The organism is Mesorhizobium sp. CA8, from assembly GCF_020164955.1.
Taxonomy (GTDB): domain Bacteria; phylum Pseudomonadota; class Alphaproteobacteria; order Rhizobiales; family Rhizobiaceae; genus Mesorhizobium.
In genome coordinates, this window is the sequence record NZ_JAIUHG010000005.1 from 112,245 (window position 1) to 167,666 (window position 55,422).

Sequence of the window (55,422 nt, forward strand, 5' to 3'; positions counted from 1 at the left end):
CGCCTGATGCTCCTGACGTTCCCGACACGGCGGACGTGCCGTCCGACGATCCCAGCGAGCGCAACTTCCGCCGCGTCATCAACCAGCCGGACGGCATGGACCTGCCGAGATTGGGCGGCGAGTTCCACACCATGTGCGTGCGCACCTGCGACGGCTATTTCTTTCCGATGTCCAACGCTGCCTCCGTCGGCGATCTCGAGCGTGACCAGAAGAATTGCGAATCGAGCTGCCCCGGCACCGAGATGCAGGTCTTCTATTCGCGCGGAATGGACGACGATTCGGGTTCGATGACCTCCTCCGTCACCGGGCACCCCTACAGCGAGCTGCCGACCGCCTATCTCTACAAGCAGGCCAATTACTCGCGCCCGCCGAGTTGCGGCTGCAACCCACAGGCCGGCAATTTCAGGATCATCGGCGGCAACCCGCCCAATCCCGAACAGTCGCGGCCGGACGGCAAGGCAGCGCCCTTCGTTCCCATGCCGGCGGTCAAGCCCGATCCGGGTGCCGATCCCGAAACGCTCGCCAATGCCGAAGGTGGGCTCGACCTGGACACGATCAAGCGGCTGACCACCAAGGCGCCGGTGTCGCCGGTCTCGGCGTTGCCGCCGGACCAGCGCAAGGTCAGGGTCGTCGGGCCAGCGTTCCTTCCCGACCCATCAGCGGCAATAGATCTGAAAGCTCCGGCCCCGAAGTCCGCCCGGTAAGCGCCAGTCTCAGCGGCATGAACAACGGCTTGCCCTTGCGTCCGGTCGCTTCCCTGATCTTGCCGGTCCAGTCCTTCCAGACCGTGCCGTTCCACGGCTCCTCCGGCAGCAGTTCGAACGCCTGATTGAGGAAGTCGCGGTCCTCACCGGAAAATTCGGCCGGCTCCTGCGGACCCTCGTTCAAGATGCGCCACCAGGCGACCGCGTCCGACAGCCGGTCGAGATTGCCGCGCACCGCCAACCAGAACGGCTCGGCCTTGTCGCCGGAAATGCCGAGCACAATCAGCCGGTCGCGCGCTTCCTCGAACGGCATGCGATGCATCAGCGTGCGATTGAGTACGAAGAGCTCGTCCGGGTCGAATTTGGAAGCGGACTTGGACGTCGCCGCCGGATCGAAATGGCCGGCAAGCTCATTGAGGTCGTGCGCGGCGGTGACATTTTCCGACGTGCCGACAAGCACGGCCAGCGACGCGACCGCCATCGGCTCGATGCCGTCCTCGCGCAGGCTTTCGATCGACAGCGCGCCGGTGCGCTTCGATAGCCCCTCGCCCGACACGGTGGTGAGCAGGTTGTGATGGCCGAAGACCGGCGGCTCGGCGCCGAGCGCCTTGAAGATGGCGATCTGCACGCCGGTATTGGTGACATGGTCATCGCCGCGAATGACATGGCTGACGCCCATCTCGATGTCGTCCACCACGGAAGGCAGTGTATAGAGATAGGTGCCGTCCTCGCGCACCAGCACGGGGTCCGACAGCGAAGCGAGGTCGACGGTCTCTTCGCCGCGCACCAGATCGTTCCAATGCACTTCGGTGCGCTCCGGCTGCAACGGATCGCTGGTGAAATTGGGCAGCAGGAAGCGCCAGTGCGGCTTGCGTCCGTCCGACTGGTATTCGGCCACCTGCTCCGGCGTCAGTGTCAGCGCCTCGCGGCCATAGACCGGCGGCAGGCCGCGCGTGCGGCGTACCTTGCGGCGCAGATCGAGCTCTTCAGGCGTCTCGTAGCAGGCATAGAGCACGCGTGCCCCCTTCAGCCGCTCGACCGCCGCGTCATAGATCTCGAAGCGGCGCGACTGATACTCGGTGACATCCGGAAAGATGCCCAGCCAATGCAGGTCGTAAAGAATGGAATCGGCATATTCCTGCTTCGAGCGGGCAATATCGGTGTCGTCGAAGCGCTGGATGAAACGGCCTTTGTTGTTCATGGCGAAAAGCCAGTTAAACAGCGCGGTGCGCGCATTGCCGATATGGATGCGGCCGGTCGGCGATGGGGCAAAACGTACGGTAACTGTCATGAGCGGGGCGTAGCGGATGCTTTTGGTGTTGACAAGGCGCGCCCCGCGCGAACGCAAGAGATAGTGCAAGCCAGCTAAAATGAAAAGCCGCTGACCTGACGGGCTTCGCGGCGGCCGGACAAAGCTCGTCAAGCGCCGGCAAACCCGGGCTTCTTATGTCCCCGTTATCCACATATGTGACACACAAGATGTTGGGGTCACAAAAGCTACAAAAACGAATCCTTGACGGCTCGGAACGAGTCGCTTTTTATGGGCCATGCGCTCCTGTGGCGGGCGTGACCGGAGAGTTTAGAGGCCGGTCTTTTTTCCCGGATTTTGTGCGTTTTGCCAACTTTTCCGCCCGGTCCCGAGGCCGGCGGAAGCGTTGGGATCGTTTGGGCTTGGGTGGGCGAAAGGGAGAATTGTCGGCCTGGAAAAAATGATCTGTTAACACTATATTTAGTGTTTGCAGGCAGGCTGGACCCTAGATAATGTGAACCTCCCTCTTCCGAGGGAATCGACAAAGTTTCATTTGAGGGACCCGCGGGGATCGGCCTGCAGCCCGGGCAAACGCCTGGCAAGGTGTTATGCTGTCTGCACGGCGGCGCCCGCGACGAGGAGAGTGCCGGCGTCGCCTGCGATGCCGGCAAACGGCGGACTGCGCTTTTCGTTGTGCGGGGCAGAGATTCCCGGAGAAAAGCGCTATATGTAGATACAAAGGGACCGGACCAATGCGCATCGAGCGTCGCTTCACCAAGCCAGAGCAATCAGCCTATGCGGAGATCGAATTCCGCAAGGCTTTGTCGGAGATCAAGAATCCCGACGGCTCGGTGGTGTTCCGCCTCGACAACATCGATGTGCCGGCGCAGTTCAGCCAGGTTGCGGCCGACATCCTGGCCCAGAAATATTTCCGCAAGGCCGGCGTGCCGGCGCGGCTGAAGAAGGTCGAGGAGAACGACGTCCCCTCTTTCCTGTGGCGCTCGATCGCCGACGAGGCTGAGCTCGCCAAGCTGCCCGAGGCCGAGCGCTACGGTTCGGAAACCGACGCCCGCCAGGTCTTCGATCGCCTCTCCGGCACCTGGACCTATTGGGGCTGGAAGGGCGGCTACTTCAAGTCGGAGGAAGACGCGCGCGCCTTCCGCGACGAGCTTGCCTATATGCTCGCCACCCAGCGCGTCGCGCCGAACTCGCCGCAATGGTTCAACACCGGCCTGCACTGGGCCTATGGCATCGACGGCCCGAGCCAAGGCCATTTCTACGTCGACCCCTTCACCGGCAAGCTGACCAAGTCGAAGTCGGCTTACGAGCATCCGCAGCCGCATGCCTGCTTCATCCAGAGCGTGCAGGACGACCTCGTCAATGAGGGTGGCATCATGGACCTGTGGGTGCGTGAGGCGCGCCTGTTCAAATACGGCTCCGGTACCGGCTCGAACTTCTCCATGCTGCGCGGCGAAGGCGAGAAGCTGTCCGGCGGCGGCCGCTCGTCTGGCCTGATGAGCTTCCTCAAGATCGGCGACCGCGCGGCGGGCGCCATCAAGTCGGGCGGCACGACGCGCCGCGCGGCAAAAATGGTCATCGTCGACGCCGACCATCCGGATATCGAGGACTTCATCGACTGGAAGGTCAATGAAGAGCAGAAGGTCGCCTCGCTGGTGACCGGTTCCAAGATCGTCAAGAAGCATCTCGAAGCGATCATGAAGGCCTGCGTCAACTGCGAAGGCAATGGCGACGACTGCTTCGACCCGGCTTTGAACACCGCGCTGAGGCGCGAGATCAAGGCGGCCAAGAAGGACGCCGTACCGGAGAATTACATCTACCGCGTCATCCAGTTCGCCCGCCAGGGCTACACCTCGATGTCGTTCAAGACCTACGACACCGACTGGGACTCGGATGCCTATCTCACCGTCTCCGGCCAGAACTCCAACAATTCGGTGTCGCTGAAGGACAATTTCCTGCGCGCCGTGGAGGCCGATGGCGACTGGCAGCTCACCGCCCGCAAGGACGGCAAGGTGCTGAAGACGCTGAAGGCGCGGGATCTGTGGGAAAAGATCGGCTACGCCGCCTGGGCTTCCGCCGATCCGGGCCTGCATTTCAACACGACGATGAACGACTGGCACACCTGCGCCTCCGCCGGTGCGATCCGGGCCTCCAACCCGTGCTCGGAATACATGTTCCTCGACGACACGGCCTGCAACCTGGCCTCGATCAATCTCCTGCCCTACCGCAAGCAAGACGGCACGATCGACATCGCCGCTTACGAGCACACCGTTCGCCTGTGGACCGTCGTGCTCGAGATCTCGGTGATGATGGCGCAGTTCCCGTCCAAGGAGATCGCCAAGCTCTCTTACGAATACCGTACGCTCGGCCTCGGCTACGCCAATATCGGTGGCCTCTTGATGACCTCGGGCATCCCTTACGACTCCGATGAGGGCCGCGCGATCTGTGCAGCGCTCACCGCCATTATGACCGGTGTTGCCTACTCGACCTCGGCCGAGATGGCCGCAGAGCTCGGCGCCTTCCCGGACTATGACCGCAACGCCCAGAACATGCTGCGCGTCATGCGCAACCACCGCCGCGCCGCTTACGGAGACAAGGACGGTTACGAGAAGCTCGCCGTCAATCCGGTGCCGCTGGTCGCGTCCGACCTGAAGCAGCAGGCGCTGGCCGAGCACGCCCGCGCCGCCTGGGACCGCGCCATCGAGCTCGGCGAGGAGCATGGCTACCGCAACGCGCAGGCGACCGTGATCGCGCCGACCGGCACGATCGGCCTCGTCATGGATTGCGACACCACCGGCATCGAGCCCGACTTCGCGCTGGTGAAGTTCAAAAAGCTCGCCGGCGGCGGCTATTTTAAGATCATCAACCGCGCCGTGCCGGAAGCGCTCAGGACGCTGGGCTATTCCGAAAGCCAGATCGCCGAGATCGAGGCCTACGCCGTCGGCCATGGCAACCTCAACCAGGCGCCCGGCATCAATCCTTCGACGCTGAAGGCCAAGGGCTTCACCGACGAGAAGATCGCGGCACTGAACGCGGCGCTGAAGTCGGCCTTCGACATCAAATTCGTGTTCAACCAGTGGACGCTCGGCGCCGACTGGGTGAAGGACACGTTCGGCTTCACCGACGAGCAGCTTAGCGACGTCTCCTTCGAGATGCTGCCGGCTCTCGGCTTCTCGAAGAAGGACATCGACGCCGCCAACATCCATGTCTGCGGTGCCATGACGCTCGAAGGCGCGCCGTTCCTCAAGGCCGAGCACCTGCCGGTGTTCGACTGCGCCAGCCCCTGCGGCAAGATCGGCAAGCGTTCGCTCTCGATCCAAAGCCACATCCTGATGATGGCGGCGGCGCAGCCTTTCATCTCGGGCGCCATCTCCAAGACCATCAACATGCCGAACGAGGCGACGGTCGAGGATGCCAAGAACGCCTATATGCTATCCTGGAAGCTGGCGCTGAAGGCGAACGCCCTCTACCGCGACGGCTCGAAACTGTCGCAGCCGCTCAACGCCTCGCTGCTCGCCGTTGACGACGAAGATGAAGACGAAGCGGTCGAGCAGCTGATCGCCGCCCCTGCCGCGCAGCGCGCCGTGCAGGTGACGGAAAAGATCGTCGAGCGCGTCATCGAGCGGCTCTACCGCGACCGCGAAAAACTGCCGAACCGCCGCAAGGGCTACACCCAGAAGGCCGTCGTCGGCGGCCACAAGGTGTATCTCAGGACGGGCGAATTCGACGACGGGCGCCTCGGCGAGATCTTCATCGATATGCACAAGGAAGGCGCTGCCTTCCGCGCGATGATGAACAACTTCGCCATCGCGATCTCGCTCGGCCTGCAATATGGCGTGCCGCTCGATGAATATGTCGAGGCCTTCACCTTCACCAAGTTCGAGCCGGCCGGCATGGTACAGGGCAACGACGCGATCAAGAACGCGACGTCGATCCTCGACTATGTGTTCCGCGAGCTTGCCGTCTCCTATCTCGGCCGCCACGACCTCGCCCATGTCGACCAGTCGGACTTCGACAAGACCGCGCTCGGCCGCGGCATCACCGAAGGCAAGGCGACGCCCTTCTCCAAGGGCCTCTATCGCGGCGCCTCGCCGGTGAAGCTGGTGTCCGGCATCGGCTCAGAGCCCAAGGGTTTCGGGGGTTCAAGTCCCTCTCCCGCTACCACCCCTGCCCGCGCAGCACCCACGGCCTTTGCCGGCTCCAACGTGCTGGCGCTGAAGCCCGCCAGCGACGAAGCGCTTGCCTACAAGCGCGACTATGAGGAGCGCGCCAGGGAACTGGCCGAGGACATGGTGGAAGAAGAAGCCGAAGCCGCCGGCGGCGCCGAGGCTTTGTTCACCGACGCCGCCGCCAACGAAGCGGCCGAGGCGAAGAAGCTCGCCGCGACAAGGCGCCAGCAGTCGCTGCTCCAGGGCTACACCGGCAACGAATGCTCCGAGTGCCACAACTTCACCATGGTGCGAAACGGCACCTGCGAGAAGTGCGACACGTGTGGTTCAACGAGCGGGTGCAGCTGATCGGCCCCAATGAATACTCCGCTTAGCTCGGATCCCTACCACCTCACGCCCTCGGACGTCTTTGCTCCGAAGGGCGCAGTGCGATGACTATGACAAGGCCCGAGCTAGCGAAGTTAGTAGGAACTTCCCCACTCGACATATCCCGTATTGAGCGCGGAGAAAAATCGCCGCCAGCCCACTATGTGCTCTTGGTCATGGACATACTTGAGCTCGACAAACCGAAGTCGAATTAGCGCTCGCAGAGAAGGATCCGACCTACAAAATTACCCGTGTTTCCCAGCCGCGATACGGTGCTTAACAATGGACGATGTCTTTATTAGCAAAGGTGCTTCGGCCAACAAAATTCGCATATTGGCCGAATGGGTTCGAAAAGAACTTTCAAACAAAGGACCGTTTGACGTAATTCGTTTTATTGAGATTGACCTACCAAAGCTATTTTCCGGGCTATATATTCATATTGAGTCGGATAATAAGATGGGAAGCGCGCGGGCATTCGTGTCCGAGAATCCGCTGGGGGTAGTCGTTTCAGAAAGCATTTACGAAGGCGCGTCGAACAGATGCATGTTTTCGGCCGAAATAATCATGCATGAGGTTGGGCACCTTTTGCTGCACCATCGATACGCAGCGCTCGGGCTAAACAGTGCTGCAGAACCTTATCAGCAGAGAGTCGAGGGAACGGGTTTCGCTCATAGCGCTGAATGGCAAGCTACTATGTTTGCGCTCTGCTTTCTTTACCCGTTCTCAGAGTTCAAGAAGTTCACCGGAGTGGGGGAACTTGCGAAAGCATGTAGGCTGACACATGGCCAAGCAAATCGTGTCCTCAACCACATTAAGAGGCTAAGAGTTCGCCAGAACTGCTCCGATACGGTGTTGGATAGGAATTGGCTCAAGGGCGTCACAGAATCATTCCCAAAGGTCCAAAAGGCTCGCCCATCCAAGCTAAGGTCACAACTCTTGCTGTTTTTTGGGGACACAAGGCGAGCCAGCAATGTGCGTCGACTTGAGGCTGGCTTGCCGGCTTGAAAGTCGTTGCCGCCGGCTCAACTAAGCGTCCGCAATATTCGTCATGATCGACCACATCACCATCGAGGTGAGCGACCTCGACAAGAGCAAGCTCTTCTACGAAAAGGCTTTCGCGCCCTTGGGCTATCGCCTCTCCTTCGGTAAGGAGAGCGTGTTCTGAGCCTTCGATGTCGGCAATGGCTGCCTGTTCGAGATCCAGAGCACGGGTGAGAAGCCTTCGCCGCTCACCCATCTGCATGTTGCGTTCCGGGTGAAGAGCAAGGCGGAGGTCGATGCATTCTACCGCGCGGCGCTCGAGGCGGGCGCCGCGGACAATGGCGCGCCCGGGCCGAGTCCGGACTATGGGGAGCATTACTACGCCTGCTTCGTGCTCGATCCCGATAGTTATAATATCGAGGCGATGATCAACGAGGCATAGCGTGGCGACGCCCCTTCTGCTTCGTCATTCCAGGGCGAAGCAAGGAGCGAAGCGACGCGCGCAGACCCTGGAATCCATTCCGCGACTTTGAAGCGTTGCAGCAATGCAGAATTCTGCTCCGTTGTACGCTTCACCGGGGTCACGGAATGGATCCTCGGGTCAAGCCCGAGGATGACGACCGCGCGGGGCGAGGCGTGAGCGCTCTTCCCCTTCTCCCCTTGTTGTGGGAGAAGGTGGATCGGCGCGCAGCGCCGAGACGATGAGGGATGTTCCAGCGGAGTGAGACGCTGGCGATCTTACTGCGGCGCCCCAAGCCGGCAAAGGTTTTCGTCAAGCTGGAGCACCCCTCATCCGGCCGCTTCGCGGCCACCTTCTCCCACAGGGGGAGAAGGGAAAAGCGCCCTAATCCGCGTCGGCCACCATCTGCCCGCCGCCCAGCCAGGCGCGCCATTGGCGCTCGTCGCCATGGAAGACGTTGAGGTCGATGCGGCCGCTGACGCCATGCGACAGGCCGGAACCGGAATATTGCCAGAACAGCCACCTGCGGCCCGGATAGACTTTTGACGGATGCGCCGCCACCGCGCGCAGCCAGAACGGGTAATCCAGGAAGGCGCCGCGCAGATTGTCGCGATAGAAATCGGGGCTGGTGTAGATGATGGGCCGCTGGCCGTAGTGGCGCTCCAGCTTGTCCATGAACACCTGCATCTTCTCTAGCACCTTGTCGCGCGACGGCTTGCGTCTGCACGAAGAGTCGCCGTTCCACTCGACGTCGATGACCGGCGGCAGCGCGCCGTCGACCTTCGGCACGTTGCGGATGAACCAGTCGGCCTGCTCGCCCGCGGTGCGGCACCAGTAGAAGAAATGATAGGCGCCGCGCTTCAGCCCGGCGGCATCGGCGTTGCGCCAGTTCTTCATGAACATCGGGTCGAGATGATCGCCGCCGTCGGTCGCCTTGATATAGGCGAAATTGGCGCCCTGGGCGCGCAGCTTTTGCCAGTTGATGTTGCCCTGCCAGCGCGAGACGTCGACGCCGTGAACGGCAAGATGGCGCGGCGAAGCGCGGCCGAAATTGATCGGCTTGGCGTCGCGGAACGCGTAGCGCGTGACCGGACCGGCGAGCATGGCGGGCGCGGCGCGCGACAGCCGCTTCGGCGGCGAGACGAGCGCTGCTTCCTGCACCGGCGGCTCGACGCTGTCCAGCAGATCGGTCGCCGGGAAGTTCACCGTCTCTTCCTCGGCAAGGCCGAAGGGGCGCGAATTTTCGTCGCCGGGGCGCGAGTTCTCGTCGCCGGGGCTCGCGTTAGCCTCGTGGAGCAGCGGCGCCGGCGGCTTGATGCGCGTGGCGTCCGACATCGACGCGGTCTCGACGGTTCTTTCGGTAATGGCGGTCCTCGCGCCCTTCGATACGGGCGCGCTTGGCCGCACAACCGAGCTCGTCGTCTCGTTGGACGGCATCTGCAAGGCATCGACGCCCGACGTGGACGAGCAGCCGGCAAGGCAAAGCGATGCGAGCACGAAACTGACGGCGCCAAAAATCCGCATCTTGACCTGTACGCAAAACAAAACAGACCGAAGGCAGGAACAGCGCCGCCGGAAACGCCATTCCTAATGAGAAATTACCAACAAAGTTTGAATCAAAATTTACTTTTGGCGCGATCGGATGATTCGGGTGGCGCCGAAGAACATTGGCTAGCGCCTGAACACGCCGATCATCGGTCCCAGATTCCAGAAATCGTCGTTGCGGCCGATCCCGGGCGCATAGAGGCTCGAGATCGAGCCGTCGAGGAAGAGCGCGTTCGGGCAGCCGAGCCGGTCGCGGAACAGCCGCGCGAATTCGTGGAAGGTCACGACGTCGTCCGAGATCGCGAAGACCGCGACGCCGTCGGCGCGCACGCCCACGCCATCGCGGATCTTTCGCGAGGTGCCGTCTGCCTGGAATTTCGGATGCAGCTTGCCGTCGATGACCAGCATCGGTCCGGATTGCGTGGCGTAATCCACGCGCGGCGGACGTTTGAGATAATCCCTGGTCGCGCGAACGCCGGCCTTGCCTGCGCTGAGATAGAAGATGCCGTTGGGCTGCATGGAGAAATTGCCGGTTCCCGATCCGGTCTTCGCCGGCGTGACCTGCTCGCCGCGTTCGACATATAGCCCGACCGGCGCGAGATCGGGGTGATACATGCCGGCATTGAGGCCGAAAAGCAGGGTACGTCCCGTCGCCTGCTGCGCGCTGCGCAGATTGTGCAGCGACCGATAGAGTTCGCCATCCTTGTTCTTCCAGAACAGCTCGATGGAAAAATGCTTCGGATCGGCCTCGCAGACCAGATAGGTCGCGTTCTCGAAAATCTGGTTGCGGCAGGGCGGCAGCGCCGCCAGCCATTGGCCAAGCCCTATGCCCGCGCCAATTGCTGCCGGCACCGCCGATTTCACCAGCGTGGCCAGCAACGGCACGGATTGCAGCAGCGTCCCAAGATCCATCAGCGCGTCCGGCGGTCAGCTGGCGATAGAGCGGATTCGGTCGAGACCTCTAGACAAGCCAGCCGGTCGCGACGCCGATCAGCAGCACCACGCCGAGCAGGCCGCGATAGATGACGAACGGCCAGGCGGAGAAGCGCTCGAGCACCCGCATCAGCCCCCAAATGGCGAAGAAGGCCGAGATCGACGCGACGACAAGGCCGACGGCCAGGATCGACCAGCCATGCGCGTCGAGATGCACCTTGTGCAGTTCATAGAGCTCCTTGAGCCCGGCCAGCGCGATGGCCGGCAGGCCGAGCAGGAACGACAGCCGCGCCGCCTCGGGCCGGGCGAAGCCCAGCCCCATCGCCGCCGTCAGCGTCGAGCCCGAACGCGAGACGCCGGGAATAAGCGCGCCGACCTGGGCGACACCCACCAGCAGCGCGTCAAGGATCGATGCCTGGCGCAGCACGAGCTTGTGGCTGGCGAAGATCTCGGCCAGCGCCAGAAGGATCGCCATGGCGATGCAGGCCCAGCCGATGACGGCCAGCCCGCGCAGCGGCGAGTTGCAGGCGTTGAGCATGCCGGAAAGCGCAAGGCCGGCAATGATGATCGGGACAGTGGCAAGCACGATGCTGATCGCGAGCCGGAAATAGCGGTCGCTGAAATCCCGGCGCGAGATCGCCGTCAGCGAACCGAACAGCACGTCCCTGACATCGCTCCAGAAATAGCTGACCACCGCCGCCAGCGCCGCCAGTTGCATGGCGGCCGAGAAGGCCGAGCCGGGATCCTGCCAGCCGAGCACGGCCGGCACGATACGCATATGCGCGGTCGAGGAGATCGGCAGCAATTCGGTGATGCCTTGCACGATGCCCAGAAACGCCACCTTGGCATAACCCAGGCCGACAAAGCCGGTGTCCAGTCCTTGAGTGCAGACGTCGGTCATCTCAATCCTTTTCGCAGCGCCCCGGCCCGAGGCAAAAGTGAATCGTCATTCGAAAAGCCTGGCAGACAGGCTTAGCCTCACGATAGCGTGATTCCAACTCACGGATTTGTAAGGTGGCGCTAATCCTGCTTGACAACTGGCGCTGCCATATTATCCTGCGCTAATCTTACAGCGTAAGGCAAATCGGAGGAGCATCACGATGTCGACCGCCGCCCTCTCGGAATTGGAGCCGGTCACGCCGCCGGGAACGCATGCTGCCGAAATCGCGATCGAGGAGGTGTCGCGTGATACCAGCCGCGCCATCGAGCGCGCCGAAGTCGCTGCCTGGCTCGACCTCTACGAAGCGGCGCCGACGGATTTCGCGGCCCGGCAAGGGCTTGCGATTGACAGGGACGGCGATCTTGTCTGGACCACCTGCACGACGATCCCGTTCATCCATTTCAACTGCGTGAAGAATATCGGCGTCGATGGTCCGGCGACGGAAGAACAGGTCGACACGTTGCTCGCGCATTACCGCGATGCCGGCATCAGGCGGCCGTGGTTCTATACCAATCCACATGCTGAACCGGCGCGGCTGCGGTGTTGGCTGGAAGCGCGCGGCCTGCAGCATCAGGGCGGCTGGGAGCGCATCTATCGCGACGCCACGCCGCTGCCGGACGAACCGCTCTTCCCGGGCGACCCGCTGATCCCGGTCGACGATCTGGTGGTCGAGGAGGTTACGTCCTGGAAGACCTCGGAATGGGCTTCTTTCATCGATGCCAAATACAGGCTTCCCACCACGCCCTGGCTCACGGCGCTTGTCGGTCGCAAGGGCTGGCGTCACTATATGCTGAAACGCAGGGGCGCGGTCGCCGCAGTACGCTCGCTCTTTATCTCAGATGGTGCCGCCTGGAGCGGTCTCGACGCGCCGGTGCCGGGAATCATGGCGCCGAGCTTCGATCTGGATGCCATGCTCGGCGAAAGACTGGTTCGCGACGGCATAGCCGCCGGCGCGAAACTGTTTGTCGCCGACATCGAGGCGCCGCGCCCCGAACGCGACGGGCCGGCCTATCGCAACTACGACCGGCTCGGCTTCAAGCTCGCCTATTTGCGCAATCATTACAGCTACCTGCCCGCTCATTCGAGCTGAACCGGGTCGCCTCAGCGGTAGAGCCACTGCTTCAGGCAGCTTCTTGCCACCACATGCGCGGGCGGCACCGAGGCTTGATCGATGCGGGAATCATCGCTCGCCCTCTTGCGAGCCTTTTCCAGAAGCAGGCGAATCTCGGCCGGGCGCACGCGGTCGCGCGCCATCACGAGTTGGACCATCGGGTCGTTCAAAAGCTCGTCCAGGGTGTTGATGCTCTCGCTCATCCATCGCCTCCTCGATGCCTTCCCGCATGGCGCTTAGATAGGCAGCCAAAGATGGCCCGCCAATGACGCTTTGCCGGCTATGTCGTGAATCGAAGATGAAATTTTTGTGCAGGCCTGCGTCGCAATGACTCAGGCCGGCGGCGCGCCTTCATATTGAGGCAGGCCATCGTCAAGCATCACCCAGGGCTGCTTCGAGGCGGTCCAGAAATGCATGTCGGGCTTGAACAGGGACGGGTCGTCGAGCGAGCCAGAGGTGACGCCGAGGATGCCCCTGGAATCCCGCCGTGAAAACAGGGTCGTACCACAGGCCGGGCAGAAGCCGCGCTTGAGGTCCGGCGTGGAATTGATTGCCGCCACCGGTCCTTCGATGGTCACGTCGTCGATACGAAACAGAAGTCGCGCATTGAAGGCGGCGCCGATCGCTCTCTGGCAGATCCGGCAATGGCAGACGCGTTCGTTGACCGGCTCGACTTCGGCCTTGTAGCGCACCGCGCCGCATAGGCACCCGCCCTCATATTTCGCCATGGTAAGCTTCCTGTTCCTGGAGTAGCGGCACGCTTTAACTGCAGGCACGACAGCGTCAATCAAAAAGCGTTGATGGAACGCGATCGCTAACGGTGATAGGTCCCGCCCCTAACGAAAATCAGTGGCGCTTCGCCTGCACGAGATAGGCGTCGATCGTGGTCTCGCCGAGCCACTTCGCGGCTTCGAGCCTATGCAGCCCCTCGACCAGGATGTGGCGCTTGCCGTCGTGCCGCACCTGGATCGGCGTCTTCATGCCGTTTTCGAGAATATCCTCGGCGAGATGGCGCACCGTCTCGGGATGCAGCGTCTTGCGCCGCGCCGTCGGCACGTAGATGTCGTCGACCTTGACCTTTTGCACACGCAGCATGTCGGCTCCCGGCGTTGAAACGTCGCCTAAGGATGAAGTAACTCGTTTGCCGGACATCGCCAAGCGCAAGCGCGCTGGCCCGATGCTTTCCATTTGACGCTTGGCCGGCCAACGGTCTCAATGACGGCCTCGTGATCTCAGGTGTTTCTTGACGCAACTGCCGACCGAATTCCCCGATTTCGGGCTCACGCCCGAGCAGCGCCGCGAGGCGGTGCGCGGCCATTATTACGAATGGCCGGGAATGAATGGCTCGAGCGGCGAGATTTGGGCCTACAGCGACCGGTTCTCCTATCGTCCGGGCGAACTGGTCACGCTTTTCGTCAGCGCGTCGGCGCCGCAATTCAGCCTTGCCGTCATTCGCGACGGCGAGAGCGAAACAAAGGTGTTCGAGGGAGCGGGCCTGACGGCGCGCTGGCAAGATACGCCCGACCAATGCTCTGTCGACGGCTGCGGCTGGGAGGCCTCGTTCGAATTCCGCGTCGGCGTCGACTGGCCGTCCGGCGCCTACCGCGTGACGCTCTCGGCCGAAGGCCGCGACGGCACGCCGATTCACAGCCATCATCTCTTCATCGTTACACCCTTGCCCGGCCGCAAGCCCGGCCGCCTGCTGCAGGTCGCCGCGACCGGCACCTGGCTCGCCTACAACACCTGGGGCGGCTCGAACCACTATCAGGGCATCACCGGCCCGAACCGCGACCAGTACGCGACGACGGTGTCGACGCAGCGACCCTGGTGCCGCGGTTTCGTCGTGCTGCCCAAGGATGCGCCGCGCGTGCCGCTGGAAGTCGCGGTGCCGCCGAAGACCGTGCCGCGTTATCCGCATATGGAATGGGCTTTCGCCACCGGCCATTCGAAGAAATACGCCTCTTCGGGCTGGGCAAGCTATGACAGCCATTTCTTCCGCTTCGCCGAGCGCGCCGGCTATCAGGTCGATCTGGTGAGCCAGCACGAGCTCCATTTCTCGCCCGAAATCCTCGACGGCTATGACTGCGTCGGCTTCGTCGGCCACGACGAATACTGGACCTGGGAGATGCGCGACGCCGTCGACGCCTATGTCGAGCGCGGCGGGCATGCGGCGCGCTTCGCCGGCAATTTCATGTGGCAGACGAGGCTGGAGGACCAAGGCCGCCGCCAGGTCTGCTATAAATATAAAGCGCGGGCGGAAGACCCCGCCTATCGCGGCGGCGACGTCACCCGCGCCACCAATTCCTGGGAAGCGCCTGAGATCGGCCGTCCCGGCAGCGCCACCTTCGGCCTCAACGCCACGAGAGGCGTCTATGCCGGCTGGGGCGGCTGCGCGCCGCGCGGCGTGCGCGGGTTTCCGGTCTACCGTCCCGAGCACTGGGCCTTCGCCGGCACCGGCATTTATTATGGCGACCTGCTCGGCGCCGACAGCCATGTCTATGGTTACGAGGTCGACGGCCTCGATTCCGAGATCCGCGGCGGCCTGCCCTACCCGACAGCGACCAGCGGCGCGCCGGACGGCTTGCAGGTGCTGGCCGTCGGCATGGCGAGCCAGGTCGAGGAAAGCGCCGACATCCCGATCGAGGACCAGTTCCTCACCGACGAGGACGGCCGCTTCACCGCCGAAACGTTGTTCGGCGAGGCGAGCGACGCCAATCTCGACAAGGTCAAGCGCGGCAACGGCATGATCGTCAATTTCCCGCGCGGCAAGGGCGAGGTGTTCCATGCCGGAAGCTGCGAATGGGTCGCCGGCTTGCTAAGGCAGGACGCGATGGTCGAACGCGTGACCAAAAATGTTCTCGACCGCTATCTTGGAAAGTCCTGACATGTCGAAACCGGAAGTCCAGCCCGCAGCAGAGGCCGAAACGCGACCGCCGTCGCATCTGTTCTACCTCTCCAGCCTGCGCCGGCCGCTCGTCGACCGCGCCGAGGGCATCTATTTCTGGACAAAGGACGGCCGCCGCTTCATCGACGGCTCGAGCGGGCCGATGGTCGCCAATATCGGCCATTCCAACCGCAACGTGCTCGACGCCATGAAGCGGCAGATGGACAAGACCACCTTCGCCTATCGGCTGCATTTCGAGAACGAACCCGCCGAAGAGCTGGCGCGCGCGCTGGCCGGCAAGCTGCCCGAAGGCATGGATCGCATTTTCTTCGTGTCGGGCGGCTCGGAAGCGACCGAATCCTGCATCAAGCTCGCACGCCAATGGGCGGTCGCCACCGGCCAGCCCAAGCGCTGGAAGGTGATCACCCGCTTCCCGTCCTATCATGGCGGCACGCTGGGCTCCCTTTCCGTCACCGGCGACGATGCGCTCGCCGAAACCTTCACGCCGATGATGAAGGTGATGCCGACGGTGCCGGCACCCACAGCCTGGCGCGACCGCGACAACCTTTCGATGGAGCAGCGCGGCATCCGTTACGCCGACATGCTGGAGGAGAAAATCCAGGCTGAAGGCCCCGAAAGCGTTCTGGCCTTCATCATGGAGCCGATCGGCGGTGCTGCGACCGCAGCCCTGGTCGCGCCCGACAGCTACTATCCGCGCGTCCGCGAAATCTGCGACCGCTACGGCATCCTTCTGATCCATGACGAGGTGATGAGCGGCGCCGGCAGGACAGGCAAGTTCCTCGGCGGCGACCACTGGAACTGCAGGCCCGACATCGTCGCCCTCTCGAAGGGCCTGGGCTCGGGCTACGCGCCACTCGGCGCTCTGGCAGCACCCATGCGCCTGGTCGAGCCGCTGCTGGCCTCCGGCGGCTTCCAGCATGGCCACACCTATGCCGGCAATCCGCTCGCCTGCGCCGCCGGCCTTGCTGTCCTTGGTGAAATGGACCGGCTCGAGCTCATCGCCAACGCCGCCGCGATGGGCGAGGTGCTGATGGCAGAGTTGAAGGGCTTGCAAAAGCGCTTCCCCTTCATCGCCGACGTGCGCGGCAAAGGCCTGCTCACCGGCGCCGAAATGGTCGCCGATCCGGAGACGCTGAAGCCCATCGACCCGGCCAGCAAGGCGACGCAGCGCCTGCTCGACCACGCCTATGCGCGCGGGCTGATCATCTATGGCCGCAACGTCAAGGGCGGCGTCGACGGCGACAATTTCATGGTGGCGCCGCCGATGATCATCACGGCCAAGCAGATCGGCGAGATGATCTCTATCATCGGCGATTCGCTGAAGGCGCTGGCCGCGGAGCTCGACCTGCCGGTGGAAGGATGAGAAAGGTGTTTTGATGCCGGCACCAATCACCCTCCGCCCCGGCACCATTGACGACGTCGAGACCATCCACGCCGCCCTGCTGCGCCTCGGCACACATATCGGCGCGCACCAGGAAATCACCTCGACGCCCGACGATCTCCGCCGCTACGGCTTCGGCGAAAAACCCGCTTTCTCGACGCTGATCGCCGAGATCGACGGCGAATTCGCCGGGCTTTGCCTGCATTTCCCGATCTTCTCGACCTGGATCGGCCGTCCCGGCGTTTATGTGCAGGACCTTTACGTCGAGGATCGTTTCCGCGGCCGCCGGGTCGGCGAAAGGTTGCTGCGGCGCGTCGCGAAGGAATGCCGCGCGGCGGGCGGCGTCTACCTGAGGCTCTCCGTCGATACCGACAATGAGACGGCCAAGGCCTTCTACGAAAGACTGGGCATCGACCGGTCGAGCTACGAGCAGGTGCAGAAAATCGTCGGCGACGCCTTTTTCGCCTTTGCCGACACGCCGGAGGAATGACGATGAAAGCCTTCTATGCCGAGGAGCAGAAACGCCATGACCCGAGGGCTTTCCTCTCCAGCGGCGCGCCGCAGCCCAACCCGGAAAAGCCGGAGCGGACCGAACGATTGTTAGCCGGCGCGAGATCGGCCGGCTTGACGATCGAACGCCCAGAAAATCATGGGCTCGGCCCGATCGCGGCGGTGCATACGCCTGAATATCTCGATTTCCTCGAGCACATTTTTGCGCGCTGGCAGCGCATCGAAGGCGCCTCGGCGGAAGTCATCCCGAACATCCACCCGATCGCCCGCAATGGCTCCTATCCGGCCTCGGCGGTCGGCCAGGCCGGCTACCACATGGCCGACACCGCCTGCCCGATCTCGGCCGAGACCTGGAACAGCGCGCTGTGGAGCGCCTGGAGCGCAGTGGAAGCTGCCGAAGCGGTGATGGCCGGCGCGCCTTCGGCCTATGCGCTCTGCCGCCCGCCCGGCCATCACGCCTTCGGCGATGTCGCCGGCGGCTTCTGCTTCATCAACAATTCGGCGGTCGCGGCGCAGGTGCTGCGCAAGAACGCCGCCCGCGTCGCGATCCTCGATGTCGACCTGCACCACGGCAACGGCACGCAAGGAATCTTCTATGCCCGCCCCGACGTGCTCACCGTCTCGCTGCATGCCGATCCGGTGCGCTTCTACCCGTTCTTCTGGGGACACGCCGACGAGCGCGGCGAAGGCCTCGGCCTCGGCTACAATCTCAACCTGCCGCTGCCGCGCAAGTCCGGCGACGCGCCCTTTCTCGAAACGCTGTCGGCGGCCTTCCAGCGCATTCGCGCCTTCGCGCCGGAAGCGCTGGTCGTGGCGCTCGGCCTCGACGCTTTCGAGGGCGACCCATTCGGCGGCCTGTCGGTGACGACGCCGGGCTTCTCGCGCATCGGCGAAGCGATCGCCGGGCTCGGCCTGCCGACGGTCATCGTCCAGGAAGGCGGCTATCTCTGCGACGCGCTCGGCGACAATCTCACCGCTTTCCTCACCGGCTTCGGCGGCAAGCAGGGTTAGAAGCAATTCCAGGAAAAGTGTGTAGCGGTTTTCCGTCCGGAATTGCGTAAAGCCAAAAAACTACGAACGCTGCTGCCGCAGCATCGCGATCACGCGATGCACGCTCTCCAGCGTCTCGTCGATCTCGACCGCCGTGTTGTAATGCGCAATGCCGATGCGCAGGACGCCCTGCTCGGCGGGTATGCCCAGCTGGTGGACGACCTCCCACGCATAATTGTGGCCGGACCAGACGAAGATGTCCTCGGCATTCATCTGCCGCACGATCGTTTCCGGCGCGATCCCTTCGACGGTGAAGGAAATCGTTGGCACACGCTCGGCGAGGCGATTCGGATCGGTGATGCCGTGGATGACCAGGCCCTCGATGTCGGACAGGCCTTCGATCAGTTGCCGGGCAAGCTTGTTCTCGTAAGCGATCGAGACCTCGAACGCCTTGGCGATTCGCTGCCGGCGCGAGCCGCTCTCGCCGGCGGCACCGCCCAGATCGGCGAAATAGTTGATGGCCGCCGTCAGCCCGGCCATCAGCTCGATCTGCGGCGTGCCAAGCTCGAACCGCTCCGGCAGGGCGTTGGACGAGCAGCGGCATTTGTAAGGCTCGAGCGCGTCGATGACATCGCGGCGGCCCCACAATATGCCCATATGCGGCCCGAAGAATTTATAGGCGGAGCAGATCAGGAAATCGCAGCCGAGCGCCTGCACGTCGATCAGCCCATGCGGCGCGAATTGCACGGCATCGACATAAACCAGCGCGCCGGCCTGTTTAGCTGCGGCCGTCAGCGTCTTCACCCGGTTGATCGAGCCGGTGAGGTTCGAGGCATAATTCAGCGCGACAAGCCGCGTTTTTTGCGAAAGCAGCGCCTTCAGCGCCGCTTCCTCCACCTGCCAGCTCCGCTCGTCGAACGGCAGGAAGCGCACGACCAGGCCGAGATCCTCGGCAAGCTGCAGCCAGGGCGAGACATTGCCCTCGTGATCCATGCGCGTGACGATGATCTCGTCGCCCGGTTTCATCGTGCGGCCAAGCGTGCGCGACATGTGGTAGGTCAGCGTCGTCATGTTGGCGCCGATCACGATCTCCTCGACGCTTGCGGCGTTCAGGAAATCAGCCATCGCGGCATGCGCAGCGTCGACCACTTTTTGGGCCGCGACCGTGGTCTCAAAGAACCCACCCAGATTGGCGTTGGTCGAGAGCAGGCAGCGCGACACCGCATCTGCCACCGCCTGCGGCACCTGCGTGCCGGCGGGATTGTCCAGATAGATGCGGCGACGCCCGTCATCGGTCAGCGAAAGCGCCGGAAACCTGCCGCGCACGGCCTCGATCGGAAAGTCTGACATCGTCTCTATCCCCCCGTCTTTTCTCACCAATTCGTCTTTACTGGGTGATACCCGCTCATGGGCACGGATTGCCGACACGCTGGTGGATGGCGTCGACCGCCTTCTGCATCTCTTCCGTCCAGGTGACGTCGGCTGAGGACAGCGCCGTCTCGAGCTGCGCGGTCGTGGTCGCGCCAATGATATTCGCGGTCACGAAGGGCCGGCTCGCCACATAGGCGTTGGCGAAAAGCGCCGGCTCCATGCCGAAGGAACGCGCCAGCTCATTGTATTGAAGCAGCACTTCCGCCGCGTTCGGCGTCTCATAGCGCTGGCCGCGGTTGAAGAGCTGTGTGCGCGAACCTAGCGGCCGCGAACCATGATCGTATTTTCCGGTGAGATAACCCTGCGCCAGCGGCGAATAGGGAAGGAACGCGATCTCCTCGCGCTCGCAGACCTCGGCAAGGTTCACCTCGAAAGTGCGGTTGACGAGGTTGTAGGCATTCTGCAGCGATGCGACGCGCGGACCGGTGCCCTTCTCGGCTTCGAAGACAAAGCGCATGACACCCCAGGAGCTTTCGTTCGAAAGCCCGAGATGGCGGATCTTGCCGGCCTTCACCAGCTCCTCGAAGACGGCGAGCGTTTCGGCAACCGGCGTCTCGTCTCCCGGAGCACCTGCCGCATCCGCGCGCCGCGCCACCGCTCCGACACGCGTCGGGTTCGAGCCCCAAGGAATGTCACGGTCCGGCCAGTGGATCTGGTAGAGGTCGATATAGTCGGTGCCGAGCTTGGCCAGCGACTTCTCGACCGCGTCGAAAATGTCGGCGCGCACCAGCTTCGACGGACGATCGCCGCGGAACCATGCGTTCGCCGTGCGGCCGACCACCTTCGAGGCAAGGATGACCTTGTCGCGGTTGCCGTTGGCCTTCATCCAGCTGCCGATGATCCTCTCGGTTCGCCCTTGCGTCTCCGACTTGGGCGGGATCGGGTAAAGCTCGGCCGTGTCGATGAAATTCACCCCTCGCGAAAACGCCAGATCCATCTGCGCATGGCCTTCGGCCTCGCTGTTCTGCTGACCCCAGGTCATCGATCCGAGGCAGATTTGCGAAACAAGGAGATCGGTCCGACCGAGGCGGCGTTTATGCATGGGGTTCTCCGGCGGGAGGTTTGCGCGGACAGCGCGGGGAGGAAATTCAAGCATAAAGCACAGGCTGGAGTTTCTCCAAGCCCTCGCTCGCAACGACTTTTGCGTGAATTGCTTGGCTAACGGCGCGCCCCGGCCAGCGCCCGCCGCTTGGCCTCGTCGATCAGCATGTTGGCAACCTGCATGCGGATCATGGCGCGCTGGCGCAGATGCGGCGCGACCCGGTCCGGATGGTTGGCGAAGGCGAAATTACGGCGGATGCGACCGAAATCGGCGTTCTTGGCGGGACGGTCGAGGCCGAGCTCGCCGGCGATCGCTTCGGGATCGATCGGCGGCAGCTTTTCCTCCGGCCAGTGCTCTTCGCCGGCAAGCGTCAGTTTCGCCTGGTCGAGAAGTGCCGCGAACTCGGCCGCGAGGTCAGCGCCTTGCTCGCGATATTCGGCGGCGACGCTCTCGCCGGCGACCTTGATGCGGCCGGAATGCAGCTCATCGGCCACGGACAGATAATCGAACGGGATAGACGGCCGGGCGCCTTCGTCCCCGCCTTTCTCCGTGGCGACGATCAGGTCGTCGAGCAACGAAGCGAAATCGAGCTTGTTCCCGGTGCCGATCTCAACCTCCCTATCGCGGCGGCATGCAGCGATGCCGCCAAAGATAGGGCCCTCTCGTTAAGAATGAATTCTGGCGATGCTAACAATTGGCGGCTTTTCCGCCTGGCAAGACGGCATCGGAAAATAAAAAGCCGGACTGCTCTTTGCAGTCCGGCAAGGTCGCCAGGAGTGGCGAGGAAAAAGCCAGCCATATGACGGCACGATTGGCTACGGTCGAGCCTACCGAAAAGTTTCACGGAAAATCGATTGTGGCGGAAAAAATTACTTGCGGCATGGCAGCCATGCAAATGCTGCACTGCACAATTTTTAGCAAATCGCCTATATCGTGATGTCGGGAGGACCAACAGGGGCAACTGAGTCATGGGGTTCTTCACCGAAATGTTCGCTCGGCCGAGGCCGCAGGAACACCAGCGTTACCGCTCGGCGCTCGCACTTCTGAACGCGATGAGCAATGCCGACCGCGCCGATATCGGCGTCAAGCCGGCGGATTTTCCGCGCATCGCGCGCGAAATGTCGATCCGCTGAGCCGAACCGAAGAGGTTTCCCGGAGTGCTGGGAAACCTCTAACCACTCCAAAGTCAGCGATTTCCCAGAAAAGTCTGCTTGCCGAGCGGCACGCCATTGTGGCGCAGGATGTCGTAGGCCGTAGTGACGTGGAAATAGAAATTCGGCATCGCCAGGTGCAGCAGATATTGCAGGCCGGGCAGCGTGGTTTCACGCCCTCCCAGTCTCACTTCGACGGTCCGGTCCTCGGAGCCTTCCAGGTCAGCCACTGAGAAAGTCGCCAGATGATCGAGCGTCTTGGCAATCCGGGCCTGCAGCTCGGCAAAGCTCGCTTCATTGTCCTCATATTTCGGCACATCGCGGCCGGCGAGCCGCGACGGCGCGCCCTTGGCATGATCGGTGGCGATCTGGACCTGCCTGGCCAGCGCGAACATGTCGGGCGCCAGCCGCGCGGTGAGGAACACCTGCGGATCGATCTTCCGCTCGCCGGCATTCTGCTCTGCCGCGGTCAAGACGCTGGCCAGCGCCTTCAGCCTTGCGGCAAACACGCCGACCGATATGTCGTACATGGAAATGGTCACGGGTAACCTCCGACGCGGCCCCAGCGCCGCGGGCCGAGAGCTAGCGCCTCCCACCACGATTCTTCAAGCGGTCCTGCCCACGGCGTCACCACGCCGCCGCAATCGCCGTGGTAGTATTTTCGTTACCGAGCGGAGGATTCGATGAAAAGAGCCACTTTCGCAGCGACCGTCTTTTTCTCACTGGCCGGCTTCACGCAGTCCGCGCCCGCGGCGGATGCACCCTATATCGATGACCGATCAAGCGCCGAAGCGGTCGTCCGTTCGCTCTACAGCGCCATAAACCGCCACGAATTCGCCCGTGCCTGGGGCTATTTCGGCGATACGAAGCCGGCAAAAGACTTCAATGCCTTCGTCAAGGGTTACGACGGCACGGACAGCGTCGAAGTCAAGACTGGCGCTGTCTCGGAAGACGGTGCTGCCGGTAGCATCTATTACAGCGTTCCGGTTGCCATCCAGGCGACCGACAAGAAGGGCGAGGCCAAGGTTTTCGCCGGCTGCTACACGGTCCGCCAGGTCAACGCGCAGATCCAGGAGCCGCCGTTCCAGCCGATCTTCATCGACAAGGGCGCGCTGAAGCCGTCGGCCGAGGATTTCGACAGCGCCGTGCCGGCAAGCTGCGGCGACGGTCCGCCGCCGCCGAAGAAGGACGAGGCGCTGGAACACGCCAAGAAAGCCTTCCTCGCCAGCTATGGCGACCAATGCGACAAGCAGGATCCAGAGGGCAAGCCGATCGGCGAGCCCGAGGCTCATTCCATTCATTACAAGGACAAGGACGCCCAGCCCAACGACCCGGAGCGCGAGACGCGGCTGTTCCGCTTCTTCTGCTCGATGGCCGCCTACAACGAGACGGCGGTCTACTACATCGCCGACGATGTCAACGGCGTCTCACAGCTGCAGTTCACCGAGCCGGACCTCGACATCCGCTACGAGAACAACAACAGCGAAGGCAAGGTCGAGTCGATCCACATCATTGGTTTCAAGACCAGCGGCTGGGCGACCAACTCGGACTATGACGACAACACAAAAACCATCACCACATCCAACAAATGGCGTGGTGTGGGAGATGCCTCGTCATCGGGAACCTACCTCTTCCGCAACGGCGATTTCTCGCTCGTCCAGTATGACGTCGATGCATCCTATGACGGGGAGCAAAATCCGCAGACAATCATCGATTACAACACCGCGCCTTGAGGCGCTGCAGCGCAATCACGGCGCTTTCGTCAGCATCCAGTTCAGCGTGCCGCGCCAGTCGACCATGCGGATCGGCGTGCCGTGCGTGCCGGTCTCAAAGCGCACGAAGCGGGTCGGATAAGACCTCTTGGCCAGAATCGAGCGGAAGAAGGCTTCCTGCTTCTCCACCGGGAAGACCACGTCGTGGCTACCTTGACCGAAAAACACCGGCACGCGGCGCTTGAAGGCGGGGCTGGTGAGAAAGCTGTCGTCCCACAGCGAGCCGAGCAATAGCAGCCCATTGATGCGGCCGCCCGTGTCCTTGCGCGCGGCGAGCTTCCAGCAGATCATGCCGCCCATCGAGCCGCAGGCGACAAAGATTTTCGCGCCCGGCGATGTCTCGGCGTAGTGATCGATGAGCGCCGCGACCTGCGCCGCGCCCTTGTCGCCGAAATCCGGGAAATCCGGCGAAAGATAGAGCCCGTTGTTGGCGGCCATCAGGTTCTTGATGCGGTTGAAATTGCCGCCGAAGGTGAAGTCGTCGACGCCTTGCTTGCGGCTGCCGCCTTGCCCGTGCAGATAGAGCACGACGATGGAAGCGCCTTCCGTCCTGCCGACCGCTACATGCCTGATGTCCCCGGCGTCGGTCTTCAGCATCAGGTCCTGCTGCACCTTGCGCACACCGGGATCGGTATACTGCGCATGCACACGCCTTTCCGGCACCTCGTCACGCTGATTGATGTCGCGCACCTCGCGATAGTCGAGGACTGTGTAGGCGCCGTTGTCGCTCGTCGACAGTGTCGCCGGATAGGCGAACAGATCGTCCTTGAACGCTTTTAGCGAAAGCGTCTGCCCCTCGGCGGCAGAGAGGGACAGCACCGTCGCGGTGATCAGAGCGAAGAAAAGTCGATAACGCAAAGCCATGCCGAGAGGCATGCGAAATTCGGCTCTGCTTTGTCAATCCTGCAGAACGCCGCCCGCCCCTTCCAGCGCCTCGCGCGTGTCGACATCGATCGAGGCGCCCTGCCCGATCTCGACATCGATGACGTCGAGACCTTCGGCCTCGACCAGATGCCGCGCGCCGGTATCGCCCTCGAGCTGCGCGACGGCCGCGAAAAGCGATCGCGGCAAAAGCACCGGATTGCCGCGCTTGCCCTGATGCGACGCGCGCACCACGGAGCGGCCGCCGGAGCTGCGGAACGCATCGATCAGGCTGTCGAGATCGCGCGACGAAACGCCGGGCATGTCGCCAAGCACGATCAGGGCGCCGGCCGCGTCGGGCGCGACCTTCGCAATGCCCGCCTTCAACGACGAAGCGAGGCCGGCGGCGAAGTCCGGATTGTCGGCGACCGTCACACCGAGACCGGAAAGCGCGGAGCGCACGCGCTCGCGCTGGTGGCCGGTGACGACGATGGTGGCCGCGGCCTTCGAGCCCAGCGCGCGGGAGGCGGTACGGCGCACCAGCGGCTCGCCGTCAAACAGCGCCAGAAGCTTGTTCGGCCCGCCCATGCGGCTCGAACGGCCGGCGGCCAGGAGCACGATATCGACTTTCAGCGCCGACCTTGCCGGCTGCGGCGCCGGCTCGCGCGGCTGCGGCCTGGTCGGGATTTCCATCAAAAGCCCGCCAACGCCCATGCCGGCAATGTCGCCCGCCGTCACCTCAAGCCCGGCAACCATGCGATCGAGCACCCAATCGAAGCCATTCTCTTTCGGACTGCGTGCACAGCCGGGCGCGCCGACGACGCGCTTGCCGTCGAGCGTTCCGAGCACCAGCAGATTGCCGGGATCGACCGGCATGCCCGCGCGGACGACTGTGCCCCCGGCACGCTCGATCGCGGCCGGCACGACATCGGCGAAATCGCTCATCGCCGAGGCGCCGAAGATCACCACCATATCGTTGTCGCGCGCCAGCTGGGTTGCGGCCGCGGCGACCGGCGCGACCTCATGCGGCGTGCGCCGCTCGGCCGTCAGGCGGCCGCCGAAACGCGCCAGCCGCGCCTCGGTGACGCGCAGCGTCTTGTCGAGCACGCTCGGTTTGACGCCGGGAAGCACCGTCTGGAGGACGCCGACAGTAACGGGACGATAGGCGTTCACGGCAAAGATCTCGCGGCTGGCGCAAATCCTCACCACGCTGTCCACCAGGCTTGCGGCGACGGCAAAGGGGATGATCTTCACAGTCGCCACCATCTGGCCCTTCTCGACCGGCGCGTGCTGCGCCAGCGTCGCGATGGTGATGGCTGGATCGACGGCATTGATGGCGTCGATCATACCGGCGTCGACGGTAAAGACGCCTGAGGCTTCCGCATGCAAATTCACCCGCCCGGTCGCGGCCGGCTTGACCTCGATGTTGCGGTGACTCATGGCGGCGGCGATCCTGGCGGCAGCGGCATCCTCGCCGAGATCGTCCTCGGCAAGAACCGCCGCGACGACCTCGCCGACGCCCGCCGCCTTGAGCGCCGCGATATCCTCGCCGCTCAGCCGGTGCGCCTTGCGGAAGCGTTTTTCGCCGGCGGTGGTCGCATGCGCCAGCACCGCCCCTTCCGCCTCGTCGATCGGAACCGGTCCGAATTTCACGCCACCGCGCCTTTCGCTTCGAGACCGCGCGAGCGGAAGGCGTGGATGGTCTGCGCAAGCACGGCGACGGCGATCTCGGCCGGACTGGCAGCACCGATGTCGAGGCCGATCGGCGCGTGGATGCGGGCAATCTGGTCGGCGCCGGCGCCAAGCGCCAGCAGGCGTTCGACGCGCTTGGCGTGGGTCTTGCGGCTGCCCAGCGCCCCGACATAGAAGCATCGCGCGTCGAGCGCCGCCTTCAGCGCGAAATCATCGATCTTCGGATCGTGGGTGACGGCGGCAAGGGCGGTATAGCTGTCGAGCGGCGCGCGCTTCAGCACGTCCTGCGGCCATTCGGCGTGCAGGGCGACGTCGGGGAAGCGTTCCGGGGTAGCGAAGGCGGTGCGCGGATCGATGATCTCGACCGGATAGCCGGCGATCCTGGCCATCGGCGCTAGCGCCTGGCTGATATGCACGGCGCCGATCACCACCAAACGGGGGCGCGGCAGATGCGCATTGAGGAAAAAGGTCCGCCCTTCCGCCTCCACCGATTGCGAATTGCCGGTGCGGAACGCATTGGCGATCGCCGCCCCGAGATCGCCTGCGACATGGTCGCCCTCGCGCACGATGCGGTCGCGGCCGTCGCCTAGGTCGGTGACAAGCACCGCTGCGCGGCGGGCGCGACGCTCTTCGTTCAGTGTCTTTAGAACGTAGGGGTCCACGGTGGTCAGCCCAGCCTTTCGACATAGACCTTGATGCGGCCGCCGCAGGAAAGGCCCACCTGCCAGGCGGTCTCGTCGGCGACGCCGAATTCCAGCATCCTGGCCTTGCCCGAGCCGATGACATCCATCGCCTCCGTCACCACCGCGCCCTCCACGCAGCCGCCGGAGACCGAGCCATGGAAGTTGCCGTCGGCGTCGATGACAAGATGGCTGCCGACCGGGCGAGGCGCCGAACCCCAGGTCTCGACCACGGTCGCGATGGCGACATCCTTGCCGTCCTTCATCCAGCCTTCCGCGATGATCAGGGGATCGCGGGCTTCATCGAGATAAATGCTCTCGTTCATCGTCGCTTCTCACCAAGTCTGTTTTTCAAGGGAAACTTTAATTTCCCTTGGGGCCATTCCCCAGAAATATATAGCTGCAAAACATATGGCTATGCGGCACGCCTCCCGCCACCTTGCAGCCAGCGGCGCGGGTCGACCGATGCCGCCGGCCGCTGGTCAAGCGAGGCGCAAAGATCGGCCAGCGCGTCGAGATTGTGCACCGCCCGGAACTCGTCGACATAGGGCAGCATCGCTTTCACGCCGCGGGCGCGAGCCTCGAACCCGTCGAAGCGCAGCAGCGGATTGAGCCAGATCAGCCGCCAGCAGGATTTACGCAGCCGCTCCATCTCTTGCGAAAGGCCGGCGACGTCGTCGCGCTCCAGCCCGTCGGTGATGAGAAGCACCACGGCGCCCTGCCCCAGCACGCGGCGCGACCACAGCCGGTTGAATTCGGCGAGCGTATCGCCGATGCGGGTGCCGCCCGACCAGTCCTTCACCGCCGCCGAGCATTCGGCGAGCGCCTCGTCGGGATCGCGATGGCGCATCTGGCGGGTCAGGTTGGTCAGCCGCGTGCCGAAGACGAAGGCGTGCACGCGCCGGCGCTTCTCGGTCAGGGCATGCAGGAAATATAGGAAGATGCGCGTATACTGGCTCATCGAGCCGGAAATGTCGGCCAGCACGACCAGCGGCGGATACACTTCGCGTTGCGACCGGAATTTCGGCAGGATAAGCTCGCCGCCGGTGCGCGCGGCCGAGCGCATCATGGCGCGCGGATCGATGCGGGCCCCTTGCGCCTCCGCCCTGAAGCGCCGCGTGCGGATAAGATCGAAGGGCAGCCGCAAGGCCGCGATCGCCCTTTTGGCTTCGGCCATCTCCGCCGCATCCATCTGGGCAAAATCCTTGCCCCGCAGCACCTCGTTGCCGGAAAGGGTAAGGCGCGCATCGACCTCGATCTCCGGCACTTCGCGCGCAGGCTGGTTCTTCCGATGGCCTTCGAACATCGCCTGGCTGACGCGGTTCTCCGCCGCCCGCGGCTTCTGCTTTTCGCGATCGTCCGGCGCGACCGGCGAAAACATCGCCAGCAGCTTCTCGATCAGCTCGCGCGATTTCCAGAACAGGCGGAAGGCCTCGTCGAAGACAGGATGATCCTCGTGCCGCGAGACGAGCACCGCATGCAGGGTCCAGTAGAAATCGTCGCGCGAGCCGATGCCGGCGGCAAGCACCGCCTCGATGGCGTCCTTCACCGAAGCCGGGCCGACTCGCATGCCGGCCTTGCGCAGCGCCCGAGCGAAATAGACGATGTTGTCGGCGATGCGCCCATCGGCGAGCGCCTCTTTGGGTTCCGGACGCAGCGACGGCATCGCCCCTACTCCGCCGCCGAAAGCTCGGCCTTCACCTCATTGAGGATGCGCCGGCCTTCGCCCTCGCCGATACGGGCGATGTCGTCCTGGTATTTCAACAGCACGCCGATCGTGTCCGACACGGTCTCCGGATCGAGCGCCACCTTGTCGAGCTCTGTGAGCGCACCGGCCCAGTCGATGGTTTCGGCGACGCCGGGCGCCTTGAACAGCTCCACCTGGCGTAGCTTCTGAATGAAGGACACGACCTCCGCCGACAGCCGGCGGTTCGCCTGCGGCACCTTGCGCCGCACGATCTCCAGCTCGCGCTCGGCATTCGGATAATCGACCCAGTGATAGAGGCAGCGACGCTTCAGCGCGTCGTGGATCTCGCGTGTTCGGTTGGTGGTGATGATGACGATCGGCGGCTCTTCCGCCTTGATCGTGCCAAGTTCAGGAACCGTGACCTGGAAGTCCGACAGGATCTCGAGCAGGAATGCCTCGAACGCTTCGTCCGTGCGATCGAGCTCGTCGATCAGGAACACCGGCGCCGCGCCCGCCTTGCCGGTCAGCGCGTCGAGCACCGGGCGGCGGATCAGGTATTTTTCGGAGAATACGTTGCGCTCCATGTCGGAGCGCACGACCTTGCCCGCCGCCTCTCCCATGCGGATTTCGATCATCTGGGCGGCGTAATTCCACTCATAGACGGCCGAGGAGACGTCGAGCCCTTCATAGCATTGCAAGCGGATCAGCCGACGGCCGAGCGCGCCGGCCAGCACCTTGGCGATCTCGGTCTTGCCGACGCCCGCCTCGCCTTCGAGGAACAAGGGCCGCTTCATGCGTAGCGATAAAAACAGCACGGTCGCCAGCGAGCGGTCCGCGACATAGTCCGCGCCGGTCAACAGATCGAGCGTTTCGTCGATCGTTTTCGGCGCGGGGCGCGGCGCGGTCATTTTGTCTCCGTGGATTCCGCCCGCCCGTTTCAAAGAAAATGGTAGCCGCGGTTGTGGTAGATCAGCGGCCGCAAATTATCGCCGATGCGCAGGCCTGTCACCTTGCCAAAAAGCACACGGTGGGTGGCAAGGTCCTTGCTATCGATGATCTCGCAGTCGAACACGGCAAGGGCGCCTTTCAGGGTCGGCGCGCCGGTCGAGATCACATCCCACTCGGCCAGCGCGAAGCGCTCCTCCGGCGGCAGGCCGGTGACGCCGGAAAAGCCGACCGAGACGGCTTCCTGGTCCGATGCGAGGGTGTTGAGCGCGAACTTGCCGTTCTTGATGAAAGCTTCGTTCTTGGCGTTCTCGCGGTTGAGGCAGACCAGCACCGTCGGCGGGGTGTCCGAGACCGAACAGGCGGCGATCACCGTCGCGCCCCTTTTGCCGCCGGGCCCGTCGGTCGTCACCACATGCACATGGCCGGCAAAATGCGCCATCGCATCGCGATAATGCTGCGGCCCGATATCATTGATTTTCAGCACCCGATGTCCACCTGTCGAAACCAGTTCGTTATATATGGCGGCATATTGCACGCCACAAGTTGCATAGCATGGGCGAAGTGCTTGACCGCAATCCGCAAATTCGCGTGTTGCGCGGCGCTTAGCCAGCCTTTAGGCATTTCCTGGAATAGTGTCGGGACTGTATTCCCGGCATGGAGGATCTCTTAGCCCGAATGCGTCTTCTCACGACGACATCAGCCGTGCTGCTCTGGTTGTCGCTGACCGCGAGCGCCGACGCCGAGACGCTGGTCGGCATTGCCGCGCCGCTTTCCGGCCCATCGGCGATCCTCGGCAAGCAGATCGAGGCCGGCGCCGGCCTGGCGGGGGAGGCAAACGGCATTACGGTGAAAGCCGTCGATGACGATTGCACCGCCGACGGCGGCGCTGCCGCGGCAAAGGAATTCGTCGACGCCAGGGTCAATGTCGTGGTGGGCTTTCTCTGCACCGAGGCGATCGAGGCGGCGCTGCCGATCCTGAAGGACGCCAACATCCCGGTCATCACGGTCGGCGTGCGCACCGAAAGCCTGACCGACCGGCGCGCCAAGACCGGCTGGCCGGTCTACCGGCTCGGCCCGCGCGGCGACGATGAGCGCAATGCGGTTGCGGCCAAGCTTATTCAGCTCTGGCGCGATGACCTGTTCGCCATCGTCGATGACGGCACCATCTATGGGCGCGAGCTGGCCGAGACCTTTCGCGCCGCGGCCGCGCAGGCTGCCTTGAAGCCGGTCTTCGCCGACACGTTTCGGCCGCAGCTCGACAACCAGATCGGACTGGTCGGCCGGCTGAAGAAGGCCGGCGCGACCAAGGTATTCGCCGGCGGCGACGGCGACGACATCGCCATCATGGGTCGCGACGCCACCCAGCTCGATGCCGGCATCACCTTCGCCGGGGGCGAGAACCTGCGCACGCCGCCGGGCGATGTGCCATATGCCGTCGGCACGCTGATGATCGCGACGCCGGAATGGTCGGAGATTGCCGACCGCAAGATCGTGCAGGCCTTTGGTGCGAAGAACATCGTGCCGGACGGCTACACGCTTCCGGCCTATGCCGCGGTCGAGGTCGCCAAGGCCGCGCTGGCCGGCGCGGAAAGCTCCGGCCAGCCGCTCGGCGAAGCGCTGACCGGCCATGATTTTGCGACTGCGATCGGCACCATCCGCTTTGACGACAAGGGCGATCTCAGCCAGAACCCGTTCCGCCTCTTTCGCTTCGACGGCACGCATTTCGTGCCGCTGGAGGACAACTGATGTTCCGTACCGGTCCACGCAATCTGATCACCGACGTTGCCGGCCTTCGCGTCGGCAATACGGCCGACGCCAGTCTCAAATCCGGCGTCACGGTGGTGCTGTGCGACGAGCCCGCCGTTGCCGGCGTCCAGGTGCTGGGCGGCGCGCCGGGCACGCGCGAGACCGACTTGCTCGAGCCGCAGAATTCGATCGCGACCATCCACGCCGTCGTTCTGTCCGGCGGCTCCGCCTTCGGCCTCGACGCCGCCTCCGGCGTTCAGGCGGCGCTGCGCGAGAAGAACATCGGCGTCGAGGTTGGCGGCTTTCGCGTGCCGATCGTGCCGGCCGCGATCCTGTTCGACCTGCGCAATGGCGGTGATAAGGATTGGGGCCGTTACCCGCCCTATCGCGAGCTCGCCTATGGGGCTGTGCAGGCGGCAGCAGTGGATTTTGCCATCGGCACGGCTGGCGCCGGCACCGGCGCCCTGACCTCCGGCCTCAAAGGCGGGCTGGGCTCCGCCTCGACCGCGCTCGATAGCGGCGTCACCGTCGGCGCGCTCGCGGCCGTCAATCCGACCGGCTCGGTGACGGTCGGCCGCAGCCGTCATTTCTGGGCGGCGCCCTTCGAGATCGGCGACGAGTTCGGCGGCCTCGGCTACCCGGCCCAGCTGCCTGAAGATGCCAGAAAGATCCTGCTGAAATACCGCGACAGGCAAATGGGCGGCGACGCCGAAGGCGGCAGCACCACCATCGCCGTCATCGCCACGGACGCCGTCCTGACCAAGGCCGCGGCCAAGCGACTGGCGATTTCGGCGCATGACGGCTTCGCACGCGCCATCTGGCCGACGCATACGCCAGCGGACGGCGATCTGGTGTTTGCCCTGGCGACCGGCAGGAGCGGCATCGAGCTCGGCGCGGATGCCGCGATCGACCTGTTCGCGGCGGCCGGCGCCACCATGGCGCGCGCGATCAGCCGCGGCGTCCATGTGGCGACGCCCGCCGACGGTGATCTGTTCCCGGTCTGGTCGTCCCGCTGATTGGCTAATCAGGTCGGATCGGACTTTTCTTCCTCGAAGGTTACTGCGACATCGGAATTCGCGGAGAGCCATACCTTCTGCCCGTCGATTTCCGCGACCAGGGCGAGCGAAATGTAATGGTGATGGCCCTTATGCGAACCCATGCCGCTGTCGGCCTTGGTCAGCTTGATCCGGTCACCCTCGACCTTGTCGACGGTGCCGATATGAACGCCATCGGCGCCGATCACTTCCATGTGTCCGCGTATCTTGCTGATGTCGGTGCTCATGCTGGTTCTCCGCTGGATGGCGATTTGCCCTTTCGGATGCGAGACGGCCGACAATAACAAATGAACGCCGGATTGGATGCATCGCACGGCGCGCCTCGTTCATCGTGGCGTGATAAGCATGACGCTGATGAGACAGATGACAAACCGTCTTGCAGCGCTCGTCGCGGTCAGTACCTGGTTTGCGCGGCAGCGGCGTTGAGCATTGGACCAGGCTCTGTTAGGACGCGGCCGACGCTTCTCCCAGGCAGGACTTAGAAAACGGATGATCCCTCGCTATTCCCGGCCGGAAATGGTTGCCATCTGGTCGCCCGAAACCCGCTTCCGCATCTGGTTCGAGATCGAGGCGCATGCCTGCGATGCGCTGGCGGAGCTCGGCGTCATTCCGAAGGAAGCGGCGAAGACGATCTGGGAAAAAGGCGGCGCCGCCAAATTCGACGTCGCCAAGATCGACGAGATCGAGCGCGTCACCAAGCATGACGTCATCGCTTTCCTGACCCATCTCGCGGAATTCGTCGGACCGGATGCCCGCTTCATCCACCAAGGCATGACCTCGTCGGACGTGCTCGACACCTGCCTTGCCGTGCAGCTGACGCGCGCCAGCGACATCCTGCTTGCCGATATCGACGCCTTGCTTGCGGCGCTGAAGCGCCGCGCCTTCGAGCACAAGGACACAGTCACCATCGGCCGCAGCCATGGCATCCATGCCGAACCGACCACCTTCGGCGTCAAGCTGGCGCAGGCCTATGCCGAGTTCTCGCGCTGCCGCGAACGGCTGCTGCATGCGCGCGAAGACATCGCCACCTGCGCCATTTCCGGCGCGGTCGGCACCTTCGCCAACATCGAGCCTTATGTAGAAGAGCATGTGGCAGCAAAACTCGGGCTGAAGCCGGAGCCGGTGTCGACCCAGGTCATCCCGCGCGACCGGCATGCCATGTTCTTTGCCACGCTTGGCGTGATCGCCTCGTCGGTCGAACGCCTCGCCATCGAGATCCGCCATCTGCAGCGCACCGAAGTGCTGGAAGCGGAGGAATATTTCTCGCCGGGCCAGAAGGGCTCGTCGGCGATGCCGCACAAGCGCAACCCGGTTCTGACCGAAAACCTCACCGGCCTCGCCCGCATGGTGCGCGCCTACGCCATGCCAGCAATGGAGGATGTGGCGCTCTGGCACGAGCGCGACATTTCGCACTCCTCGGTCGAGCGTATGATCGGACCGGATGCGACGGTGACGCTGGATTTCGCGCTGTCGCGCCTGACCGGCGTCGTCGACAAGCTGCTGGTCTACCCCGAGAACATGGAGAAGAACCTCAACAAGTTCCGCGGCCTGGTCCATTCGCAGCGTGTGCTGCTGGCACTGACCCAGGCCGGCCTGTCACGTGAGGACGCCTATCGGCTAGTGCAGCGCAACGCCATGAAAGTCTGGGAGCACGGCGCCGATTTCCTGGAGGAACTGCTCGCCGACAAAGACGTGACGGCAGCGCTGCCCGAAGCCGATATCCGCGAGAAATTCGACCTCGGCTATCATACAAAGCATGTCGACACGATCTTCAAGCGGGTGTTTGGGGAGGCTTGAGGCCCAACAAAGGCGCGCGCTGGCGCCCAGCTGGAACACCCCTCATCCGTCTTGTCGCTCCGCGACAAGCCACCTTCTCCCACAACAAGGGGAGAAGCGGGAATTTGGCGCCCGCGCCTCAGCTAATCACCGATGCCGCGATTGGCAGTGGCGCCGGCGCGATCTTCCCCTTTTCCCCCTTGTTGTGGGAGAAGGTGGATCGGCGCGCTAGCGCCGAGACGGATGAGGGGTGCTCCAGCTTGACGCAGCCGTCGCTCAAGCCTTCCCTGGCACGGTCCTGATCACCGTGCCCCACGGGTCCTCTCTGCTCGTCTCTGCCTTGACATTGTCCGAGCGCATCTCGACCCAGGCGAGGCCCGAACGGGACGGATCGCGGCGGCCGGCGCCGGCGCTCTGCCAGGCGTTGGCGCCGATATGGTGGTGGTAATGGCCGGACGACAGGAATACCGCCTGGCTGCCATATTTGGCGACGGTATCGAAGCCGAACTGGTCATGCCACCAGGCTTCGGCATCTTCCGGCCGGCCGACACGCAAATGCACATGGCCGACAACGGTGTTTTCCGGCGCGCCCTGCCAGCCGGCATCGCCCGGAGGCACGCTTCCCACCACCGCCGGCAGGTTCAGCCGCTCGGTCGCCATGGCGATCTTGTCGCCATTCCATTTCCAGTCCTGCGGGGGGCGGTCGGCATAGATTTCAATGCCGTTGCCCTCCGGGTCGGTGAGATAGAGCGCCTCGCTGACCAGATGGTCGGAAGCGCCCTCGATACTGATGCGGTTGGCGGCGGCGTGGCTGATCCAGCGGCCAAGGTCGGCGCGCGACGGCAAGAGAAAAGCGGTGTGGAAAAGCCCGGCGCTGCGCGGGTCGTCCGGCTTGGCCGAAGAATCCTGTTCAAGCACGAGCAGCGGCCGGTTGGCGGCGCCAAGCGTGATCGCGCCGTCGGCGCGGCTCAATTCCTGCAGGCCGACGACGGCGCGGTAATAGGCCGCTAGGCTTTCGGCATCGCGCGCCTTAAGCCCGACACGCGACACGCTGACCGGGGTGGTCGCGGCAAAAGGCAGTTCGCTCATCAAACTCTCCATTCGGCGACGCTTCCCAATATGGGACTTTCCAGGCCGCAGCTCTTGCTCCTTCTCCAAATCGTCGATCGCGATCGTTCACACAAGGCGGCAGTTGTCGAACAAGTTGTTCACAATGGTGATCACACCGATATTGGCGACAGGGTTGCGGGCAAGAAGGCCGCTCGCTACATCGGCGCCATGAAAGTCAAAGACGCAGATATTCTGATCGTGCCGGGCTACACCAATTCCGGCCCAGAGCACTGGCAAACCCGTTGGCAGTCGAAACTGTCGACGGCGCGCCGGGTCGAGCAGGCGGAATGGACCAAGCCCGTCCGCGAGGACTGGACGGCGAGCGTGGCCAACGCCGTCAACGAGGCGGAGCGGCCTGTGGTTTTCGTTGCGCACTCGCTTGGCGTCGCGGCGGCGGTGCAGGCCATCCCGCAATTCAGGAAGCCGGTCGCGGGCGCCTTTTTCGTGGCGCCGCCGGACGTCTCCAATCCGGAAATCAGGCCAAGGCATCTGATGACCTTCGGCCCTTATTCGCGCGAACCCCTACCCTTCCCGTCCATCGTGATCGCAAGCCGCAACGATCCGTTCTGCGCCTTCGCGGTCGCCGAGGATATTGCCGCCGCCTGGGGATCGCTCTTCATCGATGCCGGCGAGGCCGGCCATCTCAACCACGACGCCGGCTTCGGCCCGTGGCCGGAGGGTTCGATGACTTTCGCCAAATTCCTGACGGAGTTGAAGGAGCCGTAACGCCGGCGTCAGGAACCGATCGAATCCCGCATGCTCTTCAGCAGCGTCTTTGCGCCGAGCGAGATCAGCGTGTGATCCGAGCCCATGGCGAGCAGCCGGAAGCCCATCGACACGACGCGCCCGGCGATCGCCGGTTCGATGACATAGATCGCCGCATGCTTGCCGGCCTTGCGCGTCCGCTCGGCGATCGACGCAACCGTTTCCATCATGCTTTCCAGCGTCGAGCTGACAGTGGCGCCGTTCGACCACGCGATCGAGAAATCGGACGGGCCGACGAAGATGCCGTCGATGCCGGGCGTATCCAAAATACCGTCCAGCGCCTCGAGGGCCGCCCGCGTCTCGACCATGGCGAAAGCCATGGTGCGCTGGTTCGTATCGCGCAGCCATTCGGCATGGTCGCCCTTGCCGTGACGCGGGAAGGCATAGGTTGGGCCCCAGGAGCGCTCGCCCAGCGGCGGATATTTCATCGAGGCGGCGAACTGCCTTGCATCGGCCACGGAATTCACCATCGGCGCGATCACCGCCTCGGCGCCGAAATCGAGCGCGCGGCTCGCCATGTCGAAGCGCCCGACCGGAATGCGCACCAGCGCCGGCTTGTTGGCCGCCAGCACCGGCACCAGGCCGCGCAGCACGCTGTCTTCGTGGTGTCCGCCATGCTGCATGTCCAGGGTGACCGCATCGAAACCCTGTTTGGCGATGATCTCGACCGTCAGCGCGTCCGGCACGCCCGACCATGCGGTGAAAAGCGTTTCGTCGGCGGCCAGGCGGGATTTGAGGGACATCGGAACTTTCCTTGCTAACAATCCGCAGTTTGGCCGGAAACGATGTGAAGGCAAAGAAAAACCGCCCGGTTTAGCCGGGCGGTCGATTGGTCCAGTCAGAGCAATTCCCGGAAAAGTATGGAACGGTTTTCCGCCCGGAATTGCGTAAAAACAAAGGGATAAAGCACGATGCCGAAAAGCGTGAAGCGGTTTTCGGGAGGCATCATGCCCATACAGGCTCAGCTGTTCTTGATCTGCTCGATCGCCTGCGCCATCAACTCGTCCATGGTGCGGCGAATCTGGTGATCGGACTGGTTGACGCCGGCGGCGTCGAAATCCTTGCGGATCTTGCGGAAGACGTCGTGATCGCCTGCTTCCTCGATATCGGACACCACCACTTCCTTGGCATAGGCTTCGGCATCGGCGCCGGATTTGCCGAGCTTCTCGGCGGCCCAGAGGCCAAGCGCCTTGTTGCGGCGCGCCGAGGCCTTGAAGCGAAGTTCCTCGTCGAAGGCGAATTTGCGCTCAAAACCCTCTTCGCGGTCTTTCATGCTGCTCATTACGTCCCTCCGATCAATCCGATTCGCTTGGCGGTGAATATGTGTGATGGGCAAGCACAAACCAAAAGGCCGCGAGCCGGTCAATATGCTTCGTCGCATGCTGCGCTGCGGCATTTCGGTCCCGAAAGCGGTTGATTCGCGGGATTTGCGGATTGAGCAAACAAGGCGATTGCGATAACACCGGCATTGAACGCCGCCTTCGCCCTACTAATTTAGGCAGACGGGCAGGAACCGGTCACTTGCCGCCTGCCCGCAGATCCAGAGAAAAAATCAAATGAAAAATCGCCGCCGCATTTATGAAGGCAAGGCCAAGATCCTCTATGAGGGGCCTGAGCCGGGGACACTGATCCAGTTTTTCAAGGACGATGCCACGGCCTTCAATAAGAAGAAGCACGAAGTGGTCGATGGCAAGGGCGTGCTCAACAACCGCATTTCCGAGCACATTTTCAACCACTTGAACCGCATGGGCATCCCGACCCATTTCATCCGCCGGCTGAACATGCGCGAGCAGCTGATCAAGGAAGTCGAGATCATTCCGCTCGAGGTCGTCGTGCGCAATGTCGCCGCCGGCTCGCTGTCCAAGCGCCTCGGCATCGAGGAAGGCACGGTGCTGCCGCGCTCGATCATCGAATTCTACTACAAGGCCGACGCGCTCGACGATCCGATGGTGTCTGAAGAGCACATCACCGCCTTCGGCTGGGCCAGCCCGCAGGAAATCGACGACATCATGGCCCTGGCCATCCGCGTCAACGACTTCCTGTCCGGCCTGTTCCTCGGCGTCGGCATCCAGCTGGTCGACTTCAAGATCGAATGCGGCCGCCTGTTCGAGGGCGACATGATGCGCATCGTCGTCGCCGACGAGATCTCGCCGGATTCCTGCCGGCTGTGGGACGTCGCCACCCAGGACAAGCTCGACAAGGACCGTTTCCGCCGCGACATGGGCGGCCTTGTCGAAGCCTATCAGGAAGTTGCCCGCCGTCTCGGCATCATCAACGAGAACGAGCCGCCGCGCCCCACAGGTCCGGTACTCGTCGCCTCTTCCGAGGCGCCCAAGGGCCTGAAGCACTAATTACTGACGGGCCTGCTCAGGCAGGCCCTTTTTCCTAAAACGACCGTCTGCCCAGGAGTATCGATGAAAGCCCGTATCACCGTGACCCTCAAGAACGGCGTCCTCGACCCGCAGGGCAAGGCGATCGAGCACGCGCTCTCCGGGCTGGGCTTCGATGGCGTCGGCCAGGTGCGGCAGGGCAAGGTGTTCGACATCGAGCTCGCCGAAACCGACAAGGCCAAGGCCGAAGCCGATCTCAAGGCCATGTGCGACAAGCTTCTGGCGAACACGGTGATTGAAAATTACGCGGTGGAGATAGCCTGACAATGAAATCAGCCGTCGTCCTCCTGCCTGGCCTCAACCGCGACCGCGACATGATCGCGGCGCTGACCAAGATTTCCGGCCAGGCGCCGGCGACCGTCTGGCAGACCGACACTGAAATCCCCGATGTCGATCTGATCGCCATCCCCGGCGGCTTCTCCTTCGGCGACTATCTGCGCTGCGGCGCCATAGCGGCACGCATGCCGGTGATGCGGGCGGTTGCCGAAAAGGCAGCCAAGGGCGTGACCGTCATCGGCGTCTGCAACGGTTTTCAGATCCTGGTCGAGGCGGGGCTGCTCCCTGGCGTCCTGATGCGCAATGCCTCGCTGAAATTCGTCTGCCGGCAGGTGAAGCTTGAGATCGCCAACGCCAACACCATGTTCACCCGCCGCTACCAGCCGGGACAGATCATCCGCTCGCCCGTGGCGCATCATGACGGCAATTATTTCGCCGATGCCGAGACGCTTGCCCGGATAGAAGGCGAAGGCCAGGTGGTGTTCCGCTATGCAGACGGCACCAATCCCAACGGCTCGATCAACGACATTGCCGGTATCGTCAACGATAAAGGCAATGTGCTCGGCCTGATGCCGCATCCCGAAAACCTGATCGAAGCGGCGCATGGCGGCAATGATGGCCGGGCGCTGTTCGAGAGCGCGCTCGGCGTCGCGGCTTGATCCTTTAACATCCTATCGGAACGCGGGGGCGGACTGACCATGAGACTGACGATCGCTCGCCTTGCTCTCCTGGCCGCGGCCGGGCTCGCCTTGGTTTCCTGCCAATCCAGCCCCAAGACCACGCCGGTGCCCTCGGGTAAGAGCGCCTCGCTGCTTGCGATGGAACAGGTTGCCATCTCAGCGCACAAGTGCTGGATCGCCAGCAAGGACCCGGCCTTCAAGTCCTACCAGATGGCCAATGAGCTCAATTCCTACAGCGGCACGCCGCGTTTCCTGCTGGTACCCGCCAAGCATTATGGCGGCAAGCCGCTGCTGGTGGTGCAGGCGCAGGGCAATTCCAGCCGCGTCGACGCCTTTGGCCCGCTGATGAATGAGCCGCTCGGCGCGCGCATCAGTTCCGATATCGCCCGCTGGCAGGCCGGCAATCCGTCCTGCGCGGCTGCCGCCTGAAAATTGTCATGGCCCGGTTCCTGCAGACCGCGGGACTGGCTGTCGGGCTGATTGCGCTTGTCCTGCAATTCGCCATCACCATACCGGCGTCGATGGCGGCGGGACGCAGCCTGCTCGGCTCGATCGTCTTCTATTTCAGCTTCTTCACCATCCTCACCAACATCGCGGCGGTGATGGTGCATGCTTCATTGCTGTCACCCACCGGCTATGCCTGGTTTCCGGCCTTTGCCGGACAGCGAATGCGCGCCGGCGTCGCGGTCGCCATGACGCTGGTCTTCATCGTCTATGCGACCGTGCTGGCAGGGCTTTGGCAACCGCAGGGCCTGTTCCTGCTTTGCGACATCCTGCTCCACTACGTCACGCCATTCATCTTCGTCGCGTGGTGGCTCACCGCAGGCGCCGACGGCAGCACGCGCTGGCGCGATATCTCCTGGTGGATGATCTATCCGCTGGCGTATCTCGCCTACGCGCTGATACGCGCGCGCTTCGCCGGCGAAGTGCCCTATCCGTTCCTTGATGTCGCCAAGGACGGCGCGGCCAGCGTCGCCGTTTCGGCCCTGGGCGTCACAGCCCTGTTCATCGGATTGGCCGTGCTTGCGGTGCTTGTCGATCATGGCATCGGCCGGTTGCGGGCAAAGCCCGCAACCCGCGTCTAATCGAGCCGCCGATAGGCATCACTCCCAGAACGCCTTGATGCTTTCGCGATGGGCGTCGCAGCGCGAGATACCGATATCCTTCAACTGATCGTCCGTCATCTCCATGAGCGCGAGACGGCCGCGCCGGCGCTCCAGCATGCGGTCGATCTGCCTGGCGATGGAACGGAGCACAACCGCGATGCGGCCGACGAAGCTGCGATTGGCCAGGGGCTCGGCCTGCGCGCCAAAAGCCAGGCGAGTATAGCGAATTGTCTCGATTGTATCCATTGTCATTCTGCCTTGTTCCGATTGTACCTTATCAATCGCGAGATCGATATGAATTGACTCATCGCGCGGTGCAATATAGAAAATTGTCACCATGACAAACTGGCTCCCCGATCTTTCCTCCGGCTCTGGTCCGCTCTACCAGCGTCTTGCTGACAGCATTGAGTCAGATATCGACAAGGGCGTCATCGACGCCGGTGCAAAACTGCCCCCGCAGCGCGACCTCGCCTATGACATCGGCACGACCGTCGGCACCATCGGCAGGGCTTATCAGCTGCTGCGCGAGCGCGGTCTGGTGAGCGGCGAAGTCGGCCGCGGCACCTATGTGCTCGGCCAGCGCACCGCAGACCCGAAACCGGATTTGGAACTTGCTATCCAGGGCACGCGCCCCATCGACGCACCAAGCGGCAAGCTGCGCTTCGACAGCACCGCCGCGCCCGATGTCGGCCAGGGCGCGGTGATCGTCGACATGCTGGCACGCACCGCGCAGGAGCATCCGCACGACATTTCGAGCTATACGCGGGATTTTCCCGAACGCTGGTACGAAGCCGGAAGCCGCTGGCTGGCACGCAATGCCTTCCGCCCCTCGCTCGATTCGATCGTGCCGACGCTGGGCACCCATGCCGCGGTCATGGCGGCGATCGCAGCGCTGACCATGCCCGGCGACTACGTGGTCTTCGAGCATCTCACCTATTCGCAGATCGCGCGCAGCGCCGGGCTGATCGGCCGCCGCACGGCGTTGGTTTCGACTGACGAGGACGGTATCGACCCGGCTGATTTCGAGCGCGTCTGCGCGCAGAAACATCCAAAGCTGATGTTCCTGATGCCGACCGCTAAGAACCCGACGCTGGTGACGCTGTCGGCGGAGCGGCGGCAGGCGATCGCCAAGATCGCGCGCGAGTACAATGTCGCGCTGATCGAGGACGATCTTTACGGCGAACTCACCGACGACCCGACACCGCTGCTGGCCGAATATGCGCCCGAGCGCACGATCGTCGCCGGCGGCCTGTCGAAGTCGGTCGCGGCGGGCGTGCGCGGCGGGTGGCTTTCCTGCCCGCCGGCCTACCGCCACCGCATCCGTGTCGCGCACAAGATGATGACCGGCGGCCTGCCCTTCCTGCTGGCCGAGGTCGGCACGCGGCTGGTGATGTCGGGGCAGGCGGGCGAGATCCGCAAGCGCTGCATTGGCGAAATCCAGGCGCGCCTCGCCATCGTGCGCGACGTGCTGGCGGGCTTTGATTTCAAGGCGCGGGACAACGTGCCCTTCGTCTGGCTGACCCTGCCGGACCCGTGGCTGTCCGGCACTTTCAAGAACGCCTGCCTGGCGCAAGGCGTGCTCATCGACGACGAGGACGAGTTCAAGGCCGGCCGCTCCGAGCAGGTCTTTCACGGCGTGCGCTTTGGCGTGTCGCAGCCGCGGCAAAGCACGGATGTCGCCGGCGGCGTCGCCGTCATCCGCCGCCTGCTCGACGAAGGCCGCGCCGGCTACGACAGTTTTTCCTGATCAAGCTGGCGAGCTCTAGGCCCCGACCTCCGCCGGCAGGGGCAGTTTCCGGCTTTTTTCGTCATCCGATGGGGTGTATCACGCAAAAGCTTGCGATAAGAGGAGACTCAAAGAAACTCCCCTCTCCCACGGACAAAAATCGCCGCTCATGACCATTCCGAATTCCGTGCCGATCACTCCCGAGCTCGTCGCCGCGCATGGGCTGAAGCCCGACGAATACCAGCGCATCCTCGATCTGGTCGGGCGCGAGCCAAGCTTCACCGAGCTCGGCATCTTCTCGGCGATGTGGAACGAGCACTGCTCCTACAAATCCTCCAAGAAATGGCTGCGCACGCTGCCGACCAGCGGTCCGCAGGTCATCCAGGGTCCAGGCGAGAATGCCGGCGTGGTCGACATCGGCGACGGCGACTGTGTCGTCTTCAAGATGGAAAGCCACAATCACCCGTCCTACATCGAACCTTATCAGGGTGCGGCGACCGGCGTCGGCGGCATCCTGCGCGACGTCTTCACCATGGGCGCGCGGCCTGTAGCGGCGATGAACGCGCTGCGCTTCGGCGCGCCGGATCATCCCAAGACCCGGCACCTTGTCGCGGGCGTGGTTTCGGGCGTTGGCGGCTACGGCAATTCCTTCGGCGTGCCGACCGTTGGCGGCGAGGTCAATTTCGATGCGCGCTACAACGGCAACATTCTGGTCAACGCCTTCGCGGCGGGTCTTGCCAGAACCGACGCCATCTTCCTGTCCCAGGCCAAGGGGGTCGGCCTGCCAGTGGTCTATCTCGGCGCCAAGACCGGGCGCGACGGCGTCGGCGGCGCCACCATGGCCTCGGCCGAATTCGACGACAAGATCGAGGAGAAGCGCCCGACCGTGCAGGTCGGCGATCCCTTCACCGAAAAATGCCTGCTGGAGGCCTGCGTCGAGCTGATGGCGTCGGGCGCCGTCATCGCCATCCAGGACATGGGGGCGGCCGGCCTGACCTGCTCTGCCGTCGAGATGGGCGCCAAGGGCGACCTCGGTATCGAGCTCGATCTCGACAAGGTGCCGGTGCGCGAGGAGCGCATGAGCGCCTATGAGATGATGCTGTCGGAAAGCCAGGAGCGCATGCTGATGGTGCTGCGCCCGGAAAAGGAAGAGGAGGCCGAGGCGATCTTCCGCAAATGGGGGCTCGACTTCGCCATCGTCGGCAAGACCACCGACGACCTGCGCTTCCGCGTCATCCATCAGGGTGACGAGGTCGCCAATTTGCCGATCAAGGAACTGGGCGACCAGGCGCCGGAATATGACCGCCCTTGGGTCGAGGCGAAGAAGCCAGCGCCGCTTGCCGCAAACGACGCGCCGAAGGCCGATGTCGCCGACGCGCTGCTGAAAATGCTTGGCGGACCGGACCTCTCCTCGCGCCGCTGGGTGTGGGAGCAGTACGACACGCTGATCCAGGGCAATTCGCTGCAGCTTCCCGGCGGCGATGCCGGCGTGGTGCGCGTCGAAGGCCACCCTACCAAGGCGCTCGCCTTCTCCTCCGACGTCACGCCGCGCTACTGCGAGGCCGATCCCTACGAAGGCGGCAAGCAGGCCGTCGCCGAATGCTGGCGCAACCTGACGGCAACGGGCGCCCTGCCGCTTGCTGCCACCGACAACCTCAATTTCGGCAATCCGGAGCGGCCGGAGATCATGGGCCAGCTCGTGGGCGCCATCAAAGGCATCGGCGATGCCTGCCGCGCGCTCGGCTTCCCGATCGTCTCGGGCAATGTCTCGCTCTACAACGAAACCAATGGCCGCGGCATCCTGCCGACGCCGACCATCGGCGGCGTCGGCCTGATCGTCGACTGGTCGAAGATGGCGCGCATCGGCTTTGCCGCCGAGGGCCAGATGATCGTGCTGGTCGGCGCGCCGCCGACCTGGGGCAGCCATCTCGGCCAATCCGTCTATTTGCGCGACATCCATGGCCGCGCCGACGGACCGCCGCCGCCGGTCGATCTCGCGCATGAGAAGCGCGTCGGCGACCATGTGCGTTCGCTGATCGCCTCCGGCATCGTGACCGCCGCCCACGACGTCTCGGACGGGGGCCTGGCGATAGCGCTGGCCGAAATGGCGATGGCCTCCGGCATCGGCGCCACCATCCCGGGCCTCACCGGCACCGACCCGATTCCGGTCTGGTTCGGCGAGGACCAGGGCCGCTATCTGCTGACGCTGTCAATTGACCCGCAAAGCGGCGAATGGGACAGGATCCGCGAGGGGCAGGGCAAGCTCGGCATCTTCGCGCCTTGGATCGGCACCACCGGTGGGCACGAATTGAAGCTGGGTGACGCACGGCCGATCCCGGTCAGTGAATTGACTGCCGCCCATGAGGGCTGGTTCCCGCGCTTCATGGATCAGGCCAGTTGACAAGGCTGACCGCCAGGGCGCTGGTTGCAGTCGTCTTCTGGCCGTCTTTGTTCTTCTTCTGGTTTCTCGGACCGTTCGTCCTGTTCCTGCTGTCGACGACCTCGAGCGAGGTCTGCCCGCGGCTGGAAACCCGCGCCGAGTTCCTGGCGGCGGCGAACGGCATGCTGCCGATGCTTATCGTGCAGACCCTGATCTACGCGGTTCCGGTCATCTGCCTCGTACTGTGGAACAGGCTTTCTCCGGAGCCGGCACAGGCAAGGCACGTCGCGACCTGCATCAAGCTCTTCGCCGTCGCCACGGTGATCGGGGCGGTTTGGGACTATGGCTCGTCCTTGATCTGCGACGGCTACGGCCAGGCCTTCTTCTCAACCGCATGGCAGATGACGAGCTATCTTCCTATCATCAGCCTGTTGATCAACATCCCGCTCTACGTGATGGTCTTCAGCCTCGGCCGCGCTTATTCGACGCGCGATGACATCACCGAAGATGGGGTGGTTCATCAGAGCCAGGACAATTCCTAGGCTTCATCACCCGACGGAACGGCTTCAATCCGGACTGGAAAGGCTTTAGGCTCACCCCGAGTCACATACAGCGTGCCCGCTTGGAACAGGATTTTGCCATGGCAATGGATGCCCACGACATCGAAAAGCTGATCAAGGAAGGCATCCCGGACGCCAAGGTGACCATCCGCGACCTTGCCGGCGACGGCGACCACTACGCGGCCGAGGTCGTTGCGGAGAGTTTCCGGGGCAAAAGCCGTGTCCAGCAGCACCAGATGGTCTATGATGCGCTGAAGGGCAAGATGGGCGGCGTGCTGCATGCTCTGGCGCTGCAGACCAGCGTCCCGGACTGAGCGCTGCCGGCCGTCAGGCCTTGGCCCAAATCACGTTATCCCTTGCGCCATTCAAGTAGCGTCACGGCTAACGTCTTGTTTCAGCCACCCTATGGGTTTATTTGAAGGACATGCTTCGAGCCTGACTCCCACAGGCGTGAAAGGATTGTCCATGACCGGCATCAGCGACTACATCGACAATGAAGTGAAGAGCAACGACGTCGTGCTCTTCATGAAGGGCACGCCCGGCTTCCCGCAATGCGGGTTCTCTGGCCAGGTGGTGCAGATCCTCGACTACATCGGGGCCGACTACAAAGGCGTCAACGTGCTCGACTCGGCCGAATTGCGGCAGGGCATCAAGGATTATTCGAACTGGCCGACCATCCCGCAGCTCTACGTGAAGGGTGAATTCGTCGGCGGTTGCGACATCGTGCGCGAGATGTTCCAGGCCGGCGAGTTGCAGGACTTCCTCGTCGAAAAGGGCGTCAGCGTCAAAGGCGCCGCCTGATCGGATTGCGTCGGCGACCGGCCGGCGGACACTCGCTTCCGGGGCCGCCCCACCTCGGCATTTAGTTCTCGGATCTGAGAACGAGACGAATGGATGCGCCGGTAATCCGGCGCATGTTCGTTTGAAGAATCGGATTTCGCGGTGGACAAGCAGGCAGCAGCGCAGCAATCGGCAACAAGCTTGCCCATTCCGCGCTGGGAATTCATTGCGCTCTGCGCGGCGCTCATGGCGCTCAATTCCTTGGCCATCGACATCATGCTGCCGGCGCTGCAGCAGATCGGCGCCTCGCTCGGCGTCGAGAGCGAGAACCACCGCCAATATGTCATCACCGCCTATATGCTCGGCTTCGGCGGCGGACAGCTTTTGTTCGGGCCCATTTCGGATCGCTTCGGACGCCGCGCGCCACTGGTCATTGGCCTTGTCGTCTATGTCGTGGCTGCGGCTGCCGCCGCCATAGCTCCCAGTTTCGCCCTGTTGCTGACCTGCCGTCTGATCCAGGGCATCGGCGCGGCCGCAACCCGCGTCATCGCCGTCTCGATCGTGCGCGACACGTTCGAAGGCCGGCGTATGGCCGAGGTGATGTCGCTGATCTTCATGGTGTTCATGGCCATCCCGGTCATCGCGCCCGGCATCGGCCAGTTCGTCATGCTGTTCGCCAGTTGGCATTGGATTTTCGTGACCATGGCTATCGGCGCGCTGATCGTTTCGACCTGGGCTCTGCTGCGCCTGCCGGAGACGCTGCGTCCCGAATATCGCCGCCCGCTCACGGTAGCGTCCGTACTCGGCGGCTTCCGCATCGTGCTCACCAACCGGCTCACGCTTTGCTACGCGTTTGCCAGCACGTTCATCTTCGCCGCCATGTTCGGCTTCATCAGTTCGGCGCAGCAGATCTACATCGACATATTCCATGTCGGCGAATTGTTCCCGCTGATCTTTGCCGGAGTCGCCGGCGTGCTTGCCTTCTCCAACTATCTCAATTCGCGGTTGGTCGGACAGATCGGCATGCGCCGCCTGTCGCAAGGCGCGCTGCTTATCTTCCTGTGCATCAGCCTTGCCTGGCTGGTGGTCTCGCTGGAGATGCAGATGCCGCTCTGGCTCTTCGTCACCTTCTTTGCCGGGGCGATGCTGCCATTCGGCGGACTGGGCGCGAATTTCAACGCCCTGGCCATGGAACCGCTCGGCGAGCTCGCCGGGACTGCCGCATCCATTCTTGGCTTCATGCAGACGTTTCTCGGTGCCCTGATCGGCGCGGCGATCGGCCAGGCCTATAACGGCACGGTCACGCCTTTGGCCGCAGGTTTCTGCAGCGTCTCGGTAGCGGCTTTGCTGATGATCCTGATCGCCGAGCGGGGCAGGATGTTCCAGCCCCACAATCCCCCCGTTTCAGGGCACGTCACGGATCTGCACTAGATTGCTGTGGCCGGCAGGCCTGCCGGCCCTGGCCAAGCGCAGGATTTGGTCCTACTCGGCCCAGAGCTCGCGCCGCAACTCGTCCCAGCTTTGCTTGTCCGGCGCAACCAGCAGGCCGTCATCGACATGCGAGGGCAGGTAGGCGCTGCCGTCGACGCGCGCGACATGGCCGCCGGCTTCCTGGTGAATCAGCGCACCGGCGAGATGATCCCAGGGCATCAGCTTGTTGTAGAGCACGAAATGGGCGTGGCCGCTGGCCAGAAGCCGGTATTCATGCGCCGCGCAGCGATAGGCGAATTGCGACAGCGTCTTGGTTTGGTTGCGGGCGAGCCGCGAGCGTTCAGGCTCTTGGAGAAACTGCCACGAAACGGCGCCGGTCATCTGCGACATCGGCACCGGTGCCGCGACGCGAACCTTCTCCAGCGCGCCATGCGCGTGGCGGATATGGCTGCCGGCGCCCTTGGTCCCGATCAGCCAGTCTTTGCCGACCGGGTCATGGATGATGCCGGCGACGGTCTCGCCATTGACGACGACGCCGGCCATGACGCCGAACAGCGGCACGCCGGAAGCGAAATTGAAAGTGCCGTCGACCGGATCGATGACGAAGGCAAGCGCGGCATCGCCAAGTCCCGACAGCAGCGCCGGATTGTCGGAGCAGGCTTCCTCGCCGACCACCATGGCGTCCGGATAGCGCTCGAGCAGCCGGGCGGTGATCAGCCTTTCGGCGTTGACGTCCGCCTCGGTGACGAGGTCGGCGGCGGACGTCTTCTGGCGGACGTCGCCCTCGCCCAGCCGGCGGAAGCGCGGCATGATTTCGGCGTTCGCCGCGTCGGCGAGGAGCTCGGCCAGCCAGTCGATCGCATTATCGTCAAATCGCATCGGAAATGTCTTGTCCAGGGTTCGTGCTAGAGCATGATGCCGAAAAGTGTGAAGCGGTTTTCGGACGACATCATGCTCTACTTCTTTGATTTAGAGCCGGATTCAGATTTCAGGTCGAACAGACCTGAAATCATCCGGCTCTAGCCCCGCGAAGTCGAACAGCTTCCTGTCCAGGAGATGCGAGGGCCTTACATTGGTCATGGCGCGGATCATCGTGTCCTTGCGGCCCGGCATGCGCCTCTCGATGTCGTCGAGCATCGCCTTCATGGCGTTGCGCTGCAGCCCTTCCTGGCTGCCGCACAGGTCACACGGGATGATCGGGAATTTCATCGCGTTGGCGAATTTCTCGAGGTCGGCCTCAGCACTATAGGCGAGCGGCCGCAGCACCATGACGTCGCCTTCGTCATTGAGGAGCTTGGGCGGCATGGCGGCGAGACGCCCGCCATGGAACAGGTTCATGAAGAAGGTTTCGAGTATGTCCTCGCGGTGATGGCCAAGCACCAGCGCCGAACACCCCTCCTCGCGCGCGATCCGATAGAGATGGCCGCGCCGCAGCCGCGAGCAGAGCGAGCAATAGGTGCTGCCCTCGGGCAGCTTGTCGGTCACCACCGAATAGGTGTCCTGGTATTCGATGCGGTGGGCGATGCCGTTGGCGTTGAGAAAGTCGGGCAGGATGTGCTTCGGAAAATTCGGCTGGCCCTGGTCGAGATTGCAGGCGAGCAGATCGACCGGCAGCAGGCCGCGCCATTTGAGGTCGAGCAAAAGCGCCAGCAGGCCGTAGGAATCCTTACCGCCCGACAGCGCCACCAGCCAGCGTTCGCCCGGCTTCACCATGGCGAAATCTTCGATAGCCTGGCGGGTAAGTCTCAACAGCCGCTTGCGCAGCTTGTTGAATTCGACCGAGGACGGCACGTCACGAAACAGCGGGTGGAACCCGCCATCGGCCTCGTCGTCGATCGCCTCGAGGGATTTGACATCTGGCAGCATATTCATGGCGCCGGCTCCGCGTTGTCAGCGCCCGGCTTTAGAGCATTTTGCAGCCGAGTGAAATCACATGGCATCGCATAAATGCGGCCAAAGTGAATAGCCCTGACCGCCAAAGAAAAGGCCGCCTCGAGAGGCGGCCTTGGATGCTGCGGCTGATCGATGTCGATCAGCGCGAGTAGAATTCGACGACCAGGTTCGGTTCCATCTGCACCGCGAACGGAACGTCCGACAGGCCCGGAACGCGCGCGAAGGTCGCGGTCATCTTGTTGTGGTCGGCTTCGATATAGTCCGGCACGTCGCGCTCGGCGAGGCCCACCGATTCCAGCACGATGACGAGCTGCTTCGACTTCTCGCGCACCTCGATGACGTCGCCCGGCTTGCAGCGATACGAACCGATGTTGGTGCGCTTACCGTTGACGTTGACATGGCCGTGGTTGACGAACTGACGGGCGGCGAAGATGGTCGGCACGAACTTGGCGCGATAGACGATCGCGTCGAGGCGCGACTCCAGCAGGCCGATCAGGTTCTCGGAGGTGTCGCCCTTGCGGCGGTTGGCCTCTTCATAGACCTTGCGGAACTGCTTTTCCGAAACGTCGCCATAGTGACCCTTCAGCTTCTGCTTGGCGCGCAGCTGCAGGCCGAAGTCGGAAAGCTTGCCCTTGCGGCGCTGGCCGTGCTGGCCGGGGCCGTATTCACGCTTATTGACCGGGGACTTCGGGCGGCCCCAGATGTTTTCGCCGAGACGGCGGTCGATCTTGTATTTCGCGGATTCGCGCTTGCTCATCGCATTCCCTTTCAAACAATATACCAGGAACCCCATGGCTCCGGGCGAAGGAAACGCGCCCTCCTCTGGCCTCCGTTTTCGAGACCTGACAGGGTTTCCCACGCAAAGCGACGGAAAACCCACGGGACACGTCAAAAGAAACCACCGGGCGTCGCCACCCGGTGTTGGTGGCCTGTTAAACACAGATTTAACCGCTGTCAAGCTTGCGGCTGGCGGCGCCGACGGCAACCCGATATCATCTTAGCGTTGCATGCGGCGCTGGGTGTGGCGGAAAGTTGCACGCCGGCCGGTATCGGGGCGGATGCGGCGCCTTCGGACGCGAACGCCCTGCACGTGATGAAGGGACTGGAGCAGAGGAGTCCGGATTCCCATGAAGAAGTTCTTCCTTACCCTGACGGGAGCCGCCGTGTTAGCCGGATCGATGGCGGTCATGACGCCGGAACCGGCCATGGCCAGGCACTGGCATGGCCACAAGCAGGTCTGCCGCGTCGTTGTGAAGAAAAAAGTGGTCTGGCGCCACGGCCATCGCCATGTCGTGCGGTACAAGACGCGGCATTGCTGGTGGCGTCGCTAGCTGACCGCTTGGGCTAATCCAGACGAAGCCCGCGGACAGCTCCGCGGCTTTTTGCATCCGATCTCGCGATTTATGACTTCTTGCCGGGCAGGCTCTTGCGCTTGGTCTCGGCGAACTCCTCGAGCTGCTTCTCGCTCATCGATTCATACATTTCGCGCGACGCGCCTTTGAGTTCGCTCTTCTTCGTCTCGCCGCGCTTGGCGGAAAGCGCTGCGCCGGCGGCCTTTTGCTGGGCTTGCGATTTGGCGGGCATGGCGGTTTCTCCTTCGCTGCGGGAGAAACGCCGCGCTTCGGCAGCAGTTCCGGCCTGGGCGGCTAGGTATTTCGTAAGCTTGCGGCAGCGGCGATCTTTAGCGACAGCCTTTCCGCGTCCGGAACGCCAGTGTAGGACGGCGGCATGAAATCGCTGACCGATCCCTCCCAGGCACTCTCCACCGGCCTCGCGAAAATCCGCACCGAGTTCCACGTGCCGGATGGATTTCCGCCGGAGGTGGTGGCTGCGGCGCAGGCGGCTGCCAAGCGTGTGCCCGACCAGCATGCCGATCGCACCGCAGTGCCTTTCGTCACGCTCGATCCGGCGAGCTCGACCGATCTCGACCAGGCCTTCTCGATCGAGGCCAGCGGCGGCGATCTTCTCTTGCATTACGCCATTGCCGACGTGGCCTGGTTCGCCGGGGATGGCGACGCGGTGGATCTCGAAGCCTGGAACCGGGGCGAGACGCTTTATTTGCCGGACGGCAAGGCCGGGCTCTACCCGCCGCTGCTTGCCGAGGCTGCGGCGAGCCTGTTGCCCGATGAACCGCGTCCCGCAGTCATCTTCACGCTCCGGGTTGCCGGAGACGGTGCGGTGAAATTGGATGGCGCGGAGCGCGCCGTCATCCAAAGCCGCGCCAAGCTCGCCTATGACAGCGTCAAAGCTTCGGATGTTCCCGCCGGCTTCGCGGAACTGGCGCGGCGCATAGCGGCTAACGAACAGCGCCGCGGCGCTTCGCGCGTCGATCCGCCAGAGCAGGAGGTGCAGAGGCTCGCCGACGGCACGTTCCGGCTTTCGTTCAGGCCGCTGCTGCAATCCGAGCAGGATAACGCCGCGCTTTCGTTGGCCGCCAATATGGCGATCGCCGATGCCATGCTGGCACACAAGACCGGATTGTTCCGGGTGATGTCGGGGCCGGATGCTTCCAAGGTGCAACGGCTGCGCAACGCGGCACAGGCGCTCGGCCTGTCCTGGCCGGCCTCCACCAGCCTGCACGACTATCAGCGCACGCTCGATCCGGCCGATCCGAAACAGGCAGCGCTGATGCTGGAAATCCGCCGCGCGGGCAACGGCGCGTCCTACCAGCCCTATCAGGAGGGCGTCGTGCCCTGGCATGAGGCGATGGCCGCGACCTACGCGCATGCCACCGCGCCGCTCAGGCGGCTGGCCGACCGCTACGTCGTGCGCTGCGCGCTGGCAATCGCCAACGGCGAGCCCGTGCCGCAGGCGGTCGCCGACGCCTTTGCCAGATTGCCGAAGGTGATGGGGCGTGCGGATGCCCGCGCGTCGCAGATCAATCATGCTGCCATCGACCTTGCCGAGGCCGCAATGCTCAAGGGACGTGAGGGCGAGACGTTCAAGGCCGTCGTCACCGACTTCGTCGATCATGGCGTGCGCGTGCAGCTTGCCGATATGCCTGTCGTCGCCAATGTAAGGGCCTCCGGGTTTAGGCAGGGAGACAGCCTGATGCTAAAGCTGGTCTCGGCTGACCCGGATCAGCGCAGCATCGTCTTCGAGCCCGCCACCCCGGCTTGAGCACTAAGGTGCGGTCAATCCAAAGCCCTGGATCAGCCGCCTCGTGGCGAAATCCACCTTGCCCGAGGTGAAGACGGCAAGATCGGGCTCGCTGTCGCCGGATTTTTCTCCGACGAGGTCGAGCAGCGACATGGCGCGCCGCGCGATCGCTTCGGCAGGATCGATCCAGTCGACCGGCCAGGGTGCGGTCTTGCGCATGCGGTTGGCGAGAAACGGATAATGCGTGCAGGCGAGCACGACGATATCGGTGCGGTTGCCGTCGCGCTCGATGAAGCAGGGCGCGATTTCGGCGCGCACGGCTTCCTCATCGACGAAACCCTGGCGCATATAGATTTCGGCCAGCCCCGCCAGCCGGTCGCTGCCGACCAGGCGCACATGGCATTTCTGCGCCCATTTGCTGATCAGGTCGCGCGTGTACTGGCGCTTCACCGTGCCGGGCGTCGCCAGCACCGACACCAGGCCGGAGCGGGTGCGTTCGGCCGCTGGCTTGATTGCCGGCACCGTGCCGACGAAAGGATGGCCGGGGAATGTCTCGCGCAGCGCCTCGATCACCAGCGTCGAAGCTGTATTGCAGGCGATCACCGAAATCGCCGGCTGGAGGCGGTCGAGCAATTTGCCGAACAGTGCAAGGATGTGTTCCTTGAGCGCCGGCTCTTCCCAGGCGCCGTAAGGAAAAGCCGCGTCGTCGGCGACATAGACGAAGCGGCGGTCGGGCATGAGCACACGCGCTTCGCGCAACACGGTCAGCCCGCCGACGCCGGAATCGAACATCAGGATCGGGCGCTGGCTTGATCGATCGCTCATTGTCATCCGGTCACAGAGCAATTCCAGGAAAGTGTGAAACGGTTTTCCGTCCGGAGTTGCGTCAAAACAAAGAGAAGCATCCGATCCGTGATTGGATCGACACCGCTTCTATCGCGAATGATCATGGTCTTGAAGAGGCGAATGCGAGCAGCTTTTTCGCAGTCGATAGAGCATGACGCCGAAAAGCGTGAAGCAGCTTTCGCACGACATCATGCTCTATCTTTAGGAATGATTCATATCCCGCGCTTGCCGAAGTCGGCGGGGCGCGGCCTGCCGAATGGCTGCGGCGCGGGCGGGATGCGTGCGGCTGAAGCGGCAACCGCCGCGCGTGGAGCGGCCGGCACGGCGGTGCGTGCAGTGCGTGTCGATGCCGGAAGCGGGCCATCGAACTCAAAAAACATCGGTCAATTCATCGATGTTGCTTCCGGCGACGGGTTTCGCCCACAGGATCGTGCACCAGAGGCCGAATATCGAAAGTGCAAGCAGGTTCAGTCCGCCGGGAATGCTTTCGGGATCGTCGAATTTGACGACCAGCAGCACGCCTGCCTGCAAAAGGGCGTAGACGGCGGAAAGGACGATGTACGCCCACAGGATCCAGCGACGCCCCGTTGGCGTCGCGGGTGCGCCGCGAGGCGATGTTGCCGCGCGGCGCGACAAAGATGAGCGAGGCGACGAGGACGGCGCCCGCCATGCCCTGCCGCGCCGGACCGGGCCCCGAATTGATCAGCCCTTCGAAACCGATCGTGCTGACAATGCAGACAACGATCACCACGGTTTCGGCGACGGCAAGACCGATGCTCACAGCTTATCGATTTTAACTTTCTTCGTCTTTGACGCGACCGCGCGCGCCGGCCGGCAATCGTCTTGGATCATCCCCGGGCGAGCCGTCGCCGCGCGGCATGGCCGGCGAGAACCGGTCGAGCGAGGAGATGATGCCGCGCAGAACCTTGAGCTCGGGTTCGGCGAACCCCGCGCGCGTCAGCACGGCGCGCAGATTGTCGACCATCTTCGGTTTCTTTTCCTCAGGGCGGAAATAACCGCGCGCTTCCAACGCGTTCTCAAGATAGGCGAACAGGCTGTGCAGTTGGTCCTTGGTGGCCGGCACCAGCTCCGGTCCGGAGAAATTGGTCTGGGTCTCGTCGGCGAGGCCGGACTTCATCCATTCATAGGACATCAAAAGCACCGCCTGGGCGATGTTGAGCGAGGAGAAGCCGGGGTCGACCGGGAAGGTGACGATCTCGTCGGCGAGGCCGACCTCGTCATTATAAAGGCCGAAGCGCTCGCGGCCGAACAGGATGCCGGTGCGCTGGCCCGCGTCGACACGCGCCCTGAGCGCCCTGCCCGCTTCAACAGGCCCGCGCACCGGCTTGAAGCCGTCGCGCTCGCGCGCCGTCGTGGCAAAGACGAAGTTCAGGTCGGCGACTGCAGAGGCCAGATCGTCGAACACCTTCGTTGCGTCGATGACGTGGTCGGCGCGGCTGGCTGCCGCGCGCGCCTTCTCGCTCGGCCAGCCGTCGCGCGGATTGACAAGGCGCAGTTCCGACAGGCCGAAATTCGCCATGGCCCGCGCGACCATGCCGATGTTCTCGCCGAGCTGCGGCTCGACCAGGATGATCGCCGGTCCGGCGGAGGCGGTCTTGGTTGTGTCTTCTATGGCTGGCATGGCTATTGGTAACCGGGGTTTGCGGCGTTTCGGCGTCCCTGCCACATCCGGACCGGAAAATGAAGCATTCACAACAGCGGCGCCCGTCCGCCCCGGCGCGGATCGCGGTTTGCGCGCTGAAAAAGCCTTTGATATACGCTCCGCATCCCCGGCCGAAACCATGCGGGCAAGGCCGTCCAGATCCCCCAGCAACGAGGCATTCTTTCCATGGCGAAGATCAAGGTGGCGAACCCGGTCGTCGAGCTCGACGGCGACGAGATGACCCGCATCATCTGGCAGTTCATCAAGGACAAGCTGATCCACCCTTATCTCGACCTGAAGCTTGAATATTACGACCTCGGCATCGAGCACCGCGACGCCACCAACGACCAAGTGACGGTCGATTCGGCCAACGCCATCAAGAAATGGGGCGTCGGCGTGAAATGCGCGACGATCACCCCCGACGAGGCGCGCGTCGAGGAGTTCAAGCTGAAGAAGATGTGGAAGTCGCCCAACGGCACCATCCGCAACATCCTCGGCGGCACCATCTTCCGCGAGCCGATCATCATGAAGAACGTGCCGCGCCTGGTGCCGGGCTGGACCAAGCCGATCGTCGTCGGCCGTCATGCCTTCGGCGACCAGTACCGCGCCACCGA

At 63.6% G+C, this 55,422-nt stretch carries 58 protein-coding genes and 3 pseudogenes (2 of these 61 running past the window's edge); 30 read left to right on the plus strand and 31 right to left on the minus strand.

What is annotated here, in order from left to right:
* A protein-coding gene (locus tag LB553_RS07700) for a DUF2865 domain-containing protein (protein WP_412033308.1) crosses the window boundary here: on the plus strand, positions 1-704 show its 3' portion. It extends 517 nt beyond the left edge of the window; 704 of the gene's 1,221 nt are visible here — the last part of the coding sequence; its start codon lies beyond the left edge, outside the window; it ends in the stop codon at positions 702-704.
* On the opposite strand, the gene gltX is transcribed toward LB553_RS07700, so the two are convergent.
* Complete coding sequence (gene gltX / locus LB553_RS07705; RefSeq protein ID WP_224512062.1) at positions 622-1,995, minus strand: glutamate--tRNA ligase; 1,374 nt, start codon at positions 1,993-1,995, stop codon at positions 622-624. The genes LB553_RS07700 and gltX overlap by 83 nt on opposite strands.
* 710 nt (positions 1,996-2,705) lie before the next feature.
* Between gltX and LB553_RS07710 the strand changes: the two genes are divergently transcribed.
* The 3 genes and pseudogenes from LB553_RS07710 to LB553_RS07720 all read left to right on the plus strand — a co-directional run bounded on the left by LB553_RS07710 (position 2,706) and on the right by LB553_RS07720 (position 7,929).
* Positions 2,706-6,488, plus strand: a complete 3,783-nt coding sequence (locus tag LB553_RS07710; RefSeq protein ID WP_224512064.1) for a vitamin B12-dependent ribonucleotide reductase — start codon at positions 2,706-2,708, stop codon at positions 6,486-6,488.
* 300 nt (positions 6,489-6,788) lie between these two features.
* Entirely contained in the window at positions 6,789-7,511 is a 723-nt protein-coding gene (locus LB553_RS07715) for an ImmA/IrrE family metallo-endopeptidase (protein WP_224512066.1), read from the plus strand.
* Positions 7,512-7,554: 43 nt separating this feature from the next.
* Positions 7,555-7,929: pseudogene (locus LB553_RS07720) on the plus strand (VOC family protein).
* Between the two features lie 402 nt (positions 7,930-8,331).
* On the opposite strand, the pseudogene LB553_RS07725 reads toward LB553_RS07720, so the two are convergent.
* The 4 genes and pseudogenes from LB553_RS07725 to LB553_RS07735 form a co-directional block, all read right to left on the minus strand.
* Positions 8,332-9,195, minus strand: a pseudogene (locus LB553_RS07725) (GH25 family lysozyme); the annotation flags it as partial.
* A 137-nt stretch (positions 9,196-9,332) separates the two neighbouring features.
* A pseudogene (locus tag LB553_RS30770) lies at positions 9,333-9,471 on the minus strand (muramidase); the annotation flags it as partial.
* Positions 9,472-9,618: 147 nt separating this feature from the next.
* Entirely contained in the window at positions 9,619-10,404 is a 786-nt protein-coding gene (locus tag LB553_RS07730; RefSeq protein ID WP_224512069.1) for a phosphodiester glycosidase family protein, read from the minus strand.
* Between the two features lie 49 nt (positions 10,405-10,453).
* Entirely contained in the window at positions 10,454-11,326 is an 873-nt protein-coding gene (locus tag LB553_RS07735; RefSeq protein WP_224512072.1) for an undecaprenyl-diphosphate phosphatase, read from the minus strand.
* A 199-nt stretch (positions 11,327-11,525) separates the two neighbouring features.
* On the opposite strand from LB553_RS07735, the gene LB553_RS07740 reads away from it, so the two are divergent.
* Positions 11,526-12,455, plus strand: coding sequence for a hypothetical protein (locus tag LB553_RS07740; protein ID WP_224512074.1), 930 nt, complete (start codon positions 11,526-11,528; stop codon positions 12,453-12,455).
* Between the two features lie 11 nt (positions 12,456-12,466).
* Here the strand turns inward: LB553_RS07740 and LB553_RS07745 are convergent, their stop codons facing one another.
* From LB553_RS07745 to LB553_RS07755, 3 genes are all read right to left on the minus strand, one after another.
* Positions 12,467-12,679, minus strand: coding sequence for a hypothetical protein (locus LB553_RS07745; RefSeq protein WP_224512075.1), 213 nt, complete (start codon positions 12,677-12,679; stop codon positions 12,467-12,469).
* A gap of 129 nt (positions 12,680-12,808) precedes the next feature.
* Complete coding sequence (locus tag LB553_RS07750) at positions 12,809-13,204, minus strand: GFA family protein (protein WP_224512077.1); 396 nt, start codon at positions 13,202-13,204, stop codon at positions 12,809-12,811.
* Positions 13,205-13,322: 118 nt separating this feature from the next.
* On the minus strand, positions 13,323-13,571 hold the full coding sequence (locus LB553_RS07755; RefSeq protein ID WP_040981203.1) for a ParB N-terminal domain-containing protein: 249 nt from the start codon (positions 13,569-13,571) through the stop codon (positions 13,323-13,325).
* 148 nt (positions 13,572-13,719) lie between these two features.
* On the opposite strand from LB553_RS07755, the gene LB553_RS07760 reads away from it, so the two are divergent.
* Genes LB553_RS07760 through LB553_RS07775 form a run of 4 tightly spaced genes read left to right on the plus strand, consistent with a single transcriptional unit; the run spans position 13,720 to position 18,283 of the window.
* Complete coding sequence (locus LB553_RS07760) at positions 13,720-15,360, plus strand: N,N-dimethylformamidase beta subunit family domain-containing protein (RefSeq protein ID WP_224512078.1); 1,641 nt, start codon at positions 13,720-13,722, stop codon at positions 15,358-15,360.
* A gap of 1 nt (position 15,361) precedes the next feature.
* On the plus strand, positions 15,362-16,744 hold the full coding sequence (locus LB553_RS07765; RefSeq protein WP_224512080.1) for an aspartate aminotransferase family protein: 1,383 nt from the start codon (positions 15,362-15,364) through the stop codon (positions 16,742-16,744).
* Between the two features lie 13 nt (positions 16,745-16,757).
* Complete coding sequence (locus LB553_RS07770; RefSeq protein ID WP_224512081.1) at positions 16,758-17,252, plus strand: GNAT family N-acetyltransferase; 495 nt, start codon at positions 16,758-16,760, stop codon at positions 17,250-17,252.
* A gap of 2 nt (positions 17,253-17,254) precedes the next feature.
* Entirely contained in the window at positions 17,255-18,283 is a 1,029-nt protein-coding gene (locus tag LB553_RS07775) for a histone deacetylase family protein (RefSeq protein ID WP_224512083.1), read from the plus strand.
* Between the two features lie 60 nt (positions 18,284-18,343).
* Here LB553_RS07775 and LB553_RS07780 read toward each other — a convergent pair whose 3' ends face one another.
* The 3 genes from LB553_RS07780 to LB553_RS07790 all read right to left on the minus strand — a co-directional run bounded on the left by LB553_RS07780 (position 18,344) and on the right by LB553_RS07790 (position 21,310).
* Positions 18,344-19,612, minus strand: coding sequence for a cysteine desulfurase-like protein (locus tag LB553_RS07780; RefSeq protein ID WP_224512085.1), 1,269 nt, complete (start codon positions 19,610-19,612; stop codon positions 18,344-18,346).
* Between the two features lie 55 nt (positions 19,613-19,667).
* Complete coding sequence (locus LB553_RS07785; protein ID WP_224512087.1) at positions 19,668-20,735, minus strand: aldo/keto reductase; 1,068 nt, start codon at positions 20,733-20,735, stop codon at positions 19,668-19,670.
* A 116-nt stretch (positions 20,736-20,851) separates the two neighbouring features.
* Complete coding sequence (locus LB553_RS07790; protein WP_224512090.1) at positions 20,852-21,310, minus strand: hypothetical protein; 459 nt, start codon at positions 21,308-21,310, stop codon at positions 20,852-20,854.
* 119 nt (positions 21,311-21,429) lie between these two features.
* Here LB553_RS07790 and LB553_RS07795 point away from each other — a divergent pair, with 119 nt between their 5' ends.
* Together LB553_RS07795 and LB553_RS07800 are read left to right on the plus strand one after the other, a co-directional pair.
* Positions 21,430-21,672: a hypothetical protein gene (locus tag LB553_RS07795; protein WP_224512092.1), complete on the plus strand. Its 243-nt coding sequence runs from the start codon at positions 21,430-21,432 to the stop codon at positions 21,670-21,672.
* A 31-nt stretch (positions 21,673-21,703) separates the two neighbouring features.
* Entirely contained in the window at positions 21,704-21,868 is a 165-nt protein-coding gene (locus LB553_RS07800) for a DUF1127 domain-containing protein (protein WP_140546832.1), read from the plus strand.
* Positions 21,869-21,921: 53 nt separating this feature from the next.
* On the opposite strand, the gene LB553_RS07805 is transcribed toward LB553_RS07800, so the two are convergent.
* Entirely contained in the window at positions 21,922-22,428 is a 507-nt protein-coding gene (locus LB553_RS07805) for a DUF1993 family protein (protein ID WP_224512094.1), read from the minus strand.
* A 141-nt stretch (positions 22,429-22,569) separates the two neighbouring features.
* On the opposite strand from LB553_RS07805, the gene LB553_RS07810 reads away from it, so the two are divergent.
* Positions 22,570-23,619 (plus strand): DUF1176 domain-containing protein, encoded by a 1,050-nt coding sequence (locus LB553_RS07810; RefSeq protein WP_224512096.1) that lies wholly within the window; start codon positions 22,570-22,572, stop codon positions 23,617-23,619.
* A gap of 15 nt (positions 23,620-23,634) precedes the next feature.
* Here the strand turns inward: LB553_RS07810 and LB553_RS07815 are convergent, their stop codons facing one another.
* The 7 genes from LB553_RS07815 to LB553_RS07845 all read right to left on the minus strand — a co-directional run bounded on the left by LB553_RS07815 (position 23,635) and on the right by LB553_RS07845 (position 30,010).
* Complete coding sequence (locus tag LB553_RS07815; RefSeq protein ID WP_224512098.1) at positions 23,635-24,522, minus strand: alpha/beta hydrolase family protein; 888 nt, start codon at positions 24,520-24,522, stop codon at positions 23,635-23,637.
* 33 nt (positions 24,523-24,555) lie between these two features.
* Positions 24,556-26,172, minus strand: coding sequence for an NTP transferase domain-containing protein (locus LB553_RS07820; RefSeq protein ID WP_224512100.1), 1,617 nt, complete (start codon positions 26,170-26,172; stop codon positions 24,556-24,558).
* On the minus strand, positions 26,169-26,873 hold the full coding sequence (locus LB553_RS07825; RefSeq protein WP_224512102.1) for an XdhC family protein: 705 nt from the start codon (positions 26,871-26,873) through the stop codon (positions 26,169-26,171). Before LB553_RS07825 ends, LB553_RS07820 begins: the two co-directional genes overlap by 4 nt.
* A 5-nt stretch (positions 26,874-26,878) precedes the next feature.
* Positions 26,879-27,217, minus strand: a complete 339-nt coding sequence (locus LB553_RS07830) for an XdhC family protein (protein ID WP_224512104.1) — start codon at positions 27,215-27,217, stop codon at positions 26,879-26,881.
* An 89-nt stretch (positions 27,218-27,306) separates the two neighbouring features.
* Entirely contained in the window at positions 27,307-28,557 is a 1,251-nt protein-coding gene (locus LB553_RS07835) for a vWA domain-containing protein (RefSeq protein WP_224512106.1), read from the minus strand.
* Between the two features lie 5 nt (positions 28,558-28,562).
* Positions 28,563-29,486 carry an AAA family ATPase gene (locus LB553_RS07840; RefSeq protein WP_224512108.1) on the minus strand — a complete coding sequence of 308 codons (924 nt, stop codon included), beginning with the start codon at positions 29,484-29,486 and terminating at the stop codon, positions 28,563-28,565.
* A 29-nt stretch (positions 29,487-29,515) separates the two neighbouring features.
* Positions 29,516-30,010 (minus strand): flavin reductase, encoded by a 495-nt coding sequence (locus LB553_RS07845; protein WP_224512110.1) that lies wholly within the window; start codon positions 30,008-30,010, stop codon positions 29,516-29,518.
* Between the two features lie 191 nt (positions 30,011-30,201).
* On the opposite strand from LB553_RS07845, the gene LB553_RS07850 reads away from it, so the two are divergent.
* Together LB553_RS07850 and LB553_RS07855 are read left to right on the plus strand one after the other, a co-directional pair.
* Positions 30,202-31,272 carry a branched-chain amino acid ABC transporter substrate-binding protein gene (locus LB553_RS07850; protein ID WP_224512112.1) on the plus strand — a complete coding sequence of 357 codons (1,071 nt, stop codon included), beginning with the start codon at positions 30,202-30,204 and terminating at the stop codon, positions 31,270-31,272.
* Positions 31,272-32,288, plus strand: coding sequence for a P1 family peptidase (locus LB553_RS07855; RefSeq protein WP_224512115.1), 1,017 nt, complete (start codon positions 31,272-31,274; stop codon positions 32,286-32,288). The genes LB553_RS07850 and LB553_RS07855 overlap by 1 nt, the downstream gene beginning before the upstream one ends.
* A gap of 8 nt (positions 32,289-32,296) precedes the next feature.
* On the opposite strand, the gene LB553_RS07860 is transcribed toward LB553_RS07855, so the two are convergent.
* Positions 32,297-32,554: a DUF2171 domain-containing protein gene (locus LB553_RS07860; protein WP_040982323.1), complete on the minus strand. Its 258-nt coding sequence runs from the start codon at positions 32,552-32,554 to the stop codon at positions 32,297-32,299.
* A 262-nt stretch (positions 32,555-32,816) separates the two neighbouring features.
* Here LB553_RS07860 and purB point away from each other — a divergent pair, with 262 nt between their 5' ends.
* Positions 32,817-34,124, plus strand: coding sequence for an adenylosuccinate lyase (gene purB / locus LB553_RS07865; RefSeq protein ID WP_224512118.1), 1,308 nt, complete (start codon positions 32,817-32,819; stop codon positions 34,122-34,124).
* A 255-nt stretch (positions 34,125-34,379) separates the two neighbouring features.
* On the opposite strand, the gene LB553_RS07870 is transcribed toward purB, so the two are convergent.
* Positions 34,380-35,192 carry a VOC family protein gene (locus LB553_RS07870; RefSeq protein ID WP_224512120.1) on the minus strand — a complete coding sequence of 271 codons (813 nt, stop codon included), beginning with the start codon at positions 35,190-35,192 and terminating at the stop codon, positions 34,380-34,382.
* Positions 35,193-35,381: 189 nt separating this feature from the next.
* Between LB553_RS07870 and LB553_RS07875 the strand changes: the two genes are divergently transcribed.
* Complete coding sequence (locus LB553_RS07875) at positions 35,382-35,939, plus strand: RBBP9/YdeN family alpha/beta hydrolase (protein WP_224512121.1); 558 nt, start codon at positions 35,382-35,384, stop codon at positions 35,937-35,939.
* Between the two features lie 8 nt (positions 35,940-35,947).
* On the opposite strand, the gene LB553_RS07880 is transcribed toward LB553_RS07875, so the two are convergent.
* Together LB553_RS07880 and LB553_RS07885 are read right to left on the minus strand one after the other, a co-directional pair.
* Positions 35,948-36,721, minus strand: a complete 774-nt coding sequence (locus tag LB553_RS07880; protein ID WP_224512123.1) for an HpcH/HpaI aldolase family protein — start codon at positions 36,719-36,721, stop codon at positions 35,948-35,950.
* A 218-nt stretch (positions 36,722-36,939) separates the two neighbouring features.
* Positions 36,940-37,260, minus strand: a complete 321-nt coding sequence (locus LB553_RS07885; RefSeq protein WP_217577192.1) for a DUF1476 domain-containing protein — start codon at positions 37,258-37,260, stop codon at positions 36,940-36,942.
* A 274-nt stretch (positions 37,261-37,534) separates the two neighbouring features.
* Here LB553_RS07885 and purC point away from each other — a divergent pair, with 274 nt between their 5' ends.
* The 5 genes from purC to LB553_RS07910 all read left to right on the plus strand — a co-directional run bounded on the left by purC (position 37,535) and on the right by LB553_RS07910 (position 40,409).
* A complete protein-coding gene (purC, locus tag LB553_RS07890) occupies positions 37,535-38,329 on the plus strand; it encodes a phosphoribosylaminoimidazolesuccinocarboxamide synthase (protein ID WP_040995384.1) in 795 nt (264 codons plus the stop codon).
* A 63-nt stretch (positions 38,330-38,392) separates the two neighbouring features.
* Complete coding sequence (purS, locus tag LB553_RS07895; protein WP_224512124.1) at positions 38,393-38,632, plus strand: phosphoribosylformylglycinamidine synthase subunit PurS; 240 nt, start codon at positions 38,393-38,395, stop codon at positions 38,630-38,632.
* Between the two features lie 2 nt (positions 38,633-38,634).
* Positions 38,635-39,303, plus strand: coding sequence for a phosphoribosylformylglycinamidine synthase subunit PurQ (purQ, locus tag LB553_RS07900; RefSeq protein WP_224512125.1), 669 nt, complete (start codon positions 38,635-38,637; stop codon positions 39,301-39,303).
* A gap of 39 nt (positions 39,304-39,342) precedes the next feature.
* The gene (locus tag LB553_RS07905) at positions 39,343-39,753 is read left to right on the plus strand and encodes a hypothetical protein (protein WP_224512126.1); all 411 of its coding nucleotides are present in this window, start codon (positions 39,343-39,345) and stop codon (positions 39,751-39,753) included.
* 8 nt (positions 39,754-39,761) lie between these two features.
* On the plus strand, positions 39,762-40,409 hold the full coding sequence (locus tag LB553_RS07910; protein ID WP_224512127.1) for a Pr6Pr family membrane protein: 648 nt from the start codon (positions 39,762-39,764) through the stop codon (positions 40,407-40,409).
* Positions 40,410-40,427: 18 nt separating this feature from the next.
* On the opposite strand, the gene LB553_RS07915 is transcribed toward LB553_RS07910, so the two are convergent.
* Positions 40,428-40,769, minus strand: coding sequence for a DUF1127 domain-containing protein (locus LB553_RS07915; RefSeq protein WP_318011484.1), 342 nt, complete (start codon positions 40,767-40,769; stop codon positions 40,428-40,430).
* On the opposite strand from LB553_RS07915, the gene LB553_RS07920 reads away from it, so the two are divergent.
* From LB553_RS07920 to LB553_RS07945, 6 genes are all read left to right on the plus strand, one after another.
* Positions 40,768-42,177, plus strand: coding sequence for a PLP-dependent aminotransferase family protein (locus LB553_RS07920; RefSeq protein WP_224512128.1), 1,410 nt, complete (start codon positions 40,768-40,770; stop codon positions 42,175-42,177). The genes LB553_RS07915 and LB553_RS07920 overlap by 2 nt on opposite strands.
* 148 nt (positions 42,178-42,325) lie before the next feature.
* The gene (gene purL / locus LB553_RS07925) at positions 42,326-44,557 is read left to right on the plus strand and encodes a phosphoribosylformylglycinamidine synthase subunit PurL (RefSeq protein ID WP_224512129.1); all 2,232 of its coding nucleotides are present in this window, start codon (positions 42,326-42,328) and stop codon (positions 44,555-44,557) included.
* Positions 44,554-45,078, plus strand: coding sequence for a hypothetical protein (locus LB553_RS07930; protein ID WP_224512130.1), 525 nt, complete (start codon positions 44,554-44,556; stop codon positions 45,076-45,078). Before purL ends, LB553_RS07930 begins: the two co-directional genes overlap by 4 nt.
* 98 nt (positions 45,079-45,176) lie before the next feature.
* Positions 45,177-45,410: a BolA/IbaG family iron-sulfur metabolism protein gene (locus LB553_RS07935; protein WP_040995401.1), complete on the plus strand. Its 234-nt coding sequence runs from the start codon at positions 45,177-45,179 to the stop codon at positions 45,408-45,410.
* A gap of 151 nt (positions 45,411-45,561) precedes the next feature.
* Positions 45,562-45,897: a Grx4 family monothiol glutaredoxin gene (gene grxD / locus LB553_RS07940; protein ID WP_040981263.1), complete on the plus strand. Its 336-nt coding sequence runs from the start codon at positions 45,562-45,564 to the stop codon at positions 45,895-45,897.
* Between the two features lie 186 nt (positions 45,898-46,083).
* Positions 46,084-47,307, plus strand: a complete 1,224-nt coding sequence (locus LB553_RS07945) for a multidrug effflux MFS transporter (protein ID WP_412033317.1) — start codon at positions 46,084-46,086, stop codon at positions 47,305-47,307.
* A gap of 51 nt (positions 47,308-47,358) precedes the next feature.
* Here the strand turns inward: LB553_RS07945 and LB553_RS07950 are convergent, their stop codons facing one another.
* The 3 genes from LB553_RS07950 to rpsD all read right to left on the minus strand — a co-directional run bounded on the left by LB553_RS07950 (position 47,359) and on the right by rpsD (position 49,957).
* Positions 47,359-48,186, minus strand: a complete 828-nt coding sequence (locus tag LB553_RS07950; protein ID WP_224512132.1) for an inositol monophosphatase family protein — start codon at positions 48,184-48,186, stop codon at positions 47,359-47,361.
* Positions 48,187-48,288: 102 nt separating this feature from the next.
* Entirely contained in the window at positions 48,289-49,179 is an 891-nt protein-coding gene (gene ttcA, locus LB553_RS07955; protein WP_412033311.1) for a tRNA 2-thiocytidine(32) synthetase TtcA, read from the minus strand.
* Positions 49,180-49,339: 160 nt separating this feature from the next.
* Positions 49,340-49,957, minus strand: a complete 618-nt coding sequence (gene rpsD, locus LB553_RS07960) for a 30S ribosomal protein S4 (protein ID WP_126093607.1) — start codon at positions 49,955-49,957, stop codon at positions 49,340-49,342.
* Positions 49,958-50,327: 370 nt separating this feature from the next.
* On the opposite strand from rpsD, the gene LB553_RS07965 reads away from it, so the two are divergent.
* Complete coding sequence (locus LB553_RS07965) at positions 50,328-50,531, plus strand: hypothetical protein (RefSeq protein WP_040995414.1); 204 nt, start codon at positions 50,328-50,330, stop codon at positions 50,529-50,531.
* A gap of 70 nt (positions 50,532-50,601) precedes the next feature.
* Here LB553_RS07965 and LB553_RS07970 read toward each other — a convergent pair whose 3' ends face one another.
* Positions 50,602-50,784: a DUF3008 family protein gene (locus LB553_RS07970; protein ID WP_140830373.1), complete on the minus strand. Its 183-nt coding sequence runs from the start codon at positions 50,782-50,784 to the stop codon at positions 50,602-50,604.
* Between the two features lie 144 nt (positions 50,785-50,928).
* Between LB553_RS07970 and LB553_RS07975 the strand changes: the two genes are divergently transcribed.
* On the plus strand, positions 50,929-52,320 hold the full coding sequence (locus LB553_RS07975) for an RNB domain-containing ribonuclease (RefSeq protein WP_224512134.1): 1,392 nt from the start codon (positions 50,929-50,931) through the stop codon (positions 52,318-52,320).
* Between the two features lie 3 nt (positions 52,321-52,323).
* Here the strand turns inward: LB553_RS07975 and murI are convergent, their stop codons facing one another.
* The 3 genes from murI to LB553_RS07990 form a co-directional block, all read right to left on the minus strand.
* Positions 52,324-53,124, minus strand: coding sequence for a glutamate racemase (gene murI / locus LB553_RS07980; RefSeq protein ID WP_224512136.1), 801 nt, complete (start codon positions 53,122-53,124; stop codon positions 52,324-52,326).
* 390 nt (positions 53,125-53,514) lie between these two features.
* Positions 53,515-53,664, minus strand: a complete 150-nt coding sequence (locus tag LB553_RS07985; protein WP_224512138.1) for a hypothetical protein — start codon at positions 53,662-53,664, stop codon at positions 53,515-53,517.
* A 274-nt stretch (positions 53,665-53,938) separates the two neighbouring features.
* On the minus strand, positions 53,939-54,787 hold the full coding sequence (locus LB553_RS07990; RefSeq protein WP_224512140.1) for an RNA methyltransferase: 849 nt from the start codon (positions 54,785-54,787) through the stop codon (positions 53,939-53,941).
* A 207-nt stretch (positions 54,788-54,994) separates the two neighbouring features.
* Between LB553_RS07990 and LB553_RS07995 the strand changes: the two genes are divergently transcribed.
* Positions 54,995-55,422, plus strand: partial view of an NADP-dependent isocitrate dehydrogenase gene (locus LB553_RS07995; protein ID WP_224512142.1) — the start only. Its footprint extends 784 nt past the window's final position; only the first 428 of its 1,212 coding nucleotides appear in the window; its start codon is at positions 54,995-54,997; its stop codon lies off the right edge, out of view.

Bases quoted from the DNA above. Each gene is read 5' to 3' on its own strand.
- LB553_RS07970 (WP_140830373.1), bottom strand. From the start codon at position 50,784: ATGCCCGCCAAATCGCAAGCCCAGCAAAAGGCCGCCGGCGCAGCGCTT.
- LB553_RS07860 (WP_040982323.1), bottom strand. From the start codon at position 32,554: ATGAGCACCGACATCAGCAAGATACGCGGACACATGGAAGTGATCGGC.
- LB553_RS07950 (WP_224512132.1), bottom strand. From the start codon at position 48,186: ATGCGATTTGACGATAATGCGATCGACTGGCTGGCCGAGCTCCTCGCC.
- LB553_RS07815 (WP_224512098.1), bottom strand. From the start codon at position 24,522: ATGGCTTTGCGTTATCGACTTTTCTTCGCTCTGATCACCGCGACGGTG.
- LB553_RS07780 (WP_224512085.1), bottom strand. From the start codon at position 19,612: ATGTCAGACTTTCCGATCGAGGCCGTGCGCGGCAGGTTTCCGGCGCTT.
- LB553_RS07740 (WP_224512074.1), top strand. From the start codon at position 11,526: ATGTCGACCGCCGCCCTCTCGGAATTGGAGCCGGTCACGCCGCCGGGA.
- rpsD (WP_126093607.1), bottom strand. From the start codon at position 49,957: ATGAGCAAGCGCGAATCCGCGAAATACAAGATCGACCGCCGTCTCGGC.
- LB553_RS07775 (WP_224512083.1), top strand. From the start codon at position 17,255: ATGAAAGCCTTCTATGCCGAGGAGCAGAAACGCCATGACCCGAGGGCT.
- LB553_RS07975 (WP_224512134.1), top strand. From the start codon at position 50,929: ATGAAATCGCTGACCGATCCCTCCCAGGCACTCTCCACCGGCCTCGCG.
- ttcA (WP_412033311.1), bottom strand. From the start codon at position 49,179: ATGAATATGCTGCCAGATGTCAAATCCCTCGAGGCGATCGACGACGAG.
- LB553_RS07750 (WP_224512077.1), bottom strand. From the start codon at position 13,204: ATGGCGAAATATGAGGGCGGGTGCCTATGCGGCGCGGTGCGCTACAAG.
- LB553_RS07715 (WP_224512066.1), top strand. From the start codon at position 6,789: ATGGACGATGTCTTTATTAGCAAAGGTGCTTCGGCCAACAAAATTCGC.
- LB553_RS07875 (WP_224512121.1), top strand. From the start codon at position 35,382: ATGAAAGTCAAAGACGCAGATATTCTGATCGTGCCGGGCTACACCAAT.
- LB553_RS07880 (WP_224512123.1), bottom strand. From the start codon at position 36,721: ATGTCCCTCAAATCCCGCCTGGCCGCCGACGAAACGCTTTTCACCGCA.
- purC (WP_040995384.1), top strand. From the start codon at position 37,535: ATGAAAAATCGCCGCCGCATTTATGAAGGCAAGGCCAAGATCCTCTAT.
- LB553_RS07870 (WP_224512120.1), bottom strand. From the start codon at position 35,192: ATGAGCGAACTGCCTTTTGCCGCGACCACCCCGGTCAGCGTGTCGCGT.
- LB553_RS07835 (WP_224512106.1), bottom strand. From the start codon at position 28,557: ATGCCGTCGCTGCGTCCGGAACCCAAAGAGGCGCTCGCCGATGGGCGC.
- grxD (WP_040981263.1), top strand. From the start codon at position 45,562: ATGACCGGCATCAGCGACTACATCGACAATGAAGTGAAGAGCAACGAC.
- LB553_RS07850 (WP_224512112.1), top strand. From the start codon at position 30,202: ATGCGTCTTCTCACGACGACATCAGCCGTGCTGCTCTGGTTGTCGCTG.
- purB (WP_224512118.1), top strand. From the start codon at position 32,817: ATGATCCCTCGCTATTCCCGGCCGGAAATGGTTGCCATCTGGTCGCCC.
- purL (WP_224512129.1), top strand. From the start codon at position 42,326: ATGACCATTCCGAATTCCGTGCCGATCACTCCCGAGCTCGTCGCCGCG.
- gltX (WP_224512062.1), bottom strand. From the start codon at position 1,995: ATGACAGTTACCGTACGTTTTGCCCCATCGCCGACCGGCCGCATCCAT.
- LB553_RS07770 (WP_224512081.1), top strand. From the start codon at position 16,758: ATGCCGGCACCAATCACCCTCCGCCCCGGCACCATTGACGACGTCGAG.
- LB553_RS07730 (WP_224512069.1), bottom strand. From the start codon at position 10,404: ATGGATCTTGGGACGCTGCTGCAATCCGTGCCGTTGCTGGCCACGCTG.
- LB553_RS07800 (WP_140546832.1), top strand. From the start codon at position 21,704: ATGGGGTTCTTCACCGAAATGTTCGCTCGGCCGAGGCCGCAGGAACAC.
- murI (WP_224512136.1), bottom strand. From the start codon at position 53,124: ATGAGCGATCGATCAAGCCAGCGCCCGATCCTGATGTTCGATTCCGGC.
- LB553_RS07710 (WP_224512064.1), top strand. From the start codon at position 2,706: ATGCGCATCGAGCGTCGCTTCACCAAGCCAGAGCAATCAGCCTATGCG.
- LB553_RS07840 (WP_224512108.1), bottom strand. From the start codon at position 29,486: ATGACCGCGCCGCGCCCCGCGCCGAAAACGATCGACGAAACGCTCGAT.
- LB553_RS07810 (WP_224512096.1), top strand. From the start codon at position 22,570: ATGAAAAGAGCCACTTTCGCAGCGACCGTCTTTTTCTCACTGGCCGGC.
- LB553_RS07735 (WP_224512072.1), bottom strand. From the start codon at position 11,326: ATGACCGACGTCTGCACTCAAGGACTGGACACCGGCTTTGTCGGCCTG.
- LB553_RS07965 (WP_040995414.1), top strand. From the start codon at position 50,328: ATGAAGAAGTTCTTCCTTACCCTGACGGGAGCCGCCGTGTTAGCCGGA.
- LB553_RS07755 (WP_040981203.1), bottom strand. From the start codon at position 13,571: ATGCTGCGTGTGCAAAAGGTCAAGGTCGACGACATCTACGTGCCGACG.
- LB553_RS07920 (WP_224512128.1), top strand. From the start codon at position 40,768: ATGACAAACTGGCTCCCCGATCTTTCCTCCGGCTCTGGTCCGCTCTAC.
- LB553_RS07785 (WP_224512087.1), bottom strand. From the start codon at position 20,735: ATGCATAAACGCCGCCTCGGTCGGACCGATCTCCTTGTTTCGCAAATC.
- LB553_RS07830 (WP_224512104.1), bottom strand. From the start codon at position 27,217: ATGAACGAGAGCATTTATCTCGATGAAGCCCGCGATCCCCTGATCATC.
- purQ (WP_224512125.1), top strand. From the start codon at position 38,635: ATGAAATCAGCCGTCGTCCTCCTGCCTGGCCTCAACCGCGACCGCGAC.
- LB553_RS07910 (WP_224512127.1), top strand. From the start codon at position 39,762: ATGGCCCGGTTCCTGCAGACCGCGGGACTGGCTGTCGGGCTGATTGCG.
- LB553_RS07915 (WP_318011484.1), bottom strand. From the start codon at position 40,769: ATGGTGACAATTTTCTATATTGCACCGCGCGATGAGTCAATTCATATC.
- LB553_RS07935 (WP_040995401.1), top strand. From the start codon at position 45,177: ATGGCAATGGATGCCCACGACATCGAAAAGCTGATCAAGGAAGGCATC.
- LB553_RS07765 (WP_224512080.1), top strand. From the start codon at position 15,362: ATGTCGAAACCGGAAGTCCAGCCCGCAGCAGAGGCCGAAACGCGACCG.
- purS (WP_224512124.1), top strand. From the start codon at position 38,393: ATGAAAGCCCGTATCACCGTGACCCTCAAGAACGGCGTCCTCGACCCG.
- LB553_RS07885 (WP_217577192.1), bottom strand. From the start codon at position 37,260: ATGAGCAGCATGAAAGACCGCGAAGAGGGTTTTGAGCGCAAATTCGCC.
- LB553_RS07855 (WP_224512115.1), top strand. From the start codon at position 31,272: ATGTTCCGTACCGGTCCACGCAATCTGATCACCGACGTTGCCGGCCTT.
- LB553_RS07745 (WP_224512075.1), bottom strand. From the start codon at position 12,679: ATGAGCGAGAGCATCAACACCCTGGACGAGCTTTTGAACGACCCGATG.
- LB553_RS07990 (WP_224512140.1), bottom strand. From the start codon at position 54,787: ATGCCAGCCATAGAAGACACAACCAAGACCGCCTCCGCCGGACCGGCG.
- LB553_RS07905 (WP_224512126.1), top strand. From the start codon at position 39,343: ATGAGACTGACGATCGCTCGCCTTGCTCTCCTGGCCGCGGCCGGGCTC.